The sequence below is a fragment of the Massilia sp. UYP34 genome (genome assembly GCF_056279385.1).
In genome coordinates this window covers 1-55,498 of sequence record NZ_JBWBRF010000013.1, presented here as the reverse complement: position 1 = coordinate 55,498, position 55,498 = coordinate 1, and the positions used below count along the sequence as shown (strand labels likewise).

Annotated in this window: 52 protein-coding genes (1 of these 52 cut by a window edge); 38 read left to right on the top strand and 14 right to left on the bottom strand. The window is 65.4% G+C overall.

Annotation, left to right across the window (positions count from 1 at the left end):
* Nucleotides 1–209: the final stretch of a PfkB family carbohydrate kinase gene (locus tag ACZ9AQ_RS17965; protein WP_429205760.1), read on the top strand. 718 nt of this gene lie to the left of the window's left edge; 209 of the gene's 927 nt are visible here — the last part of the coding sequence; its start codon lies off the left edge, out of view; it ends in the stop codon at nt 207–209.
* Nucleotides 210–274: 65 nt separating this feature from the next.
* On the opposite strand, the gene bfr is transcribed toward ACZ9AQ_RS17965, so the two are convergent.
* Nucleotides 275–745 carry a bacterioferritin gene (gene bfr / locus ACZ9AQ_RS17960; protein WP_429205759.1) on the bottom strand — a complete coding sequence of 157 codons (471 nt, stop codon included), beginning with the start codon at nt 743–745 and terminating at the stop codon, nt 275–277.
* 474 nt (nt 746–1,219) lie between these two features.
* Nucleotides 1,220–1,429 carry a (2Fe-2S)-binding protein gene (locus tag ACZ9AQ_RS17955; protein ID WP_429205757.1) on the bottom strand — a complete coding sequence of 70 codons (210 nt, stop codon included), beginning with the start codon at nt 1,427–1,429 and terminating at the stop codon, nt 1,220–1,222.
* Nucleotides 1,430–1,664: 235 nt separating this feature from the next.
* Between ACZ9AQ_RS17955 and ACZ9AQ_RS17950 the strand changes: the two genes are divergently transcribed.
* The 3 genes from ACZ9AQ_RS17950 to ACZ9AQ_RS17940 are packed head-to-tail and all read left to right on the top strand — an operon-like array spanning nt 1,665 to nt 4,080.
* Nucleotides 1,665–1,937 (top strand): FeoA family protein, encoded by a 273-nt coding sequence (locus ACZ9AQ_RS17950; protein ID WP_429205755.1) that lies wholly within the window; start codon nt 1,665–1,667, stop codon nt 1,935–1,937.
* Between the two features lie 4 nt (nt 1,938–1,941).
* Nucleotides 1,942–3,822 (top strand): ferrous iron transporter B, encoded by a 1,881-nt coding sequence (feoB, locus tag ACZ9AQ_RS17945; RefSeq protein ID WP_429205753.1) that lies wholly within the window; start codon nt 1,942–1,944, stop codon nt 3,820–3,822.
* A gap of 3 nt (nt 3,823–3,825) precedes the next feature.
* On the top strand, nt 3,826–4,080 hold the full coding sequence (locus tag ACZ9AQ_RS17940; protein WP_429205751.1) for a DUF6587 family protein: 255 nt from the start codon (nt 3,826–3,828) through the stop codon (nt 4,078–4,080).
* 10 nt (nt 4,081–4,090) lie between these two features.
* Here the strand turns inward: ACZ9AQ_RS17940 and ACZ9AQ_RS17935 are convergent, their stop codons facing one another.
* Nucleotides 4,091–4,963, bottom strand: coding sequence for a DUF72 domain-containing protein (locus ACZ9AQ_RS17935; protein WP_429205750.1), 873 nt, complete (start codon nt 4,961–4,963; stop codon nt 4,091–4,093).
* Nucleotides 4,964–5,127: 164 nt separating this feature from the next.
* Between ACZ9AQ_RS17935 and ACZ9AQ_RS17930 the strand changes: the two genes are divergently transcribed.
* Genes ACZ9AQ_RS17930 through ACZ9AQ_RS17920 form a run of 3 tightly spaced genes read left to right on the top strand, consistent with a single transcriptional unit; the run spans nt 5,128 to nt 7,003 of the window.
* Nucleotides 5,128–5,802, top strand: a complete 675-nt coding sequence (locus ACZ9AQ_RS17930) for a glutathione S-transferase (RefSeq protein WP_429205748.1) — start codon at nt 5,128–5,130, stop codon at nt 5,800–5,802.
* Nucleotides 5,803–5,815: 13 nt separating this feature from the next.
* Entirely contained in the window at nt 5,816–6,592 is a 777-nt protein-coding gene (locus ACZ9AQ_RS17925; protein ID WP_429205746.1) for a 5'-3' exonuclease, read from the top strand.
* A 15-nt stretch (nt 6,593–6,607) separates the two neighbouring features.
* Nucleotides 6,608–7,003 carry a response regulator gene (locus ACZ9AQ_RS17920; protein ID WP_429205744.1) on the top strand — a complete coding sequence of 132 codons (396 nt, stop codon included), beginning with the start codon at nt 6,608–6,610 and terminating at the stop codon, nt 7,001–7,003.
* On the opposite strand, the gene ACZ9AQ_RS17915 is transcribed toward ACZ9AQ_RS17920, so the two are convergent.
* Nucleotides 7,000–7,728, bottom strand: a complete 729-nt coding sequence (locus tag ACZ9AQ_RS17915; protein ID WP_429205742.1) for a GAF domain-containing protein — start codon at nt 7,726–7,728, stop codon at nt 7,000–7,002. The two genes, ACZ9AQ_RS17920 and ACZ9AQ_RS17915, sit on opposite strands and share 4 nt — an antisense overlap.
* A 170-nt stretch (nt 7,729–7,898) precedes the next feature.
* Here ACZ9AQ_RS17915 and ACZ9AQ_RS17910 point away from each other — a divergent pair, with 170 nt between their 5' ends.
* Nucleotides 7,899–9,692, top strand: coding sequence for a sensor domain-containing phosphodiesterase (locus tag ACZ9AQ_RS17910; RefSeq protein ID WP_429205740.1), 1,794 nt, complete (start codon nt 7,899–7,901; stop codon nt 9,690–9,692).
* A gap of 206 nt (nt 9,693–9,898) precedes the next feature.
* Here ACZ9AQ_RS17910 and mnmA read toward each other — a convergent pair whose 3' ends face one another.
* On the bottom strand, nt 9,899–11,011 hold the full coding sequence (mnmA, locus tag ACZ9AQ_RS17905) for a tRNA 2-thiouridine(34) synthase MnmA (protein ID WP_429205738.1): 1,113 nt from the start codon (nt 11,009–11,011) through the stop codon (nt 9,899–9,901).
* A gap of 18 nt (nt 11,012–11,029) precedes the next feature.
* Nucleotides 11,030–11,512, bottom strand: a complete 483-nt coding sequence (locus tag ACZ9AQ_RS17900; protein WP_429205737.1) for an NUDIX hydrolase — start codon at nt 11,510–11,512, stop codon at nt 11,030–11,032.
* A gap of 243 nt (nt 11,513–11,755) precedes the next feature.
* Here ACZ9AQ_RS17900 and ACZ9AQ_RS17895 point away from each other — a divergent pair, with 243 nt between their 5' ends.
* From ACZ9AQ_RS17895 to ACZ9AQ_RS17870, 6 genes are all read left to right on the top strand, one after another.
* Complete coding sequence (locus ACZ9AQ_RS17895; RefSeq protein WP_429205736.1) at nt 11,756–12,868, top strand: Re/Si-specific NAD(P)(+) transhydrogenase subunit alpha; 1,113 nt, start codon at nt 11,756–11,758, stop codon at nt 12,866–12,868.
* A gap of 55 nt (nt 12,869–12,923) precedes the next feature.
* Nucleotides 12,924–13,262: an NAD(P) transhydrogenase subunit alpha part 2 gene (locus tag ACZ9AQ_RS17890; protein WP_429205734.1), complete on the top strand. Its 339-nt coding sequence runs from the start codon at nt 12,924–12,926 to the stop codon at nt 13,260–13,262.
* A complete protein-coding gene (locus tag ACZ9AQ_RS17885) occupies nt 13,259–14,716 on the top strand; it encodes an NAD(P)(+) transhydrogenase (Re/Si-specific) subunit beta (RefSeq protein WP_429205732.1) in 1,458 nt (485 codons plus the stop codon). The genes ACZ9AQ_RS17890 and ACZ9AQ_RS17885 overlap by 4 nt, the downstream gene beginning before the upstream one ends.
* Before the next feature lie 142 nt (nt 14,717–14,858).
* Entirely contained in the window at nt 14,859–15,464 is a 606-nt protein-coding gene (locus ACZ9AQ_RS17880; protein WP_429205730.1) for a TetR/AcrR family transcriptional regulator, read from the top strand.
* A gap of 160 nt (nt 15,465–15,624) precedes the next feature.
* Nucleotides 15,625–16,776, top strand: a complete 1,152-nt coding sequence (locus ACZ9AQ_RS17875) for an alkene reductase (RefSeq protein WP_429205849.1) — start codon at nt 15,625–15,627, stop codon at nt 16,774–16,776.
* Nucleotides 16,773–17,525, top strand: coding sequence for an SDR family oxidoreductase (locus ACZ9AQ_RS17870; RefSeq protein ID WP_429205728.1), 753 nt, complete (start codon nt 16,773–16,775; stop codon nt 17,523–17,525). The genes ACZ9AQ_RS17875 and ACZ9AQ_RS17870 overlap by 4 nt, the downstream gene beginning before the upstream one ends.
* A gap of 88 nt (nt 17,526–17,613) precedes the next feature.
* Here the strand turns inward: ACZ9AQ_RS17870 and ACZ9AQ_RS17865 are convergent, their stop codons facing one another.
* The 4 genes from ACZ9AQ_RS17865 to ACZ9AQ_RS17850 are packed head-to-tail and all read right to left on the bottom strand — an operon-like array spanning nt 17,614 to nt 21,903.
* Nucleotides 17,614–18,762, bottom strand: coding sequence for an FAD-dependent monooxygenase (locus tag ACZ9AQ_RS17865; RefSeq protein ID WP_429205727.1), 1,149 nt, complete (start codon nt 18,760–18,762; stop codon nt 17,614–17,616).
* Nucleotides 18,759–20,105, bottom strand: a complete 1,347-nt coding sequence (pepP, locus tag ACZ9AQ_RS17860) for a Xaa-Pro aminopeptidase (protein ID WP_429205726.1) — start codon at nt 20,103–20,105, stop codon at nt 18,759–18,761. The genes ACZ9AQ_RS17865 and pepP overlap by 4 nt, the downstream gene beginning before the upstream one ends.
* Entirely contained in the window at nt 20,102–20,824 is a 723-nt protein-coding gene (gene murU / locus ACZ9AQ_RS17855; RefSeq protein WP_429205724.1) for an N-acetylmuramate alpha-1-phosphate uridylyltransferase MurU, read from the bottom strand. The genes pepP and murU overlap by 4 nt, the downstream gene beginning before the upstream one ends.
* Nucleotides 20,825–20,832: 8 nt before the next feature.
* Entirely contained in the window at nt 20,833–21,903 is a 1,071-nt protein-coding gene (locus tag ACZ9AQ_RS17850; RefSeq protein WP_429205723.1) for an aminoglycoside phosphotransferase family protein, read from the bottom strand.
* 114 nt (nt 21,904–22,017) lie between these two features.
* Between ACZ9AQ_RS17850 and ACZ9AQ_RS17845 the strand changes: the two genes are divergently transcribed.
* From ACZ9AQ_RS17845 to rsmA, 4 genes are all read left to right on the top strand, one after another.
* Nucleotides 22,018–24,270 (top strand): LPS-assembly protein LptD, encoded by a 2,253-nt coding sequence (locus ACZ9AQ_RS17845; RefSeq protein WP_429205722.1) that lies wholly within the window; start codon nt 22,018–22,020, stop codon nt 24,268–24,270.
* A gap of 82 nt (nt 24,271–24,352) precedes the next feature.
* Nucleotides 24,353–25,753 (top strand): peptidylprolyl isomerase, encoded by a 1,401-nt coding sequence (locus ACZ9AQ_RS17840; protein ID WP_429205721.1) that lies wholly within the window; start codon nt 24,353–24,355, stop codon nt 25,751–25,753.
* Nucleotides 25,754–25,757: 4 nt separating this feature from the next.
* On the top strand, nt 25,758–26,870 hold the full coding sequence (gene pdxA / locus ACZ9AQ_RS17835) for a 4-hydroxythreonine-4-phosphate dehydrogenase PdxA (RefSeq protein ID WP_429205720.1): 1,113 nt from the start codon (nt 25,758–25,760) through the stop codon (nt 26,868–26,870).
* A 14-nt stretch (nt 26,871–26,884) separates the two neighbouring features.
* Nucleotides 26,885–27,658, top strand: a complete 774-nt coding sequence (gene rsmA / locus ACZ9AQ_RS17830; protein ID WP_429205719.1) for a 16S rRNA (adenine(1518)-N(6)/adenine(1519)-N(6))-dimethyltransferase RsmA — start codon at nt 26,885–26,887, stop codon at nt 27,656–27,658.
* A 369-nt stretch (nt 27,659–28,027) separates the two neighbouring features.
* On the opposite strand, the gene ACZ9AQ_RS17825 is transcribed toward rsmA, so the two are convergent.
* Together ACZ9AQ_RS17825 and ACZ9AQ_RS17820 are read right to left on the bottom strand one after the other, a co-directional pair.
* Nucleotides 28,028–28,669 (bottom strand): hypothetical protein, encoded by a 642-nt coding sequence (locus ACZ9AQ_RS17825; RefSeq protein ID WP_429205718.1) that lies wholly within the window; start codon nt 28,667–28,669, stop codon nt 28,028–28,030.
* 19 nt (nt 28,670–28,688) lie between these two features.
* Nucleotides 28,689–29,273 carry a hypothetical protein gene (locus tag ACZ9AQ_RS17820; protein ID WP_429205716.1) on the bottom strand — a complete coding sequence of 195 codons (585 nt, stop codon included), beginning with the start codon at nt 29,271–29,273 and terminating at the stop codon, nt 28,689–28,691.
* A gap of 237 nt (nt 29,274–29,510) precedes the next feature.
* On the opposite strand from ACZ9AQ_RS17820, the gene ACZ9AQ_RS17815 reads away from it, so the two are divergent.
* Both ACZ9AQ_RS17815 and hrcA read left to right on the top strand, forming a co-directional pair.
* Nucleotides 29,511–30,233: an HAD family hydrolase gene (locus ACZ9AQ_RS17815; RefSeq protein WP_429205715.1), complete on the top strand. Its 723-nt coding sequence runs from the start codon at nt 29,511–29,513 to the stop codon at nt 30,231–30,233.
* A gap of 254 nt (nt 30,234–30,487) precedes the next feature.
* The gene (gene hrcA / locus ACZ9AQ_RS17810) at nt 30,488–31,504 is read left to right on the top strand and encodes a heat-inducible transcriptional repressor HrcA (protein ID WP_429205713.1); all 1,017 of its coding nucleotides are present in this window, start codon (nt 30,488–30,490) and stop codon (nt 31,502–31,504) included.
* An 88-nt stretch (nt 31,505–31,592) separates the two neighbouring features.
* Here hrcA and fur read toward each other — a convergent pair whose 3' ends face one another.
* Nucleotides 31,593–32,024 carry a ferric iron uptake transcriptional regulator gene (gene fur, locus ACZ9AQ_RS17805; RefSeq protein WP_429205711.1) on the bottom strand — a complete coding sequence of 144 codons (432 nt, stop codon included), beginning with the start codon at nt 32,022–32,024 and terminating at the stop codon, nt 31,593–31,595.
* A 79-nt stretch (nt 32,025–32,103) separates the two neighbouring features.
* On the opposite strand from fur, the gene ACZ9AQ_RS17800 reads away from it, so the two are divergent.
* The 18 genes from ACZ9AQ_RS17800 (at nt 32,104) to ACZ9AQ_RS17715 (ending at nt 54,783) form a co-directional block, all read left to right on the top strand.
* Complete coding sequence (locus ACZ9AQ_RS17800) at nt 32,104–32,709, top strand: outer membrane protein assembly factor BamE (protein ID WP_429205710.1); 606 nt, start codon at nt 32,104–32,106, stop codon at nt 32,707–32,709.
* An 11-nt stretch (nt 32,710–32,720) separates the two neighbouring features.
* On the top strand, nt 32,721–33,530 hold the full coding sequence (gene dapB / locus ACZ9AQ_RS17795) for a 4-hydroxy-tetrahydrodipicolinate reductase (protein WP_429205708.1): 810 nt from the start codon (nt 32,721–32,723) through the stop codon (nt 33,528–33,530).
* Nucleotides 33,531–33,532: 2 nt separating this feature from the next.
* Entirely contained in the window at nt 33,533–33,859 is a 327-nt protein-coding gene (locus ACZ9AQ_RS17790) for a barstar family protein (protein WP_429205707.1), read from the top strand.
* Between the two features lie 129 nt (nt 33,860–33,988).
* Nucleotides 33,989–36,631, top strand: a complete 2,643-nt coding sequence (leuS, locus tag ACZ9AQ_RS17785; protein ID WP_429205705.1) for a leucine--tRNA ligase — start codon at nt 33,989–33,991, stop codon at nt 36,629–36,631.
* Between the two features lie 8 nt (nt 36,632–36,639).
* Nucleotides 36,640–37,161, top strand: a complete 522-nt coding sequence (locus ACZ9AQ_RS17780; protein WP_429205703.1) for an LPS-assembly lipoprotein LptE — start codon at nt 36,640–36,642, stop codon at nt 37,159–37,161.
* Between the two features lie 14 nt (nt 37,162–37,175).
* Nucleotides 37,176–38,189, top strand: coding sequence for a DNA polymerase III subunit delta (gene holA, locus ACZ9AQ_RS17775; RefSeq protein WP_429205701.1), 1,014 nt, complete (start codon nt 37,176–37,178; stop codon nt 38,187–38,189).
* Nucleotides 38,190–38,278: 89 nt separating this feature from the next.
* On the top strand, nt 38,279–39,544 hold the full coding sequence (locus ACZ9AQ_RS17770; RefSeq protein WP_429205699.1) for a glutamate-5-semialdehyde dehydrogenase: 1,266 nt from the start codon (nt 38,279–38,281) through the stop codon (nt 39,542–39,544).
* 18 nt (nt 39,545–39,562) lie between these two features.
* Nucleotides 39,563–39,976: a CopD family protein gene (locus tag ACZ9AQ_RS17765; protein ID WP_429205698.1), complete on the top strand. Its 414-nt coding sequence runs from the start codon at nt 39,563–39,565 to the stop codon at nt 39,974–39,976.
* 247 nt (nt 39,977–40,223) lie between these two features.
* A complete protein-coding gene (locus ACZ9AQ_RS17760; RefSeq protein ID WP_429205697.1) occupies nt 40,224–41,426 on the top strand; it encodes a THUMP domain-containing class I SAM-dependent RNA methyltransferase in 1,203 nt (400 codons plus the stop codon).
* Between the two features lie 16 nt (nt 41,427–41,442).
* Complete coding sequence (locus tag ACZ9AQ_RS17755; RefSeq protein ID WP_429205695.1) at nt 41,443–42,732, top strand: multidrug effflux MFS transporter; 1,290 nt, start codon at nt 41,443–41,445, stop codon at nt 42,730–42,732.
* A 314-nt stretch (nt 42,733–43,046) separates the two neighbouring features.
* Nucleotides 43,047–45,218 carry an HDOD domain-containing protein gene (locus tag ACZ9AQ_RS17750; protein ID WP_429205693.1) on the top strand — a complete coding sequence of 724 codons (2,172 nt, stop codon included), beginning with the start codon at nt 43,047–43,049 and terminating at the stop codon, nt 45,216–45,218.
* Nucleotides 45,219–45,252: 34 nt separating this feature from the next.
* On the top strand, nt 45,253–47,445 hold the full coding sequence (locus ACZ9AQ_RS17745; RefSeq protein ID WP_429205847.1) for a putative bifunctional diguanylate cyclase/phosphodiesterase: 2,193 nt from the start codon (nt 45,253–45,255) through the stop codon (nt 47,443–47,445).
* A gap of 6 nt (nt 47,446–47,451) precedes the next feature.
* Nucleotides 47,452–49,083, top strand: a complete 1,632-nt coding sequence (locus tag ACZ9AQ_RS17740) for a tetratricopeptide repeat protein (protein WP_429205691.1) — start codon at nt 47,452–47,454, stop codon at nt 49,081–49,083.
* Between the two features lie 104 nt (nt 49,084–49,187).
* The gene (locus ACZ9AQ_RS17735) at nt 49,188–50,417 is read left to right on the top strand and encodes a putative DNA modification/repair radical SAM protein (protein ID WP_429205689.1); all 1,230 of its coding nucleotides are present in this window, start codon (nt 49,188–49,190) and stop codon (nt 50,415–50,417) included.
* Nucleotides 50,414–51,979, top strand: a complete 1,566-nt coding sequence (locus ACZ9AQ_RS17730; protein WP_429205687.1) for a UdgX family uracil-DNA binding protein — start codon at nt 50,414–50,416, stop codon at nt 51,977–51,979. Before ACZ9AQ_RS17735 ends, ACZ9AQ_RS17730 begins: the two co-directional genes overlap by 4 nt.
* 252 nt (nt 51,980–52,231) lie before the next feature.
* The gene (locus ACZ9AQ_RS17725; RefSeq protein ID WP_429205686.1) at nt 52,232–53,119 is read left to right on the top strand and encodes a TraB/GumN family protein; all 888 of its coding nucleotides are present in this window, start codon (nt 52,232–52,234) and stop codon (nt 53,117–53,119) included.
* A gap of 334 nt (nt 53,120–53,453) precedes the next feature.
* A complete protein-coding gene (locus ACZ9AQ_RS17720) occupies nt 53,454–53,855 on the top strand; it encodes a DUF1249 domain-containing protein (protein ID WP_429205684.1) in 402 nt (133 codons plus the stop codon).
* 376 nt (nt 53,856–54,231) lie between these two features.
* Nucleotides 54,232–54,783, top strand: a complete 552-nt coding sequence (locus ACZ9AQ_RS17715; protein ID WP_429205683.1) for a hypothetical protein — start codon at nt 54,232–54,234, stop codon at nt 54,781–54,783.
* Between the two features lie 72 nt (nt 54,784–54,855).
* Here the strand turns inward: ACZ9AQ_RS17715 and ACZ9AQ_RS17710 are convergent, their stop codons facing one another.
* Nucleotides 54,856–55,104 carry an HNH endonuclease gene (locus tag ACZ9AQ_RS17710; protein WP_429205846.1) on the bottom strand — a complete coding sequence of 83 codons (249 nt, stop codon included), beginning with the start codon at nt 55,102–55,104 and terminating at the stop codon, nt 54,856–54,858.
* Between the last annotated feature and the right edge of the window lie 394 nt (nt 55,105–55,498).

Sequence of the window (55,498 nt, the reverse complement as noted above, 5' to 3'; positions counted from 1 at the left end):
GCGATCATCCGGCCCCGCCGTTCGTGATCGATACGGTGGGGGCGGGCGACGCCTTCGCGGCGATCTTCCTGCTGGGACGCATGCGCGGCTGGCCGCTCGAGCTGAGCCTGGCGCGTGCGAACGAATTCGCCGGCGCCATCTGCGCGATTCCCGGCGCGGTGCCGAGGGATATGGGGTTCTACGACAAGTGGATGACGCGCTGGCGCTGAACGCCAGGCCGGGCATGCAATGAAAAAGGGCCGGCGCAAGCCGGCCCTTTACGTTCAAGTCGCGATCACGGCGCGATCTGGCTCTGCAGGTAGTTCTGGATGCCGACCTTGACGATCAGGTCGAGCTGGGTTTCCAGCCACTCGATGTGTTCTTCGGTGTCTTCCAGGATTTCCAGGAACAGGTCGCGCGACACGTAGTCGGCAGCCGCTTCGCAGGCGGCGATGCCTTCCTTGACGGTCACTTGCGCGGCGCGTTCCAGCTTCAGGTCGCATTCCAGCATTTCCTGGGTCGATTCGCCGATCAGGAGCTTGTGCAGCGCCTGCAGGTTCGGCAGGCCGTCCAGCATCAGGATGCGGTCGATCAGTTTGTCGGCATGTTTCATTTCGCCGATCGATTCTTCGTATTCTTTCTTGCCCAGTTTTTCCAGGCCCCAATGGCGGTACATGCGCGCATGCAGGAAATACTGGTTGACTGCGGTGAGTTCGTTGGTCAGCTGTGCGTTCAGCAGACGGATGACGTTTTGATCGCCTTTCATTGGAGTGCCCCTAATTGATTTTGAATGGACACCATGATAGCAAACAAGCCGCTGCAATATGGCCTCAAAAGAGAGAATTTTCGCCAAAAAAGCGCATTAAATCGCAGAAAATGCCAAAAAATACGGCGTAATAGAAACCGTTCTCACTCCATACTGGGAACGCTTCTCGCTACCGCCAGAATGAAAATGAAAGCACTTCTCATTTCACCCGCACGTGCATCTTTCGGAGCATGTTTTATCGATTAAAAACCATGGCCGCTCGGTATGACGCGCCCGCGCAGCAGGGTCGCGAGTTCGTCGGAATTGCGGCGTCAGGTCGACGCCGGCGCGCCGCAGCAGCGCGCATTCAATGACGGACAGGAAAATGGTTGACCGGCCAGGCTGGCCGGGCGCGATGAACGGCTGTTCAAGCGACGGTCGCGGACCGGACAAGCCCCGCCGCGTGGCGGGACAGAAGCGGCGCTATTCGGCAGTTCAGGCCGCTTGGGGGATGCGGCGAACTTCGGTGATCGTGGTCTTGCTGTCGATGTGCTCATGCAGGACTTCGCGCGCATAGCTGACGCATTTGCCGCACATGGTGCCGACGCCCAGTTCCTTGCGCAGCTCTGCCATCGAGGAGATGCCCAGGTCGGCGGCCTGGCGGATTTCACGGTCGGAGATGTTGTTGCAGACACAGACGATCATCGAGACTACCCTTGCTGTTTACACTACAAAAATGCGAATCATTCTCATTTGCGTTGCTATTTTCTGTAAACCGGACCGCGAAATCAAGTGATTTTTACGTGTCATGGACACTTTTTTTGCGCTTTCCGCTCATGCAATGACAAGCTGCAAATAGAAATAATTCGCATTTAGAGCTATGATGTCGGCATCATTCTTGTCGCTGTCTCATAAGCGCAACAACCATCTGGAAGCTGCCATGACCCTAGCCCCCACCCTGTCCACACTCGACTCGCTGAAAGCGGGCCAGAGTGCCACCGTCGTCCAGCTGGCGCCGCATGCGCAGGGCGGCGTCGACGTCCAGCGCCGCCTGATGGAGCTGGGCTTCGTGCCGGGCGAGCGCATCCGCGTGCTCAAGCGGGTGCTGGGTGGTCCGCTGGCGGTCAAGGTCGGCGAGTCGACCTTCGCGCTGCGTCGCTTCGAAGCTGCCCTGATCTCGATCGATTCGGTCAATTCGATCAAGGCGGACTGAACGCATGGGAGTCATGGAACAACAAGTGGCCGCCCGCACTCCGCTGGTCGCACTGCTCGGCAACCCCAACTGCGGCAAGACCGCGCTCTTCAACCGTCTCACCGGCTCGCGCCAGAAGGTCGCGAACTATGCCGGCGTCACCATCGAGCGCAAGGAAGGCAGCTTCAAGTTGCCATCCGGCCGGGCGTTCCGCGTGCTCGACCTGCCGGGCGCCTACAGCCTGAATGCGCAGACGCCGGACGAGGGCATCACACGCGACGTGGTGGTCGGCCTGCGCGCGGGAGAACAGGCGCCGGACGCGGTGCTGTGCGTGGTCAACGCCACCAATCTGCGCCTGAACCTGCGCCTGGTGCTGGAACTCAAGCGCCTCGGCCTGCCGATGGTGCTGACCCTGAACATGGTCGACGTCGCCCGGAAGCGCGGCATCGAGATCGACACCGCGAAGCTGGCGCAGGAACTGGGCATGCCGGTGGTGGAAACCGTCGCCATCCAGTCGGGCGGCGAACAGGCGCTGCTGGCCGAGCTCGAGCGCATGACCTTCGACGCGCCGGTCAAGGTCAATCCGCTGTCGGCGATCGATGCGGTGCCGGTCGAAGAGACCCAGCGCGAGGTGCGCCGCATCCTGTCGATCGCCGTCTCCACCGCGAAGGACAGCGGCAACCTGACCGAAAAAATCGACAATGTCGTGATGCATCCGATTGCGGGACTGGTCATCCTGGCCGCGCTGATGTTCCTGATCTTCCAGGCCGTGTTCAGCTGGGCCGGCACGCCGATGGACCTGATCGAGGCCGGCGTCGGCGCCCTGGGCGGATTCGTCGGCGACCTGCTCGGCGAAGGCATCCTGCACAGCCTGATCGTGGACGGCATCATCGCCGGCGTGGGCAGCGTGCTGGTGTTCCTGCCGCAGATCCTGATCCTGTTCTTCTTCATCCTGCTGCTCGAAGACGTGGGCTACCTGCCGCGCGCGGCCTTCCTGCTCGACCGCATCATGGGCAGCGTCGGCCTGTCGGGCCGCTCCTTCCTGCCGCTCCTGTCCTCCTTCGCCTGCGCGATCCCCGGCGTGATGGCCGCGCGCACGATCCAGAATCCGCGCGACCGCCTGGTGACGATCATGATCGCGCCCCTGATGACGTGTTCGGCGCGCCTGCCGGTGTATGCGCTGCTGATCGCGGCCTTCATCCCCGACCAGACCGTGGCCGGCATCCTCAACCTGCAGGGCCTGGTGCTGTTCATTCTGTACATGGCCGGCATCCTGTCGGCGATGGGCGTGGCCTGGTTCATGAAGCGCCGCAGCACCTACAAGCAGCACGCGCTGATGCTCGAACTGCCGGCCTACCACTGGCCGCAGCTGAGCGCCCTGGCCTCGGGCCTGCTGGAACGCACCAGGATCTTCCTGATGCGGGTCGGCACGCTGATCCTGACCATGATGGTCCTGCTCTGGCTGCTGTCGAGTTTCCCGGGCGCGCCGGAAGGCGCGGCCGAGCCGCCGATCTACTACAGCGTGGCCGGCATGATCGGCCGCGCGCTGGAAGTGATCCTGGCGCCGATCGGCTTCAACTGGCAGATCGCGATCGCCCTGGTGCCCGGCATGGCCGCGCGCGAAGTGGCGGTCGGCGCGCTGGGCACCGTGTACGCGCTGTCCGGCGGCGACGAGGTCGGCGACACGCTGGCGCCGCTGATCGCGCAATCGTGGTCGCTGGCCACGGGCCTGGCGCTGCTGGCCTGGTACGTCTACGCGCCGCACTGCCTGCCGACGCTGGCCACCGTGGCCCGCGAAACCGGCAGCCGCAAGTACGCCTGGATCATGGCCGGCTACATGTTCGGCCTGGCCTACGTGGCCGCCTTCATCGTCTATCGCGTCACCCTCGCCGTCACTGGAGCCTGAATCATGCAGGAACTGCTGGTTGCCGTCATCGTGCTTGCCTCGGCGCTGTACCTGGGCGCGAAAACCATGCCGGCTGGCCTGCGCGTGCGTCTGGTCAGGCACCTGACCCGGGGCGGGCGCACGTCGGTCTTGGCGCGCTGGCTCGACAAGGCGGGAGGCGGCGGTTGCGGCGGCGGCGGCTGCGGCAGCGGCTGCGCGCCCAAGCAACCGGATTCGCCCGGCAAGCACCGCGTGATCAAGCTGCACCAGAAACACTGAGTTTTCTTCTTCAATCCCGCAGCGCCGCGATCAGGCGCTGCGCGTCGAACGGCGCATGCACCTTGATGTCGTTGTCGAAGTAGCAGTAGACGTCGCGCTTGCTGCGCTTGCGCGGCGCCTTGTCCGACGCCAGGCAGGCGTCGTGCGGCTGTCCGCCATCGCGCCAGGCGCGAATCTTCCTTGCCCAGTGTTCGATGGCCCGGTCGTCGTAGCCGCTCGCATACAGTTCCTTGTCGCCATGCAGGCGCACGTACATGAAGTCGGCCGTCACATCCTCGATCCGCGGCCATTTTCCGGCCGTGTCGGCCACCACCAGCGCCACCTTGTACTTGCGCAGCAGGGCGATGAAGACGGGGTCGATGAAGCTGTCGTGGCGGATCTCGACCGCATGGCGCATCGGTCTCCTGGGTCCCGGATCGAGCGCGACCCGGCCTTCCATGCGTTTTTCGTGCCCCTTGGCCAGTTCGGCCGCGGCATGGGTGTCGTGCGGCAGCAGCGCGAGAAAGGCTTCGAAGCGCTCCGGCTCAAAAGAAAAATTGGGCGGGAACTGCCACAGCATGGGACCGAGCTTTTCGCGCAGCATGAACACGCCCGAGGCCAGCACATTGGCCAGCGGTTTGCCGGCGACCTTCAGGCGCAGCATGTGGGTGATGAAGCGGTTGCCCTTGACCGCGAACACGAAGCCGGGCGGCGTGGCCGTGTACCAGGCAGCATAGCTCTCCGGCCGCTGCAGCGCGTAGAAGGAGCCGTTGATCTCGATGCTGGGGAGCTGGCCGGACGCGTATTCGAGCTCGCGGCGCTGGACCAGGCCGGGCGGATAGAACTTGCCGCGCCACGGCGCGTAGCGCCACCCCGAGATGCCGATATGGGTCGATCCGCTCATGCCTGCCACGATACACGGCGCGCCGGCGCGTGGTCGTACGCTGGCGCACCCAGCCGGCGCCCGTGCCGTCGAAGCGCGCGCCGCCGGTCCACCGGGCGGCTGCGCCCTTTTGGCAAAGGCGCAACAGTGCTAAGCTAGCGCCCATCGTCACTCCCAGAGCCGCCATGATCGTCGTCCACCACCTGAACAATTCGCGCTCGCAGCGCATCCTGTGGCTGCTGGAAGAGCTGGGCCTGGAGTACGAGATCAAGCGCTACCAGCGCGATCCCCGCACCATGCTGGCCCCGCCCGAGCTGAAGGCGGTGCACCCACTGGGCAAGTCGCCCGTCATCAGCGACGGCGGCCTGGTCGTGGCCGAGTCGGGCGCCATCGTCGAGTACCTGGTCGAACGTCATGGCGACGGCCGCCTGCGGCCCGCTGCCGGCACCCCGGCGCGCCTGCGCTATACCCACTTCCTGCATTATGCGGAAGGGTCGGCGATGCCGCCGCTGCTGCTCAAGCTGGTGTTCGACAAGGTCGAGAGCAGCCCGATGCCGTTCTTCGTCAAGCCGATCGCGCGCGGCATCGCGCAAAAGATCAAGGGCAGCTTCGTGCTGCCGCAGATCGCGCTGCACCTGGGCTATCTGGAAGCGGAACTGGGCAAGCATCCCTGGTTCACCGGCGAGGAATTCACGGCGGCCGACATCCAGCTCAGCTTCCCGCTGGAGGCGGCGGCCTCGCGCGGCGGACTGGATGGCAAGTATCCGAACCTGAGCGACTTCCTGAAGCGCATCCATGCGCGGCCGGCCTACCAGCGCGCGCTCGCGCGCGGCGGCAAGTACGAGATCGGCAAGGCCTGACGGAGTCCAGCGCATGGCCAAGCTGCTCGCCATCGACGGCCTGAACATCGTGCGCCGGGTGTACGAGGCCAGTCCCGAACCGGATTCGGATCTGAAGGCCAGCATCGCCTTGCGCCACGCCTTCTCGTCGTTTCGCAACCTGCTCGAGACGCATGCGCCGACCCACGTGCTGGCGGCGTTCGACCACGGCGGCGAGAACTGGCGCCACGCCCTCTATCCGCGCTACCGCGAGGGCAGGGCGGCGATGCCGCGCGAACTGCGCGCGGCGCTGCCCGAGTTCCACGAGCGCCTGCGCGGCGCCGGCCTGCACGTGGTGTCGATTCCCGAGGTCGAGGCCGACGACGTGATCGCCACCGGCGTGATGCGCTGGCTGTCGGAAGGACGCGGCGAAGCCATCGTCGCCACCACCGACAAGGACCTGCACCCCTTGATCGCGCATGGCGCGCTGGTGTGGGACCATTTCAAGAACGAATGGCACGACGACGCCTGGGTGCGCCAGCGCTTCGGCGTCGCGCCCGAGCGGCTGCACGACCTGCTGGCGCTGATGGGCGATCCGACCGACGGCGTGCCGGGCGTGTCCAAGATCGGCATGAAGACGGCCGCGCGCCTGCTCAATGCCTATGGCAGCCTCGACGCCGTCATTGCCGGCGCCGGCATCCTCAAGACGCCGCTGGGCGAAAGGCTGCGCGCCGAGCGTGAGATACTCGAGATCTCGCGCTGCCTGGTGTCGCTCAAGCTCGACGTGCGCCTGGGCGTGACCTGGAACATGCTGGCCTATGAATCGAATTAAGAGGGAAACGACGCGATGCTCAAGGCGGTAATCGTGGATGGAAACGCGCTGTCGCGTTCGATGCTGGGCACCGTGCTGGCCGACGGCAGCTATGAGGTGGTGGGCGCGACCCATACCAGCGCGCTCGGCTACGCCCTGGCGATCAAGCACCGCCCGCACGTGATCTGCATCGCGCGCGAGCAGGTCGAGGACGGCAACAACGTGGTCGAACAGCTGCGCGCCGAGCTGCCCAAGACCCTGATCTTCCTGGTCTCGGGCACGCTCGATGCGCAGGCCGTGCAGTCGGCAGCGTCGCGCGGCGTGCACGGCTTCATCGTCAAGCCGTTCAAGGCCGACACCGTGCTCAAGACCATTCGCAATACCGTGATCTCCTTCGTCAAGAAGCAGCAGGCGGCGCCCAAGGCGGACTAGCCGCGGCGCCCGACTTCGTCGGACGCGATGGCCGCCAGTTCGCGCAGCGCACGCAATTCGCGTTCGCGCAGGCGCCGCGGTTCGCGGTCAAGCACGCACAGCGAACCGAGCGCCAGCCCGTCGGCGCCCCGCACCGGATAGCCGGCATAGAAGCGGATGTACGGCGCGCCCGTTACCAGGGGATTGGCGGCGAAGCGCGGGTCGGCGCCCGCATCTTCCACCACGAAAACCCCGTCCTGCATGATCGTGTGGCTGCAGAAGGCCACTTCGCGCGGGGATTCGCGCAGCGCGATGCCGATGCGCGACTTGAACCATTGGCGTTGCCCGGACAGTAGCGTGAGCAGGGCCATCGGGCATTCGGTCACGTGGCTGGCCAGCCAGGTCACGCGGTCGAACACGGCTTCCTCGGGCGAGCCCATCAGCCTGGACGCGGCCAGCGCCGCCAGGCGCTGCGCTTCGTTGGGCGCCACCGGATAAGCGGGGGCCGGCGAGGGGAGTAATTCGGCGGCGAGCCGCGCGGACTGCGCCGCGGGCAGGCCGGCTTCGCGCTGCCGCATCAGCTGCGTCACCGCGCTCAGGCGCACCCTGCGATGGCCGCCTGGGGTCTTCCAGGTGGGCAGCGCACCGCCTTCCATCCAGACCTGGGCGGTGCTCACCGCCACGCCCAGCAGCCGCGCCGCATCGCGCGTGGTCAGGATCGGATCGTCGTCGTGTCTCGTTGTCATGATGTGGTGTATTGCTGCAATACAGGGATTTTATACCAAGCAACAAAAAATGACGGATTTGACGAAAAATTGACAATACTTGTTGACTGTAAGAATTTTTATTGCAACAATGAATCAAAATTCGTCAATTCCGTCATTTCTGGTGCATGTGCGCCAGCCAGGGCCCGCGCATGAACTTACCGATCAAACCAGCACTATTGGCCCCGTCCATCCATGAAGCGGCGCGTCTCGAAGCCCTGCATCGGCTCGAATTGCTGGACACGCCGCCCAGCGAGGCCTTCGACCGCATCACGCGGATGGCGGCCCAGCTGTTCAATCTGCCGATCGCGGCGGTGTCGCTGACCGACAGCGATCGCCAGTGGTTCAAGTCGAAGGTCGGCGTTCCGCATGATTCGATCCCGCGACTGCGCGCGCCGTGCGCGACGGTTACCGACACGGCCCACGTGCTGGTGGTGCCTGACCTGCTTGAAAACGCCTTCTTTCGCGACAGCAGGCTGGCCGCGGACGGCATCCGCTTCTATGCCGGCGCCCCGCTCGTGACCAGCGACGGCTTTGCGCTGGGCGCGATGTGCGTGCTGGGCACCGAACCGCGCCAGGTGACGGCGGCCGAGAGGCAGACGCTGCAGGACCTGGCGACGATGGTGATGGCGCAGGTCGAGTTGCAGCATGCGCTGGGCCGGATCGATCCGACCAGCGGCCTGCCCAACCGTAACCAGTTCATCGGCGACTTCACCGATCTCGAGCTGGCCGGACCGGCGGGCGACATGCGCCTGGCGGCCCTGGTCAGCCTGGCCAGCCCGCAGGAGCTCAGCGACGCCCAGCGCGTGATGGGTTCCGGCTATCTCGACGAGATGATGCGCGACGCGGTGCCGCAGCTGCGCCTGGGCGGCGCCAGCAAGATCTACCACGTGGCCAGCACCCAGTTCGCCTTCTTCGCGCCGCCCGGCGTCTCGCTCGATACCTTCCGCGTCCAGCTGCAGTCCTGGCTCGACGCCCGCGCCAGTTGCGGCCAGGGGCGCTTCATCACCACCACCACGGTCGGCATCGCGCCGTTCACGGTTGGCCAGACCGAAGGCCTGGACCTGCTGCGCAATATGCACAGCGCTGCCTACGACGCCCTGGCGACCGAGGGCTGCGTGCGCGTGTTCTCCTCCGAGCACGACGCAATCCTGCAGCGCAGCTTCTGGCTGGTGAACGCCTTCGGCGCCGCGCTCGAGAGCCGCGACCAGCTGCACCTGGTGTACCAGCCCAAGGTCGGCCTGCGCGACGGCGCCTGCTCCGGCGTCGAGGCGCTGCTGCGCTGGAACCATCCCGAGCAGGGCGCGATCTCGCCGGGCGAATTCATTCCCGTGATCGAGGGCACCTCGCTCGCGCGCGCCACCACCGAATGGGTGCTGGGCGCCGCCATGCGCCAGATGGCCGCGTGGCGTCACGACGGCGTGACGTTGCAGGTGGCGGTGAACGTGTCGGCGGTGAACCTGGAAGAACCGGATTTCTGCGACCGCGTATTGAAGCGCCTGGTGCGCCACGGCCTGGCGCCGTCAAACCTGGCGATCGAGCTGACCGAGAGTGCGCTGATGCGCAACCCGAAGGTGGCGCAGGCCACGCTGGAGCGCCTGGCGCACGCCGGCGTGCAGCTGGCGATCGACGATTTCGGCACCGGCTACAGCAGCCTGTCCTACCTGCAAAGCCTGCCGGCGAACGTGGTCAAGATCGACCAGAGCTTCATGCGCAACCTGGCGCACGACGAGCGCCGGCGCGCGCTGGTGGGGACGATGATCAAGCTGTCGCACGACCTGGGCCACAAGGTGGTGGCCGAAGGCGTGGAGACGGTGGAAGTGGAAGACTTCTTGCGCGCGGCGGGCTGCGACGAGGTGCAGGGCTACCTGCATGCGCGCCCGCTGGCGCCTGGCGCGCTGGCCACATGGCTGGCCGGGCGCGCTAATGCCGTTAAGTTAAGCTAGCTGAGCTAGCCGTCAAATACGTCGTCCCCGCGCAGGCGGGGACCCAAGTTCTGCAAACGTCGTCGAAACGCTTGCAAGATTGGGTCCCCACCTTCGTGGGGAGTCGTTACTGCCAGTGGCAGTAACGACGTTTTTACGCTAACTCAAGAAGACTTTCGCCTTAACTTAACGTCATTAGGCCGGGCGCGCCCCTTGATGCGCCAGCGTCAGGCCACGCCCGAGCGCGCGTCGATGATGCCGCCGCCCAGGCAGACGTCGCCGTCGTACAGCACGGCCGACTGGCCAGGGGTGACCGCCCATTGCGGATCCGCGAAATCGAGCGCGAAGCGGCCGTCGCTTGCAGCCTGCATCCTGCAGGCCACGTCGGCCTGGCGATAGCGGGTCTTGGCCGACAACTCGCGCGGATCCGGGGCCTGGCCCGCGATCCAGCTGGCCTGGCCGGCTTCCAGCCGGTTCGACAGCAGCCATGGGTGGTCATGGCCCTGCACGATGTACAGGGTGTTGGCCTCGATGTCCTTGCGCGCCACGAACCATGGCTCGCTGGTGCCGTCCGCATTCCTGCGCGATTTCAGGCCGCCGATGCCGATGCCCTTGCGCTGGCCCAGCGTGTAGAACGACAGCCCGACGTGTTCGCCGACCGTGGTGCCGTCGTCGAGCCTGATCGGGCCCGGCTTGTAGGACAGGTAGCGGTTCAGGAAATCGCGGAACGGGCGCTCGCCGATGAAGCAGATGCCGGTCGAATCCTTCTTGGCGGCGTTCGGGAGCTTGAGCTTTTCGGCGATCTTGCGCACTTCGGTTTTCGGGATCTCGCCCAGCGGGAACAGCGACTTCGAGAGCTGCGCCTGGTTCAGGCGATGCAGGAAGTAACTCTGGTCCTTGGTGGCGTCAAACGCCTTGAGCAGTTCGAACCTGCCGCTGCCCGTGTTCTGGCGCACGCGCGCGTAGTGCCCGGTCGCGATCAGGTCGGCGCCCAGCTTCAGCGCATGGTCGAGGAAGGCCTTGAACTTGATTTCGGCATTGCACAGCACGTCCGGGTTGGGCGTGCGGCCGGCCTGGTATTCGCGCAGGAACTCCGCGAACACGCGGTCCTTGTATTCCGAGGCGAAGTTGACCGCCTCGATGTCGACCCCGACCACGTCGGCCACGCTGGCCGCGTCGATCCAGTCCTGGCGCGTCGAGCAGTATTCGGAGTCGTCGTCGTCTTCCCAGTTCTTCATGAACAGGCCGACCACGTCGTAGCCTTGTTCTTTCAGCATCCACGCCGCGACCGAGGAGTCGACTCCGCCCGACATCCCGATCACGACTTTTTTCTTGCTCATGTTGCGTCCGTATCGAATTCAGATCCCGCCCTCGAATACCGAGGAATGGGTGTATAGCAGGGACAGCGGCGTACTGCTGCCGGCCAGGTAGTCGTCCACGCACTTGAGCACGATCGGGCTGCGGTGGCGGTCGGCGGTGGCGGCGATCTCGTCGCGGGTCATCCACAGGGTGCGCAGGATGCCTTCGTCGAGCGGCTGGTCGAACTTGCGGCCGACGGTCCCGGCGAAGGTGAAGCGCAGGTAGGTGACATCGGCATTGCGCGACTTCGAGTGGTAGCGCGACATGTACATCCCCACCAGGCTGCGCGGGATGAACTCGTGGGCGGTTTCCTCGAGCGCCTCGCGCACGACCGCCTGTTCCAGCGATTCGTGCGGGTCGAGATGGCCGGCGGGCTGGTTCAGCTTGACGCCCTCGCTCGTCTCTTCTTCGATCAGCAGGAAACGGCCCTCGTGCTCGATGATCGCAGCCACGGTAACCGATGGTTTGAAGATGTCGCTCATGCCTGTCCTTGAAAATGAGCCGGTATTCTACCTCGGGCGGCGGCTGCTCTGCTCAGCCTCCCCCTCCCTGTGGCGCTTGCCTGACGTTAATTGCGCTTGATCTGTCGCAAAAATGTTGGCAAATCTCCCGAGCGGCATGAGTTTTGTCATAAGCATTGCAAGATCAATAAAAGGAGGCGTATATTGTTGTATTTGCTGTAAAGACAAGCTGTGCACTCGAGTATTCCAACGTACGGAGGTGTCATGAGGATAGGCATACCGGCCGAGACCAGGCCGGGCGAGACCCGTGTTGCAGCAACTCCTGAAACTGTCAAAAAACTGGCCGCCAAGCACCAGGTCCTGGTGCAATCCGGGGCCGGCCTTCATGCCGCGGCGCCCGATGCTGCCTATGAGGCGGCCGGCGCCAGCATCGTCGATGCCGCCGCCGCATTCGGCGCCGACATCGTCCTCAAGGTGCGCAGCCCGGACAGCGCCGAACGCGGCCTGATGCGCAGCGAATCGGTGCTGGTCGGGATGCTCGATCCCTTCGATGCCGAGAACCTCGCCGCGCTGGCCGCGAGCGGCCTCATCGCCTTCGCGCTGGAAGCGGCGCCGCGCATCACGCGCGCGCAGTCGCTCGACGTGCTCTCTTCGCAGGCCAATATCGCCGGCTACAAGGCCATCCTCCTGGCCGCCAATACCTACGGGCGTTTCATGCCGATGCTGATGACGGCGGCCGGCACGGTCAAGGCGGCGCGCGTGCTGATCATGGGCGTGGGCGTGGCCGGGCTGCAGGCGATCGCCACCGCCAAGCGCCTGGGCGCCGTGATCGAAGCGTCCGACGTGCGTCCGCCGGTGAAGGAACAGGTAGAGTCGCTCGGGGCCAAATTCATCGACGTGCCGTATCTGACCGATGAAGAACGCGAGATCGCCCAGGGCAGCGGCGGCTATGCGCGGCCGATGCCTGCCGACTGGATGCGGCGCCAGGCCGAACTGGTGCACGAGCGCGCGAAACTGGCCGACATCGTCGTCACCACCGCCCTGATCCCGGGCCGCAAGGCGCCGGTCCTGATCGGCGAGGAGACGGTGCGCGCCATGAAGCCGGGTTCCGTGATCGTCGACATGGCCATCTCCCAGGGCGGCAACTGCCCGCTGACGGAGCTGGGCAAGACCGTGATCAGGCACGGGGTGCACATCATCGGCGAGCCGAACCTCGCGGCGCTGGTGCCGGCCGATGCGTCGGCCCTGTATGCGCGCAACGTGCTGGACTTCCTCAAGCTCGTGATCGACAAGGACGACCGGTTCTTCATCGACCGCGAGGACGAGATCGTGGCCGCGACGCTGATGTGCGCCGGCGGGGAAGTGCTGCGTAAATAGATTGCTTCAGACAAGTCCGGAACAGGACTGGACAGGACAGGACAGGAGACTAGGCATGGAAATCAGCCACACCATCATCAACCTGATCATCTTCGTGCTGGCGATCTACGTCGGCTACCACGTGGTCTGGACCGTCACCCCCGCGCTGCACACGCCCCTGATGGCGGTCACCAACGCCATCTCGGCGATCGTGATCGTCGGCGCCATGCTGGCCGCCGGCTTGACCGAGGGCCTGGCCGGGCGCGTGTCCGGCACGGTCGCGGTGGCGCTGGCGGCGGTCAACGTGTTCGGCGGCTTCCTGGTCACCCAGCGCATGCTGGAGATGTTCAAGAAGAAGGCGCCGAAAGCCGCGAAGGAAACGCCCGAGGCGAAGACCGGGGAGAAGCAGTCATGAACGGCATCAGCATGAACGTCGTCACCCTGTTCTACCTGGTCGCCTCGGTATGCTTCATCCAGGCGCTCAAGGGCCTGTCCTCGCCCTCGACCGCGCGCATCGGCAACGCCTTCGGCATGGCCGGCATGGCGATCGCCGTGGTGACCACCGTGGCGCTGATGCTCAAGCTGCAGGACAGCCTGGGGCAGGGCGGCGGCTCGGGCTTCGTCCTGGTGCTGCTGGGCGTCGTGGTCGGCGGCGCGATCGGCGCCTATGCCGCGAAGAAGGTCGAGATGACCAAGATGCCCGAGCTGGTGGCGGCCATGCACTCGCTGATCGGCCTGGCGGCGGTGTGCATCGCGATCGCCGCCGTGTCCGAGCCCTGGGCCTTCAATATCGCCACCCGCGAGACGCCGCTGCCGTTCGGCAACCGGCTGGAGCTGTTCATCGGCACCTTCGTCGGCGCGGTGACCTTCTCGGGTTCGGTGATCGCCTTCGGCAAGTTGTCGGGCAAATACAAATTTCGCCTGTTCCAGGGGGCGCCGGTGCGCTTCGTCGGGCAGCACATCCTGAACCTGGCGATCGCGATCGCGATCGTGGCGCTGGGATTGATGTTCTGCTTCGCCGACGGCGTGGCGCCGGCCTGGACGCCCTTCATCGCGATGGCGGCGCTGGCCTTCGTGCTGGGCGTCCTGATCATCATCCCGATCGGCGGCGCCGACATGCCGGTGGTGGTGTCGATGCTGAACTCCTATTCCGGCTGGGCGGCGGCCGGCATCGGCTTCTCGCTGAACAACTCGATGCTGATCATCGCCGGCTCGCTGGTCGGCTCGAGCGGCGCGATCCTGTCGTACATCATGTGCAAGGCGATGAACCGCTCCTTCTTCAACGTGATCCTGGGCGGCTTCGGCGGCGAGGCGGTGAGCGACGCCGGCGGCGAAAAAGAGCAGCGTCCCGTGAAATCCGGTTCCGCCGAAGACGCCGCCTTCATCCTGCAGAACGCCGAGTCGGTGATCATCGTCCCCGGCTACGGCCTGGCGGTGGCGCGCGCCCAGCACACGGTCAAGGAACTGGTCGACAAGCTCACGGAGCGCGGCGTGACGGTGCGCTATGCGATCCACCCGGTTGCCGGCCGCATGCCGGGCCACATGAACGTGCTGCTGGCCGAGGCCGAGGTGCCCTATGACCAGGTGGTCGAGATGGAAGACATCAACGGCGAATTCGGCCAGACCGACGTGGTGCTGGTGCTGGGCGCCAACGACGTGGTGAACCCGGCCGCGAAGGACCCGAAATCGCCGATCGCCGGCATGCCGATCCTGGAGGCCTACCGCGCCAAGAGCATCATCGTCAACAAGCGCTCGATGGCTTCCGGCTATGCCGGCCTGGACAACGACCTGTTCTACCAGCCCAACACGATGATGGTGTTCGGCGACGCCAAGAAGGTCATCGAATCGATGGTCAAGGCCATCGACTAAGAGGGCGGCGTGGGAATGGAATGACAACTTCCGGCCAGGAAGTGATCCGATCATCCATTCCCGCCCTCGGTGCGGGCGCCGGCCAGAAAAATAATGTGAGAAAGTTCTAGACGACTGGTCTAATTCGATCTATAGTGCCGTCATGGCCAAGACAACGACACATGACTCTTCCGACGTCCGTGACAATATTGTCGCGGTCGGGCAGCGCATCATGGCCGGCAAGGGTTTCTCGGCGGTCGGCTTGAACGAGATCCTGGCCACGGCGGGTGTGCCGAAAGGATCCTTCTATCATTACTTCGGGTCGAAGGACGCCTTCGGCGAAGCGCTGCTGGCAAAGTATTTCGAGGATTACCTGGCCGACATGGACCGCATGTTCCAGCAGGCCGACAAGACCATGGCGGAGCGCGTGGTCGCGTACTTCGAGTCCTGGCGCGCCAACCAATCGTTTTACGATTGCCAGGGCAAATGCCTTGCAGTCAAGCTGGGCGCGGAAGTCGCGGACCTGTCGGAACCGATGCGCCTGACCCTCAAGCAAGGTACCGACGGCATCGTGACTCGCCTGGCACAGGCGATCGAAGGCGGTGCAGCCGATGGTTCGCTCGCGGCGCAGGCAGATCCCGCGCAATTGGCGGCAACCCTGTACCAGCTCTGGCTCGGCGCCAGCGTCATGGTCAAGATCGTGCGCGATGCATCGCCATTCGATGCCGCGATGGAAACAACACAACGCCTGCTGCGCCTGGCCCGCTGAACGCGGGTCGCACCGGACGCTTCCCAGCGAAGCGTCTTTTTTCGGCGCCAGGATTAGACGACTGGTCTACTTCATAAATTGCAGGAGCAAGCCCATGAATAAACTGACCGTAACCCAGGCCGAGCCCATTGAGCCCGCCACCGAACCGAAAGACTCCTACATGTCCCATCATCCATCCTTGTTCGCGCCGGCGCCCCTCGGGCGCCATACGCTGAAGAACCGCATCGTGCTGCCGCCCCTGACCCGCCAGCGCTCCACCCAGCCCGGCGACGTCGCCAACGACCTGATGGCGAGCTATTATCGCCAGCGCGCCAGCGCCGGACTGATCATCACCGAAGGCACGCAGATCGAGCCGCGCGGCAAGGGCTACGCCTGGACGCCGGGTATCCATGACGCCGCGCACATCGCCGGCTGGCGCAAGGTGACCGAGGCCGTGCATGCCGAGGGCGGCATCATCTTCGCCCAGCTGTGGCACGTCGGCCGGGTCTCGCACGCCGCGCTGCAACCCGACGGCGGCGCGCCGGTGGCGCCGTCCGCCATCCGGGCCGCCGGGGTCAAGGTCTTCATCGAGACCGGCCCCGGCGCCGGCGAGCTGGTGGAGCCATCGGTGCCGCGCGAGCTGAGCGTGACCGAGATCGGCGAGCTGGTCGCCCTGTACGCCCAGGCGGCGCGCAACGCGCTGGCCGCCGGCTTCGACGGCGTCGAGATCCATGCCGCCAACGGCTACCTGGTCAACCAATTCATCTCGGCCCACTCTAACCACCGCAGCGACGAATACGGCGGCTCGCTGCAGAACCGCCTGCGCTTCCTGCGCGAGATCGTGCAGGCGGTGGGCGAGGTGGTCGGACCCGACCGGCTCGGGGTGCGCTTCGCGCCGCTGTTTTCCGGCACCGACGAAGAACGCGTCTACATCGGCCTGGTCGAGGACGATCCGCACCAGACCTATCTGGAAGCGATCGCGGTACTCGAACGCGCCGGCGTCGGCTACCTGTCGATCGCCGAGGCCGACTGGGACGGGGCGCCCGACCTGCCGCTCGCGTTCCGGCAAGCAGTGCGCGCCGCCTTCAGCGGCAAGATCCTGTACGCCGGCCGCTATACCGCCGAGAAGGGCGCGCGCCTGGTCGAGGCCGGCCTGGCCGACCTGATCGCTTTCGGTCGCCCCTTCATCGCCAACCCGGACCTGCCCGAGCGCATCGCCCAGGGCTGGCCGCTCAATCCGCTCAACGCCGCCACCATGTACGGCGGCGGCGAGGCCGGCTTTACCGATTACCCGCGCCATGCGCAAACCATCAACCAAGGAGAACCAGCATGAATCAGCACATGAACCAGCAAATCGAAGGCAAAGTAGTCCTGATCACCGGCGGCGGCACCGGCATCGGCGCGGAGGCTGCGCGCCTGCTCGCCGAACGCGGCGCCCGGGTCGCGGTCGCGGCCCGCCGCAAGGACAAGATCGACGGCGTCGTCGCCGAGATCGCCGCCGCCGGCGGCGAGGCCAGGGGCTATGTCCTCGACGTCACCGACAAGAAGCAGGTGGAGGCGGTCGTGGCCGCCGTGGTCGCCGACTTCGGCCGGATCGACGTCCTGATCAACAACGCCGGCCTGATGCCGATTCGTCCGATGGCCGAGGTCAATACCGACGAATGGGACGCCATGATCGACGTGAACATCAAGGGCGTCCTGTACGGGATCGCCGCGGCCCTGCCGCGCTTCCTGGCCCAGCAAAGCGGACACATCATCAATCTGAGCTCGGTCGCCGGGGTCAAGGTGTTCTCGCCGGGCGGCACGGTGTACTCGGGCACCAAGTTCGCGGTCCGGGCCATCTCGGAAGGTCTGCGCCACGAAGTCGGAAGCAAGGTCCGCGTCACCTCGATCGAGCCCGGCGCCGTGGAAAGCGATCTCAAGCACAGCACCACGGGCGGCGCGACCCAGACCGTGCTCGACTTCTACCGGCAAGCGATTCCGGCCGCTTCGGTGGCGCGGGCGATCGCCTTCGCGATCGAGCAGCCGGCCGACGTCGACATCAATGAAATCGTACTGCGACCGACCGCACAGGAATTCTGACCAGGAATTTTTGAACCGGGAGCGAATCCGCTCCCGGCGCCCTGCCGCCAGCCGGCGGCAGGGCCGCGCATCCACCCGGCAGGAACGGTTAGCGGCGACCGAACATCATCAGGTCGGCCAGGAGCGTGCGCGCGGGTCTGGCCAGGTCGAGCGCCGCCAGGCCCAGGCCCAGCAGTGGTTGCAGCGGCTTGCTGCCGGTGAAGGCGCGGGCCATGGTGTCGGTCAGGCCGATCGTCAGCTTGCGGTCTTGCGCGCGCTCTTCCTGGAAGCGTTCGATCGCGGCCGGACTGGCGTCGCGCGCCAGCTGGCGCGCCAGGACGGCGGCGTCGCGCAGGCCCAGGTTCAGGCCCTGCCCGGCGACTGGATGCAGGGTTTGCGCGGCATTGCCGATGGCGACCGTGCGCGCCGTGGCGCGCGCTTCGGCGTTCAGGCCGAGGGGGAAGGCGACGCGGGGGGACGCCTTGGTGAACGCGCCGAGGCGCGTGCCGAAGGCTTCGCCCAGCTGCTTCAGGAACGCCGTTTCGTCCAGCGCGAGGATCGTGCCGGCGCGCGCGCGGCGCACGCACCACACCAGCGCATACTGGTGGCCGTCGGGACCGTCTTCCGGCAGCAGGGCCAGCGGGCCTTCGCCGGTGAAGCGCTCGAAGGCGCGGTGGGCGATCGGCGCGTCGCTCGTCACGCGCGCGATCACGGCGCTCTGTTCGTAGTCGCGGCTCCTGGCGCGCTGGTCTTGCCGGCCGAAGATGCCGCCCTCGGCCTGGACCGCCACCTGCGCGCGCACCAGGCGGCCGTCGTCCAGCGCCAACTGCACGCCAATGGGGGTGTCGTCCAGCGCCTGCACGCGCGCCGGGCGCAGCATGGCGACGCCGGCCGCCTCGCAGCGCCGCGCCAGGGCGTCGACCACGGCGCCGTAGCGCGTGACGTAGCCCAGTGCCGCGACGTCGTGGTCGCGGCGGTCCATCAGGCTGCGACCCAGATGGCCGCGGCGCGAGACGTGGATCTGGTGGATCGCGGTGGCCGGCAACGGCCAGGCCTTGAGCTCGTCCAGCAGCTGCACGCTGCCCCAGGACAGCGCGATCGAGCGCGGGTCCGAGATCGCCTGGCCCAGCGACTTGCCGTCGATCAGGGCGATACGCGCACCCGGCACGCCGCGCCGCACCAGGAAGGCCGCCAGCGCCAGGCCCACCGGGCCGGCGCCGCAGATCGCCACGTCGAAGTCCAGGTCTGCTGGCGTCATCGTGTCTCCCGCATCAGTGCTTCGATCTCCGCCATGTCCTTCGGCGCGCCGGCGGTCAGGATGCGGCAGCCGGCGTCGGTCACGACCACGTCGTCCTCGATCCGGATGCCGATGTTCCAGTATTGTTCCGGCACGCCTTCGCCGGGCCGCACATAGATGCCCGGCTCCACCGTCAGCGCCATCCCCGGCTGCAGGGGCCGCGACGGCTTGTCGGGCAGGCTCGGGTCGCGGTAGGCGCCGACGTCGTGCACGTCCATGCCCAGCCAGTGGCCGGTGCCGTGCATGTAGAACTGCGCATAGGCGCGCGATCCGATCGCGTCGTCGAGCGAGCCCACCTTGTTCCGGTCCAGCAGGCCCAGGTCGAGCATGCCTTCGGTGAGCACCCGCACCGCCGCATCGTGGATCGCGCTGTACAGGCGGCCGGGATGGATGGCCGCAAGCGCCGCGGCCTGCGCGCGCAGCACCAGCGCGTACAGGGTGCGCTGGGCGTCGCCGAAGCGGCCATTGGCCGGATAAGTGCGCGTGATGTCGCTGGCGTAGCCGTCCAGCTCGCAGCCGGCGTCGATCAGCACCAGGTCGCCGTCCTCGACGCGCCGGTCGTTGGCGCTGTAATGCAGCACGCAGGCGCGCGCTCCCGCGGCGACGATCGGGGGATAGGCCGGGAATTGCGCCCCGTTGCGGCGGAATTCGTGCAGCAGCTCGGCCTCGATCTCGTACTCGAACATGCCGGGCCGGGTGGCGCGCATCGCGCGCGCATGGGCCTCCCCCGAGATCGCGCCGGCGCGCGCCATCAGGGCGATTTCGTGCTCGTCCTTCACGAGCCGCATCTCGTCCAGCATGCCCAGCAGGTGGTGCATCGTCTGCGGCGCGGCGACGCCGCTGCGGCCGCGTGCGCGCACCGCCCTGAGCCAGCCGGCCACTCGGGCGTCGAGTTCGGCGCCGTGGCCCAGCGCGTAGTACAGCGCCGGCGCATCGGCCAGCACGTCGGCCATGCGCGCGTCGAGTTCGTCGATCGGCCAGGCCTCGTCGAAGCCGAAGGCATCGCGCGCCGCTTCGGGGCCGAAGCGGAAACCGTCCCAGATCTCGCGCTCGACATTCTTCTCGCGGCAGAACAGAATCGTGCGCGCCGGCAGTTCTCCTCGGGCCGCGACCAGCACGACGAAGCTTTCCGGTTCGGCGAACCCGGTCAGGTAATAGAAATGGCTGTCGTGGCGGTAGGGATAGTCGCTGTCGCCGTTGCGCGGCGCCGTCAACGCGGTGCCCAGCACGGCGACCGCGCCCGGTTGCATGCGGCCCAGCAGCTGCGCGCGCCGGGCCGCATGCGCAGCGCAATGCGGCATCATGAAGCCGTCTTGGCCGCCCGCAGCGGCGCGTTCAGTTCTTCCAGCTGGCCCACGGTGCCGACGTTGACCCACTGGCCCTGGTAGATCTCGCCGCCGACGCGGCCCTGCTCGATGAACTTGCGCATCAGGGGGCCGAACTTGAGGAATTCGCCGGCGCGGAGCCCGTCGAACATCTCGGCGCGGTACACGCCGATGCCCGCGAAGTTCCATTTGGTGGCGCCGTCGTTCTTGAGCGTGTACATGTCGAGCGCGAAGTCGCCCTCGGGGTTGTGCCACGGGTTCGGCGTCAGCCACAGCCAGGCGATGTCGCGCCGGTCGACCGGGTAGGGAACGCCTACCGCATCGATATCCTTGAGCGCGTCGAGCGCCAGCGAGAAATCGAAGTAGGGTGCATAGATGTCGCCCGACACGGCCAGGAACGGCTCGTCGCCCAGCAGGTGCAGCGCATTGACGATGCCGCCCGCCGTCTCGAGCGGCGTCGGCTCGTGCGAGTACACGATGCGCGCGCCGTAGCGGCTGCCGTCGCCCAGTTCTTCCTCGATCATGTGGCCGAGGTGGGAGTGGTTGATCACGATGTCGGTGATCCCGGCGCGCACCAGGTTCAGCACGTGCCAGGTGATCAGGGGCCGCCCGCGCACTTTCAGCAAGGGCTTGGGGCAGCTGTCGGTCAGGGGCCGCATGCGCTCGCCGCGGCCGGCGGCGAAAATCATTGCTTTCATGCTGGACCTCAGAAGGTGTAGCCGACTTGGGGCGCCTTGTTTTCCACGGCGTCGAGCAGACGCAGCAGCGGCTTGAGTTCGGCGTAGCGGTTGGCGGTCTTGCGCACGTAGTCAAGCACCGTCGGCAGGTCGCCCATGTAGTGCGACTTGTTGTCGCGGTAGTTCAGGCGGCAGAAGATACCGAGGATCTTCAGGTGGCGCTGCATGGCCATGAACTCGAAGTCGCGGTAGAAGGCGTCGATGTCCGGGTTGACCGGCAGGCCGGCCCCCTTGGCGCTCTGCCAGTAGCGCACCACCCAGTCCAGCACGATCTCTTCGTCCCACTGGATATAGGCGTCGCGCAGCAGCGAAGCCAGGTCGTAGGTCACCGGGCCGTACACGGCGTCCTGGAAATCGAGCACGCCGGGGTTGCCCTGGTCGAGGAACATCAGGTTGCGCGAATGGAAATCGCGGTGCATGAACACCTGCTGCTGCGCCAGCACGTTCGAGGCGATCGCCTCGAATACCTTGTCCAGCTGCGCCTGCTGCTTGTCGTCCAGGGTCACGCCCAGGTGGCGGTTCAGGTACCACTCCGGGAAGATGTTCAGCTCGCGCAGGATGAAGGCGCGGTCGAACTCGGGCAGCACGCCGGGCTGGCTGGCCATCTGGAACTTGAGCAGGGCGTCGACCGCGTCCGAATACATGAACGCGGCGTTGTCGCTGGAAAGGCGCGCCAGGTAGGTGGTGCCGCCCAGGTCGCCCAGCAGCAGGAAGCCCTGTTCGACGTTGCGCGCGGCAATCGCCGGCACGGTCACGCCGGCGTCGAACAGCAGGCCCTGCACGTGGACGAAGGCCGGCACGTTCTCGCGTTCCGGCGGCGCATCCATGGCGACCAGGGTCGCGCCCAGCTTGTCCTGCATGGCGGGCACGACGTCGTAGCGGAAATAGCGGCGAAAGCTCGCATCGACGGAGGCAGGGCGGCCGCTTCCGACTTCCACCAGGCCGGTCGAGGCCAGCCAGTCGTTCAGCTGTGCCAGGCGCGGATCGGTCTCGTGCGCGGCGCCGACCGAAGTGGAAGAATTTTGATACAAAGATGACATGGAGCGGCCTGACGAATCCGGTTGGTTGAACTAATTCCCATATAATAAGGGATTCATTCTAAAAAAACCGCCCTTTATGGTGCATGTCCGATTTTCCGTGAGCTGCGATTTTCCATGAGCTGGTCGTCAAGCCAACCTTTCCCACCGCGGCAGGTGCTCGCGCTCTATGCACTGGTTTCCGCAACCGCGATCCCGGCATTCGCCCAGAGTGTCCCCCCTGCGCCCCAAGCCGAAGACGAACTTCCCGTCATCATCCAGGCCGAGGAGATCGGCGGCCGTCCCGACCGGCGGGTGGATCTCAACCGCAACGTCGAGATCACGCGCGGCCAGAGCGGCATCACCGCCGATACCGCCTGCTACCTGCGGGTCGAGGACGAAGTCACGGCCACCGGCAACGTGAACATGTGGCGCTTCGGCGACCGCTACAAGGGCGACGAGCTGCAGCTGAACCTCGAGACCGGCAAGGGCTACCTGCTCAATCCGACTTATTTCCTGGCCGACAGCAATGGCCAGGGACGGGCCGACCGCATCGACTTCCTGGGCGAGCAGCAGGCCGTGGTGCGCAACGGCACGTACAGCACCTGCGAAGGCCCCGATCCCGACTGGTACCTCAAGTCGAGCACGCTGCGCCTGGACCGCGGCCGTGACGTCGGCACCGCCGGCAAGACCATCATCTATTTCAAGGATGTCCCGATCATCGGCACCCCGGCGATGTCGTTCTCGCTGTCGGGCCAGCGCCGCTCCGGCTGGCTGCCGCCCACGGTGGGCTTCGGCTCCCAGGGCAAGGCCGAGGTGATGGTGCCGTACTACGTCAACATCGCCCCGAACCGTGACCTGACGCTGTATCCGCGCATGATGTTCGACCGCGGCTTCCAGATGGGCGCCACCGGCCGCTACCTGGGCAGCACCTACCAGGGCGAGACCCACGTCGAGGTCTTGCCGGACGACCGCGAGACCAATACCACGCGCTGGCGCGTCGACTCGCTGCACAGCCAGTCGATCAGGCCGAACTGGTCGTATGGCTGGAACCTGCACGGCGCCTCGGACGACGAATACCCGTCCGACTTCTCGCGCACCGTTGCCGCCAGCGCCGAGCGCCAGCTGCTGCGCGAAGTGCGCACCGATTACTATGGCCAGTTCTGGAGCCTGACCGCGCGCGCCCAGAACTACCAGGTGTTGCAGGACCCGGCCGCCGTGACCAATCCGAGCCTGACGGTGCCGCGTCCCTACGACCGCCTGCCGCAGATTAATTTCCGCGCGGCGCGCTACGACGTGGCCGGTTTCGACTGGGCGATCGACGCCGAGGCGACCCGCTTCGACCACCCTACCTGGGTCACCGGCAACCGCGCCGTGATGCAGGGCCAGGTGAGTTATCCGATCGTGCGTCCGGGCTGGTTCGTCACGCCCAAGCTGATGTACAACGCGGCCAAGTACGAGATCCAGGACCATCCCGACCGGGTCGGCAGGGACACCAGGCTGACGCGCACGATCCCGACCTTCTCGGTCGACAGCGGCATGGTGTTCGAGCGCCGGACCACGCTGTTCGGCGGCGCCGCCACCCAGACCCTCGAGCCGCGCCTGTTCTACGTCTATACGCCGTACGAGAACCAGGACGACGTGCCGCTGTTCGACACCGGCCGCGCCGGCTTCAACTACGCCCAGCTGTTCTCCGAAAACCGCTACGTGGGCCTGGACCGCGTGTCCGACGCCAACCAGGTCACGGCCGCGCTGGTGTCGCGCTTCATCCAGGAAGACGGCGCCGAGCGCCTGCGCCTGGCCTTCGGCCAGCGCCTGTATCTCGAACAGCCGCGCGTGCGCATCCCTGGCGAAGAACTGCACAAGAGCCGCTCCGACCTGCTGCTGGCCGCCGCCGGCACCATTTCCGAGGCCTGGACCTTCGATAGCGGCGTACAATACGATGCGAACGGAAGCAGTTTGTACAGCTCGAATGTGGGTGTACAGTGGCGTCCGGGGCAGATGAAGGTGTTGAACGCCGAATACCGTTATCAGCGTGACAGCTTCCGCAATATCGACTTCTCGGCGCAGTGGCCGATCGGCCGCCGCTGGTATGGCGTGGGGCGGGTCAGCTATGCGCTGCGTTCGTATGGCGTGGGGCAGGAAGTCAATCCGGCCACTGGCGGCAAGCTGATCGAGAGCCTGATCGGCCTCGAATACAAGGCCGATTGCTGGGTGTTCCGGATGGGCGCGCAGCGCTTCGTGACCGCCGCGCAAGAGACGTCGACGCCGATCTTCTTCCAGCTCGAGCTCAATGGCTTGTCGCGCCTGGGCCTGGGTAATCCGCTCGAGTCGTTCAACAAGAGCATCCCGGGCTATACGCGACTGAATACCGGAATTGGACGTCCATAAGCTAGCGTTCAGACTAGCAGCCCATACTGGCCGTCCATGATTCGTCCATCAAGTGAACTATCCTGAAATGAGTGCTTTCCAGATGATGCGTACTACCCGTTTGCAGTCCCTCCAGATGGCGGCAGCACTGCTGTGCGCGCTCACCGCCGGCCAGGCGCTGGCCCAGGCCGCCACCGGCGCGGCGCCCGCCGCCCAGACCGGGCCATCGGCCGCCACCAGCGGCGGCTTCCTGCCGCCGGCATCGGCCAGCGCCAAGGTGATCGATTCGATCCAGGTCGTCGTCAATGACGAAGTGATCACCCGCAACGAAGTGGCCGGCCGCGTGGCCCAGGTCAGCCAGAACATGAAGGCGCGCAACGCCCAGATACCCGATCCGGCAACGATGGAGCGCCAGGTGCTCGAGGCGATGATCGTCGAACGCGCCCAGCTGCAGCTGGCGAAAGAGATGGGCGTCAAGGTCGACGACCGCACCCTGGACGCCACCATCGGCCGTATCGCCGAGAATCAAAAGATGTCGGTGCAGGACATGCGCAACCAGATGGAAAAAGAGGGCATGCCGTTCGCCCAGTTCCGCGAAGACATTCGTAACGAGATCATGATGCAGCGCCTGCGCGAGCACGAGGTCGACAGCAAGATCCAGGTCTCCGAGGCCGAGATCGACACCTATATGGCCGCCGCCAAGGCTGCCGAGGCCGACCGCGTCGAGGTCGACATCGCCCAGATCCTGGTGCGTGTGCCAGAGAACGCCTCGCCCGAGCAGATCGCCGCGCGCGCCGCGCGCGCCGAGGAAGTGATGCGTCAGTTGCGCACCGGCGCCGACTTCGCGCGCATGGCCTCGACCTATTCCGACGCGCCCGATGCGCTCAAGGGCGGCGAGATCGGCTGGCGCGACGCCGACCGCCTGCCGCCGATGTTCGCGACCGAGCTGCGCAAGCTCCAGGCGGGCCAGGTCACGCCGGTCCTCAAGACCAACGTCGGTTTCCACATCCTCAAGCTGTCGGGCAAGCGCCCGCTGGGCGGCGAGGCCGAGAAGTCGGTGGTCGAGCAGACCCACGCGCGCCACATCCTGATCAAGGTCACCCCGACCATGACCGAGGGCGAGGTCAAGCGCAAGCTGCTCGAGCTGAAGGAAAAGATGGACAACAACGCCGGCACCTTCGAGGACCTGGCGCGCCTGCACTCGCAGGACGGTTCGGCGTCCAAGGGCGGTGACCTGGGCTGGCTGTACCCGGGCGACACGGTCCCGGAATTCGAGACCGCGATGAACGCGCTGAAGCCGGGCGAGGTGTCGGACGTGATCCAGTCGCCGTTCGGCTTCCACCTGATCCAGGTCATCGGACGCAAGAGCGAAGACGTGACCCAGCAGAAGGAACGCAACATGGCGCGCCAGGTGCTGCGCGACCGCAAGATGCAGGAAGCGATGGAAGACTGGATGCGCCAGGTGCGCGACCGCGCCTACGTCGAGTTCCGCGAGGAGCAGTAACACCATGGTTGCGCCACAGGCGCCCGGGCGCCCGTTGGCGCCGCAGTCGGCAGCAGCACGGCCCGCATCTCGCCCAACCTTGGCGATCACGGTCGGCGAGCCGGCCGGGATCGGCCCCGAGATCGCGATCCGCGCCGCCTGGGCCCTGCGCGAGCAGGCCAATTGCGTGCTGATCGGCGACGCCGCCTTCCTGGCGCTCACCGCCAGCCTGATCGATCCAGCCATCCGCCTGGCGGCGCTATCGACCCAGGCCCTCCGTAACGGCGGCCTGCCGCACTTCGGCGCCCAGCGCCTGGCGGTGGTCGACGTGCCGCTGGCCGCGCACGTGGTGCCGGGCCAGCTCAATCCCGACAATGGCCTGGCGGTGCTGGCCACGCTCGACCTGGCGATCGAAGGGTGCCGGGGCGTCAACGATCGCGGGTGGTTCGACGCCATGGTCACCGCGCCGCTGCAAAAAAGCACGATCAACGATGCCGGCATCGCTTTCTCCGGCCACACCGAATACCTGGCCGAGAAGACCGGCACGCCCAAGGTGGTCATGATGCTGGCCGGCGCGCCGGGACAAGACCTGCCCTACCTGCGCGTCGCCCTGGCCACCACCCACCTGCCTTTGAAGGACGTGCCGGGCGCGCTCACGCGCGACAACCTGACCCGGGTGCTGGACATCCTGCACGCCGATCTGCGCGACAAATTCGGCATCGCGGCGCCCGTGATCCTGGTCACCGGCCTCAATCCCCACGCCGGCGAGAACGGCTATCTGGGCCGCGAGGAGATCGACGTCATCACGCCGGTGCTGATGGAGGCGCGCAGCCGCGGCATCGACGCGCGCGGCCCGTATCCGGCCGACACCCTGTTCCAGCCGGCATACCTGAAGGATGCCGACTGCGTGCTGGCGATGTACCACGACCAGGGCCTGCCGGTGCTGAAGTACGCGACCTTCGGGCGCGGCATCAACGTCACGCTGGGCCTGCCCCTGATCCGCACCTCGGTCGACCACGGCACCGCCCTCGACCTGGCGGCCCGGGGCCTGGGCCTGGCCGATTGCGGCAGCATGGAAGAGGCGATCCGCGCCGCCATGCACATGGTGGCGGCGCGCCGCCAGGCCACCACCGAATAATCAAGAAAGCAAGCATGAAACACGTCGCACGCAAGCGCTTCGGCCAGAACTTCCTGACCGACGACAATGTCCTGAACAATATCATCGACGCCATCGCACCGCGGCGCGCTGAAACGATGGTCGAGATCGGCCCGGGCCTGGCGGCGATGACGGCGCTGCTGCTCAAGTCGCTCGACCATATGCACGTCGTCGAGCTCGACCGCGACCTGGTGGCGCGCCTGGAAAAAGCCTATCCGCGCGAACGCCTCACCGTGCATTCGGGCGACGCGCTCAAATTCGATTTCGGATCGATCCCGGTCCCGGACGGGCAAAAACTGCGCGTGGTCGGCAACCTGCCGTACAACATCTCCAGCCCGCTGCTGTTCCACCTGGCCGAATTCGCCCATCTGGTCGAGGACCAGCACTTCATGCTGCAGAAGGAAGTGGTCGAGCGCATGGTGGCCGAGCCGGGCACCAAGGCCTATAGCCGCCTGTCGGTGATGTTGCAATGGCGCTACGACATGGCCATGCTGTTCATCGTGCCGCCGACCGCCTTCGATCCGCCGCCGCGGGTCGAGTCGGCCATCGTGCGCATGGTGCCCACCCGCCGCCAGTTGCCGTGCGACGGCAAGCGCCTGGAGGCGGTGGTGGCCAAGGCCTTCTCGCAACGGCGCAAGGTGATCCGCAACTGCGTGGCCGGCATGTTCACCGAGGCGCAGCTGGTCGAGGCGGGCATCGATCCGGGCGTACGTCCGGAAGCGGTCAGCCTGGAGCAATACGTGGCGCTGGCTAACCTGCCCGTGTCCTGACCCGGCGTGGTCGCTGCGGCGACCCCTTCCGCCCCTAAGCGCCGCCTCGCCGGCGCTTTTTTGCGTCCGACCACGCCTTGTTGCGCCGCAGCATACGGGTTATCACGTACTTCCGCGTGCCCGGTCGCCCATGTCGCAGGTGGCGATCGGCATGGGCAAGATCGCCAGGGTGAAGGTGCGCGCCGCACGCTGATCGTCGTCGGCAGGGGCCCATGACGCGGGCAAAAAAAAGCCCGCTCTAGAAGAGCGGGCTGAAATCCAATTCTTTTCTGAGGAGAGTTGGAGGAGACAGGAGTTATTATGCTGCGCGACAGCATATAAATCCAATTTTCCTTTCAAATACTCGACATAAGAATTGTGTATATCTGATCAGTTCGACGCAGCCACGCAAGTGACGTTGATATTGCTGACGTTCGCGGCTCTCATGACGCCGGCGGCATTTGCCACCGTGCAAATCTGGCCGGTCGGCTGGGTGATGACGGTCACGCCATAGGTCTGATCGTATTCAACCAGTCCGGCGAAAACGTAGCTGACCGGCGTCGTGACACCTGCTGCCGGCTTGGCGACTGGAACCGTTCCCCCGGTACTGCCATTGGCCAGCACCAGGCCATCCGCGGTGAGGCCGCTCACAGTGCCGCCGATCGAGTAGGCATTGACCTGGCATGCGAAGGTGATGTTGATCTCCGCCAGGCGGCCGGCGGTATCGTTAAAGTTCGGAATAGTCTGGAATGGCGTATCGCATCGCTGATTATCCGGGAAACTTTCGAACTGGACGTTATATACGTCGCCATATTCCAGCTTGTCAGGGAATGCGAAACTGACCGTGTCGCGTGGCGTGGCTGGCGGCGGGACGGCGATTTTCATGCCATTGGTGGTCAGGACGGCGCCTGGATAGACGATGCCGGTGATCGTGCCTTTGACGACGAACTCGGCTTTGTCGCTGCCGCCACAGCCGGCCAGGCCAGCGGCCAGCGCCAGCGCGAGCGCCGGACGGATCAGGGAAGACTTCATGCGTAACGCTCCAGGAAAATTAAGGGGTGCAGCTAACGGCCACGTTGGTGACAGGGGCCGGACCAACGGTACCGCTGCCATTGCTGACAGTGCAAGTCTGGCCGGCCGGTTGTTCCAGGACCGTGATGCCATATGGCGAATCTTCGGCAATGTCGGCCATCCTGAACGAGGTGGCGCCGGCCTGCAGGGTGACGCGGTCTGAACCGTTGACCAGGACCAGGTTGCCCTTCAGGTTGCTGACGGTGCCGGACAGCGCATGGCGGTTGAGCTCACACGCGATGTAGACGGAATAGACGTGGTAGCCCGCACGACCGCTCCCATTGGTGACTGTGCAATCCTTGACGTTCGACGGCTTGGACTTGATGACGACGTCGTAGCGGTCGTCGGTCGAGATCAGGTTGTCGAACGTCCATCGGCCGGCGCCGGTACCATCGGCCGGCGGGGTGATCGCCTTTTCCTGGCCGTCACTGGTCACGACCAGGCCGGCCTTGGTCACGCCGACGAAATCGCCGCCCAAGACCAGCTGGCCATCGCTGCCGCCACAGGCAGACAAGGCGACCGCGCATGCCAGCGCCGCGCCGGCACGCAGGTAGGAACTCTTCATAACATCTCCAAAAAATCGAGCGGGAACGCGCAGCTGCGCGGTAAGAATTGAAAAATCGCTCAACATTTTAGTTCATTTGGCAAGCAGCTGGACCATTTCGGGCGCATTTGGTTTTGTATCTTGGTGTAACCAGAATTTAACAAGCGCAATATTCCATGGGATAGACGGCGTGCGCATTGCATTCAGCGTAGCGCATCGCTATGCTTGGGGCGCACCTTGCTCCTAGTCTGGAAACCGATGACCCGCCAACCCTGGCCGAAAGCCGTCCTGTTCGACCTCGACGATACCCTGTGGCCAATCGCGCCCGTGATCCTGGAAGCCGAAAAACTGTTGTATGCCTGGCTCGGCGAGCACGCGCCGCGGGTCGCCGAACGCTTCACGATCGACAGCTTACGAGCGGCGCGCCTGGAATTGCTGGCCGCGCGCCCCGAATTCGGGATCGACCTGGGCGCGCTGCGCCATGCCGGGTTGGTCGCCGCATTCGAGCAGGTGGGCGAGGACGCTGGCAAGGTCGAACTGGCGATGACCGAATTCTTCGCCGCCCGCAATGCCGTGACGCCTTACGACGATGTCGTGCCGGGCCTCGAGCGCCTGAAAAAACGCGTGCTGGTCGGCTCGGTCACCAATGGCGTGGCCGACCTGCAGACCATCGGCCTGGCCCACCATTTCCAGGCCTCGGTGGCGGCGCGGCAGTTTGGCCGCGCCAAGCCCGACCCGGGCATTTTCCTGGCCGGCTGCGCCGCGCTCGGCGTCCAGCCCGGCGAGACCCTGTACGTGGGCGACGACCTGTTGCTGGACGTGCAGGGCGCCCAGCGCGCCGGCCTGCGCGCGGCCTGGATGAACCGGACCGGCAAGGTCAACGACCTCGCCCATGAAGTCCGGCCCGACGTCGAAGTGGCCAGCCTCGACGCGCTGCTCGACTGGCTCGACGCTGCCCACGCGCACAAATACAACGGTTGACCATGCGTCACAGCAAGCCTTGTGCTGTCGCGCCACGCCCCAACCTGCCTATAATGCACACACTGAGAGCCTGTCCCGTAGGTGGGAGTCGGGCCGAGAGCGCCTGGCAAGCGTGCGCTGCGTTGCTCGTCGTTGCATGGCGCCACCATGCGACCTCCTCGCGCCTTGCTCGCGCTCGCCATGCATCGACATGAGCTTCCCCCACCGACCGGGATAGGCTCTAATACGAGCGTCACCGAACTTTTCCCGGAATCATGCAACTCGACCAACGTGCCCAAACCCTGCTCAGAGCCCTCGTCGAGCGCTATATCGCCGACGGCCAACCGGTAGGCTCGCGCGCGCTGTCCAAGCTGTCAGGCCTGGAATTGTCGCCAGCGACCATCCGCAACGTCATGGCCGATCTCGAGGAAATGGGCTTCGTCGCCAGTCCGCATACCTCGGCCGGCCGCATCCCGACTCCGCGCGGCTATCGCGTGTTCGTCGACACCCTGCTGACGGTGGGGCCGATCGACGACATGGCGGTCGACGCCGAGCGCATGCGCCTGCCGGTGCAACATCCGCAGAAGCTGATCGCCAACGCGGCGCAGATGCTGTCTTCGCTGTCGCAATTCGCCGGCGTGGTGCAGAGTCCGCGCCGCGAGTCGGTATTCCAGCAGATCGAATTCCTGCGCCTGGGCGAAAAGCGCATCCTGCTCGTGATCGTCGATCCGCGCGGCGATGTCCAGAACCGGCTGCTGCAGCTCGACAAGGATTATTCTCCGGCCCAACTGACCCAGTCGGCCAATTACCTGAACCAGAATTTCGCCGGCCTGTCCTTCGACGCGGTGCGCAAGCGCCTGAGCGGCGAGCTGAAGCAATTGCGCGATGATATGGGCCGCCTGATGCAGGCGGCGGTCGAGGCCGGCAGCGAGGCGATGGCCGAGGGCGACGACATGGTCATCTCCGGCGAGCGCAACCTGCTGTCGGTGTCCGACCTGTCGTCCAACATGAGTTCGCTACGACAGATGTTCGAGATGTTCGAGCAAAAGACTGGCTTGATGCAATTGCTCGACGTTTCGAGCAAGGCCGGCGGCGTGCAGATCTTCATCGGCGGCGAATCGAAGCTGGTGCCGATGGACCAGATGAGCGTGGTGACGGCGCCGTATGCGGTCGACGGCCGCATCGTCGGCACCCTGGGCGTGATCGGCCCGACGCGGATGGCCTATGAAAGGGTGATCCCGATCGTCGACATCACGGCCAAGCTGCTGTCGAACGCCCTCAGCCACTCCTGACATCGACCGCCATCGGACGAAAAAAAGGCGCATCGAGAAGTTCTCATGCGCCTTTTCTTTTATATGCCAGGGAGGCACGCTGCCGATGTTATTCCGGCTTGCTGATGCCCCGGCACTGCGGGCAGCTGCCATAGATCGCCAGCGCATGCTCGACGATCGTGAAGCCGTGCTGCTCCGCAATCATCTGTTGGCGCTTCTCGATCTCGTCGTCATAGAATTCTTCGACGCGGCCGCAGGTGACGCACACCAGGTGGTCATGGTGGGAACCGGCGTTGAGCTCATAGATGGCCTTGCCGGTCTCGAAATGGTTGCGGTTGAGCAGGCCAGCCTGCTCGAACTGGGTCAATACCCGGTAGACGGTGGCAAGGCCCACGTCCATATTGTCAGCAAGAAGGATCTTGTAGACATCTTCCGCCGTCAAATGCCGCACGGAGCTGTTCTGGAAGATTTCCAGGATTTTCAGTCGCGGCAGCGTGGCCTTGAGGCCGCTCGCCTTCAGGTCGGTCGGGTTGTTACTCATGTTTGTCACTCGAATATTGGCGGAGTGCTTTATGATATAGCGTTTTGAACGCTCCCGCTCGAACGTATTGAGGTTAACTATGCCTGTCAAACAAGCCGTATTCCATCGATTCACCGCCAAAGCGGCGCTGGCGGCGGGTCTCGCCTGCACGTTGGCGCTGTCCGGCTGCGCCTCCTGGCGCAACCAGACGCGTCCGGCGCCGCCGGTGGCGACGGATGCGGCCGCCAGTGCGTCCGACGCGGAAAAATCGGCCGCCATCGCCAATGCCGGCGCGCAGACCGTCCAGGCGACGCGCCTGCAGAAGTTCCTGTGGATCTTCTCGCCCTACCGCCCGGACATCCAGCAGGGCAACTTCGTCTCGCAAGAGATGCTGAACCAGCTCAAGGCCGGCCAGACCCGCGACCAGGTGCGCTTCCTGCTCGGTTCGCCGCTGCTGATGGATGCCTTCCATGCCGACCGCTGGGATTACCCGTTCTACCTGGCGCGCGGTAATGGCGAGCTGACCACCAGCCGCGTGACCGTGTTCTTCAAGAACGACGTGGTCGAGCGCTTCGAGGGCGGCAACCTGCCGAGCGAGCGCGAGTACATCGACCGCATCGCCGGTCCAGTCAAGGTCGCCAAGGCGAAGCCCGACAGCCGCCCGGTCCAGCCGGTCACGGTCACCGCGCCGGCAACCCAGCAGTAAGGACACACACCATGACCATGTTGAATATCGCCGTTGCCGGCGCCAGCGGCCGCATGGGCCGCATGCTGATCGAAGCCATCCAGTACGCACCCGACATGCGCCTGGCCGGCGCCCTCGACGTGCCGGGCTCGCTCTTCATCGGCCAGGACGCGGGCGCCTTCGCCGGCATCCTGACCGGTGTGATGATCGAGGACAGCATCAAGCACGGCCTGCACAATGCCGACGTGCTGATCGACTTCACCCGCCCCGAGGGCACCCTGCAGCACCTGGAATACTGCGCCGCCAACGGCAAGCGGATGGTGATCGGCACCACCGGCTTCGACGAGGCCGGCAAGGCCGCGATCCGCGCCGCCGGCGAAAAAATCGGCATCGTGTTCGCCCCGAACATGAGCGTGGGCGTGAACGTGACGCTCAAGCTGCTCGAAATGGCGGCCCGGAGTTTTTCGGAAGGCTATGACATCGAGATCGTCGAGGCGCACCACCGCCACAAGGTCGATGCGCCGTCCGGCACCGCGCTCAAGATGGGCGAAGTGATTGCCGACGCCATCGGCCGCGACCTGAAGGAGTGCGCCGTCTATGGCCGCGAAGGCGTGACCGGCGAGCGCGATCCGTCGACCATCGGGTTCGCCACCGTGCGCGGCGGCGACGTGGTGGGTGACCATACCGTGATGTTCCTCGGCACCGGCGAGCGCATCGAGATCAGCCACAAGTCGAGCAGCCGCGTGACCTATGCCCACGGCTCGCTGCGCGCGGCGCGCTTCCTGGCGGACAAGGCCAGCGGCCTGTTCGACATGCAGGACGTGCTGGGCCTGAAGGGGTGATCATGGCGGTGGCAGAACTGAACGGCGCCGTCATCACCGACGAAGCGTCGTTCCACCGGCAGAGCCGCGAGGCCTTCGGTTTCCCGGCCTCGTATGCGGACAGTATCGACGCCTGGGTCGACTGCATGAGCTATCTGCGCGACGACGAGAACATGACCAAGTTCCGGCTGAAAGCGAACGAAGTGCTGGAAATCGTCATTACGGACGCCGACAAGATGAAGGCGGCGGCGCCGGACCTGCTCGACGAACTGGCCTATTGCGTCGGCGGCATCAACGAGCGTTATGAGGACTACGGCGAGAAGCCGGCGCTGGAACTGATCCTGCGTTGATCCTCGAAGGCAGCGGTCAATCGATGCTGCCTTTTTTGCACTTTCCCTCACGCACCGCGCCGGCGCCGCGGTGCAAAATGAACGGGTTATAATGACCGGTTCCACCTCCCACATTACGTCTGCAGAATCATGCAAGAAAAATATAGTCCAGCTGAAGTAGAACAGGCCGCCCAGGCCTACTGGAAGTCGATCGACGCCTATAAAGCCGTCGAAAACGACCCGCGTTTCCCGAAAGGCAAATATTACGCCTGCTCGATGCTGCCATACCCGTCGGGCAAGCTGCACATGGGTCACGTGCGCAACTATACGATCAACGACGTGATGTACCGCTACCTGCGGATGAACGGCTACAACGTGCTGATGCCGATGGGCTGGGACGCGTTCGGCATGCCGGCCGAAAACGCGGCGATGGCCAACAACGTGCCGCCGGCCGAATGGACCTATTCGAACATCGCCCACATGCGCGGCCAGATGGAATCGATGGGCCTGGCGATCGACTGGTCGCGCGAGATGACCGCCTGCAAGCCGGATTACTACAAGTGGAACCAGTGGATGTTCCTCAAGATGCTCGAGAAGGGCATCATCTACCAGAAGACCGGCACCGTGAACTGGGACCCGGTCGACCAGACCGTGCTGGCCAACGAACAGGTCGTGGATGGCCGCGGCTGGCGCTCGGGCGCGCTGATCGAGAAGCGCGAGATCCCGATGTACTACGTGCGCATCACCGACTACGCCGACGAGCTGCTCGACCACGTCGACAACAAGCTGCCGGGCTGGCCGGAGCGCGTGCGCACCATGCAGGCCAACTGGATCGGCAAGTCGACCGGCGTGCGCTTCGCCTTCCCGCACAACGTCAAGGACGACAACGGCGAACCGATCAACGACGGCCGCCTGTACGTGTTCACCACCCGCGCCGACACCATCATGGGCGTGACCTTCTGCGCCGTGGCGCCGGAACACCCGCTGGCCCAGCACGCGGCCCGCAACAACCCGGCCCTGCAGGAGTTCATCGCCGAGTGCAAGATGGGTTCGGTGATCGAAGCCGACATGGCGACCATGGAGAAGAAGGGCATGCCGACCGGCCTGTTCGTCACCCATCCGGTCACGCAAGAGCAGATCCCGGTCTGGGTCGGCAACTACGTCCTGATCACCTATGGCGACGGCGCCGTGATGGGCGTGCCGGCGCACGACGAGCGCGACTTCGGCTTCGCGAAAAAATACAACCTGCCGATCAAGCAGGTGGTGGCGGTCGAGGGCCAGGAATTCTCGCTGGAAGCCTGGCAGGAGTGGTACGGCGACAAGGAAAACGGCCGCACCATCAACTCGGGCAAGTACGATGGCCTCGATTACACCTCGGCCGTCAATGCGGTCGCGGGCGAACTGGCGGAGCAGGGCCTGGGCGAGAAGAAGACCACCTTCCGCCTGCGCGACTGGGGCATCTCGCGCCAGCGCTACTGGGGCACCCCGATCCCGATGATCCACTGCGACGAGTGCGGCGCGGTGCCGGTCCCCGAGAGCGACCTGCCGGTCGTGCTGCCCGAGCACCTGGTCCCGGACGGCACCGGCAACCCCTTGAACAAGGACGAAGCCTTCCTCAAGTGCGACTGCCCGACCTGCGGCAAGCCGGCGCGCCGCGAGACCGACACGATGGACACCTTCATCGATTCGTCGTGGTACTACATGCGCTATACCTCGCCGGGCTCGAACGATGCGATGGTCGACGCCCGCAACGATTACTGGATGCCGATGGACCAGTACATTGGCGGCATCGAGCACGCCGTCATGCACCTGCTGTACGCGCGCTTCTGGACCAAGGTGATGCGCGACTTCGGCCTGGTGAAGTTCGACGAGCCCTTCGTCAACCTGCTCACCCAGGGCATGGTGCTCAACGAGACCTATTACCGCGAAGACGCATCGGGCAAGAAGACCTGGTTCAACCCGGCCGACGTCGAGCTCACCTTCGACGACAAGGGCCGTCCGCACAGCGCCATCCTGAAGGCCGATGGCCAGCCGGTGGAGATCGGCGGCACCGAGAAGATGTCGAAGTCCAAGAACAACGGCATCGACCCGCAGGCCCAGATCGAGCAGTACGGCGCCGACACCGCGCGCCTGTTCACGATGTTCGCCTCGCCGCCCGAGCAGACCCTGGAATGGTCGAACAGCGGCGTCGAAGGCGCCAGCCGCTTCCTGCGCCGCGTGTGGGCCTTCGGCTACGCGCAGCGCGAGCGCATCGCGGCGAGCTTCAACGGCGAAGCGCAAGGCACCCTGAACGACGGGCAGAAAACCCTGCGCCGCGAAGTGCACAAGGTGCTGCAGCAGGCCGACTACGACCTCAAGCGCATCCAGTACAACACCGTGGTCTCGGCCTGCATGAAGATGCTCAACACGCTCGAGTCGGCGAAGCTGGACGACTCGGCGGCCTCGAACGCGATCGTCGCCGAAGGCTTCTCGATCTTCCTGCGCCTGTTGAACCCGGTCGCACCGCACATCACCCACGCGCTGTGGCAGGAGCTGGGCTTTGCCGGCGCCCATGGCGACATCCTGAACGCCGCCTGGCCGCAGGTCGACCCGGCCGCGCTGGAGCAGTCCGAGATCGAGATGATGATCCAGGTGAACGGCAAGCTGCGCGGCTCGGTCAAGGTGCCGAAGGAAGCCGACAAGGCCGCCATCGAAGCCGCCGCGCTGGCATCGGAAGCGGTGCAGAAGTTCATCGAAGGCACGCCGAAGAAGGTCATCGTGGTGCCGGGTAAACTCGTCAATATCGTGGTGTAAGGAGTCGTATGATCAAATCCGCGTCGAACAAGACCCTGGTGCGCGCCCTGGCCGCGATGTTGACGGCGGCCGTGCTGGCCGGCTGCGGCTTCCAGCTGCGCGGCAGCGACGGCCAGTACAACATGCCGTTCCAGAGCATCTGGCTGTCGTTCAACGAGTCCTCGCCGCTGGGCACTGAGCTCAAGCGCAACCTGCGCGCGGGCGACACCGTGCGCATCGAGACCGATGCCTCGAAGGCCCAGGCCCTGTTCGACGTAATCAGCGAAACGCGCGGCAAATCGATCCTGTCGCTCAACAGCCTGGGCCGGGTACGCGAGTACTCGCTGAGCTACACCCTGGTGTTCCAGGTGCGCGACGCCAACAACCGCCAGCTCCTGGCCCCGACCGAGATCACCCTGCGCCGCAACATCGCCTTCGACGAATCGCAGGTGCTGGCCAAGGAATCGGAAGAAGCGCTGCTGTACCGCGACATGCAGTCCGACCTGGTGCAGCAGATCCTGCGCCGCCTGACGGCGATCAAGCCGGCATAAGGAAACAAGTCACGATGCAGTTGCGGCTCGAGGCGCTCGACGGCCACCTGGGCAAAGGCCTGGCGCCCTTGTACGTGATCACCAGCGACGAGCACCTGCTCGCGCTGGAAGCGGCCGACCGGATCCGCAGGACGGCGCGCGCGCAAGGCTACACCGAGCGCGACGTGCTCACGGTCGAGCGCAGCTTCAAATGGGGAGAGCTGCTGGCCGCCAACCAGGCGCTGTCGCTGTTCGGCGACAAGAAGCTGATCGAGCTGCGCATCCCGACCGGCAAGCCGGGCAAGGACGGCAGCGCCGCGCTGCAGAGCTACGCGAAGGATCTCAGCCCCGACAACCTCACCCTGATCACGCTGCCGAAGCTGGATTGGCAGACCGCCAAGTCGTCGTGGGTGACGGCGCTGCAGGGGGCGGCGGTGTATATCGAGATCCCGAACGTCGAGCGCGCCCAGCTGCCGGGCTGGATCGGCCAGCGGCTGTCGATCCAGGGCCAGAGCGCCGAGCGCCAGAGCCTGGACTTCATCGCCGACCGGGTCGAGGGCAACCTGCTGGCGGCGCACCAGGAAATCCAGAAGCTGGGGCTGCTGTACGAACCGGGCAAGCTCAGTTTCGAGCAGGTGCACGACGCGGTGCTGAACGTGGCGCGCTACGACGTGTTCAAGCTGTCCGAGGCGATGCTCGGCGGCGATCCGGCGCGCCTGGCGCGCATGCTCGAAGGCTTGAAGGGCGAGGGCGAGGCGCTGCCGCTGGTGCTCTGGGCGGTATCCGAAGAGATCCGCACGCTGCTAAAATTAAAGTCCGGCATGGCGCAGGGCCGCCCGCTGGGCGCACTGCTGAAGGAATACCGGATCTGGGGACCGCGCGAGCGGATGATGGAACCGGCGCTGCGCCGCGTGTCGCTCGGCACGCTCGAGGCGGCGCTGCAGGACGCGGCGCAGGTCGACCGCATGGTCAAGGGCTTGCGCGCGAAGGGATTCGCGGGCGATGCGTGGGATGCGATGTTGCAGCTGGCGTTGAAGGTGGCGCGCTAAGAACCTGCCGGAACAGGTTCCAAGGCAGCCGCTCTCGATACGGATGTGCATCGCTCGGCGCGCCTGATCGATAACGCAACGGGAATACGATGGACATCACCGCACACATGCACCAACTGGGCCGCCAGGCCAGAACCGCCTCGCGTGCCATGGCGCGCGCCGACACGGCGACCCGCAACCGCGCACTCGAGCTGATCGCGACCGCCATCGAGCGCGACGCCGGGTTACTGCGCGTGGCCAACCAACAAGACCTGGACGCCGCGCAGGCCGCCGGCCTGGCCCCGGCCCTGATGGACCGCCTGGCATTGTCGGATGGCGCGATCGCCACCATGGTCGCCGGCCTGCGCCAGATCGCCACCTTGCCCGATCCGGTCGGGGAGATCTCGAACATGAAGGTGCGTCCGAGCGGCATCCAGGTCGGCCAGATGCGCGTGCCGCTGGGCGTGATCGGCATCATCTACGAAGCGCGCCCGAACGTGACGGTCGACGCGGCCGGCCTGTGCATCAAGAGCGGCAACGCCGCCATCCTGCGCGGCGGTTCGGAAGCGATCCACTGCAACCGCGCGCTGGCCAAGCTCGTGGCCGAGGGCCTGGCAGGCGCCGGCCTGCCCGCGGCCGCGGTGCAGGTGGTCGACACGACCGACCGCGCCGCCGTCGGCGCCCTGATCACGATGCCGGAATACGTCGACGTGATCGTCCCGCGCGGCGGCAAGGGCCTGATCGCGCGCCTGATGAAGGAAAGCACGGTGCCGATGATCAAGCACCTGGACGGCATCTGCCACGTCTATATCGACGACAAGGCCGATATCGAGAAGGCGGTGGCGGTCGCGTTCAACGCCAAGTGCCATCGCTACGGCACCTGCAACACGATGGAAACCCTGCTGGTCGCGCGCGGGATCGCCCCCATCGTGCTGCCGCGCCTGGCCGCGCTGTATGCGACGAAAGAGGTCGAGCTGCGCGCCGACCCGGAGTCGCGCGCGATCCTGGCCGGCTACCCGCATCTGGCCAACGCGAGCGAAGAGGACTGGAGCACCGAATACCTGGCCCCGATCCTGGCGGTCAAGGTGGTGGCCGACATGGATGGGGCGATCGACCACATCACCGCCTATTCGTCCAAGCACACCGAGGCCATCATCACCGAGGACTACACGAGCGCCATGCGTTTCCTGCGCGAAGTAGACTCGGCCTCGGTGATGGTCAACGCCTCGACCCGCTTTGCCGATGGCTTCGAATACGGCCTGGGCGCCGAGATCGGGATCTCGAACGACAAGCTGCATGCGCGCGGCCCGGTCGGGCTGGAAGGCCTTACGTCGCTCAAGTACGTCGTGTTCGGACACGGCGAAGTTCGTCAATAATCAACAACAAGGAACCGCATGTACCTCTGGATCAAAGCCCTGCACATCGTCTTCATCGCCTCATGGTTCGCCGGCCTGTTCTACCTGCCGCGCATCTTCGTGAACATGGCCCAGGAAACCAACCCGGCGGCGCTCGAGCGCCTGCAAGGCATGGCGCGCCGCCTGTACCGCTTCACCACGATCCTGATGGTGCCGGCGCTGCTGCTCGGCCTGTGGCTGGCGATGATGATCGGCATGAAGCACGGCTGGCTGCACGCGAAGCTGCTGCTGGTGATCCTGGCGATCGGCTACCATCACGCCTGCGGCTCGATCCTGAAGAAATTCGAGCGCGGCGTCAATACGCGCAGCCACACGTGGTTCCGCTGGTTCAATGAAGTGCCGGTAGTGCTGCTGCTGGTGATCGTGATCCTGGCGACGGTCAAGCCGTTCTAAGCACCACCACCAAAGCTCGCACCGTCGTTACTGCCACTGGCAGTAACGACTCCCCGCGCAGGCGGGGATCCAAGTCCTTTGCTCAGCCGCTGTTGCATGCGCTAGTGGCCGAGCGGGCAAACTTGGATCCCCGCCTGTGCGGGGATGACGTTTTGGAGCAGGTGGCTTTAAATAATCAAACGGTCATCCACTGATGTGGCTGACGCGTTATCAACACAGTTTCATCAACGGACAAAGGGTTCCCCTCATGGCTTCTTATTTTTGCCCATGCCCGCGCGGCATGGAAGCGGCGCTGGCCGAAGAACTGGGCGAGATCGCCCAGCTTTCCACCACCTTCAAGGTGCACAACCAGGTGCCGGGCGGCGTGCACTGCTCGGGCACGATGCAGGACGCCTGGCTGGTCAACCTGCATTCGCGCATCGCCTCGCGCGTGCTGATGCGCATGGGCCAACGCAGCTACAGCAACGAGAACGACATCTACGACCTGGTGCTCGAGCAGCCCTGGGAAGACTGGTTCGGCCCCGACCACACGATCCGCGTGGACGTCACCGCCGTCAAGTCGCCGCTCAAGAGCCTCGAATTCACCACGCTCAAGATCAAGGACGCGATCTGCGACCGCTTCCGCGACCAGTTCGACAAGCGTCCTTCGGTCAACACGCGCGAACCGGACATGCGCATCGTCGGCTTCCTCGACCAGCGCAACTTCATCATCTACCTCGACACCTCGGGCGAAGCGCTGTTCAAGCGCGGCTGGCGCGAAGAGACGGGCGACGCGCCGCTGCGCGAAAACCTGGCCGCCGGCCTGCTGCGCGTCTCGGGCTGGAAGCCGGGCGTGCCGCTGTTCGACCCGATGTGCGGCTCGGGCACGATCCTGGTCGAGGCGGCCCAGATGGTGCAGGGCATCCCGCCCGGCGCGCGCCGCCGGTTCGCCTTCGAGCAGTTCGCCGATCACGACCGTCAGGCCTGGGCCGCGATGAAGGCCGCCATCAAGCCGAACCCGCTGCCGGGCGAGCCGACCATCTTCGGCTCCGACATCTCGGGCGACATGGTCGCCATGACGCGCCATAACCTGAAGGTGGCCGGCATCCTGTTCGAGGTGCCGCTCAAGCAGATCGAAGCCCAGCACGTGTCGGCGCCGACCGAACAACCCGGCATCCTGCTCACCAACCCGCCGTACGGCGAACGGATCGGCGTGCGCGGCGACAGCACCGTGCCGCAGGACGAGATGGCGCTGGGCTTCTACTCGGCCTTCAGTACCACGCTCAAGCAGCGCTTCGCCGGCTGGACCGCCTACCTGTTCACCGCCGACCTGGGATTGCCCAAGATGCTGCGCCTGAAGGAATCGCGCAAGACGCCGTTCTTCAACGGCGCGCTCGAATGCCGCCTGTTCCGCTTCGACATGGTGGCCGGTTTCAATCGCCGTGAAGAAGCGAAGCCGAAACAGGACTGAACCCGACTGGACCGCGATGCTGACGCCAACCGACCCGCCCGATCTTCCCAAGGACCCCGTCACCCCGGTTCCACCGCCCACTCCCCACAAGATCGTGATGCTGTCGGCGGGCGGCCTGGCGACCCTGCTGGCGGCCCTGGCGATGCTGGGGCCGTTCTCGATCGACGCCTATCTGCCGGCCTTCCCGCAGATCCAGGCCGAGCTGCGCGCCACCCCGCTCGAAGTGCAGCAGACCCTGACCGCCTACATGCTGGCCTTCGCCGGCATGGTGCTGTGGCATGGCGCGCTGTCGGACGCCTTCGGGCGCCGCAACGTGATCCTGGTGGCGCTGGTGGTGTTCGCGATCGGCACCTTCGGCTGCGCCTCGGCGTCCTCGGTGCATTACCTGTGGGTGTTCCGCATCATGCAGGGCGTGTCGGCAGGGGCGGGCGTGGTGGTGGGGCGCGCCATCATCCGCGACCTGTATTCCGGCACCGCGGCAGCGCGCCTGCTGTCGATGGTGACCATGATCTTCTCGATCGCGCCGGCCATCGCGCCGGTGGTGGGCGGCTGGATCGTGCTGTGGTTCGACTGGCGCGCGATCTTCCTGGCGCTCTGCCTGTACACCGTGCTGCTCGGCTGGTTCTGCTGGAAGCACCTGCCCGAGACCATCCCCGCACCGAAGCGCCAGCCGTTCAACCCGCGCTTCCTGGCCAGGAACTACGGCGCCATCTTCGGCTCCTTCCTGTTCCACATGAAGGCCGGCGTGACCGCCCTGAACTTCGGCGGCCTGTTCCTGTACATCGCGGCGGCGCCCGTCATGCTGCCCGAAAGCCTGGGCCTGGGGCCGTCGCAATTCGCCTGGCTGTTCGTGCCGACCGTGAGCGGGATCTTCCTCGGTTCGCTGATGGCCAACCGCCTTGCCGGCAGGATGGACTTCCCGCGCCAGATCCGCATCGGCTACTTCTTCATGCTGGGGGCCGTGACGTTCAACGTGGCCTACCACGCCTTCCTGCCGCCGGCGCTGCCGTGGACGGTGGCGCCGATGTTCTTCTTCACCTTCGGCAGCTCGCTGATCGCGCCCGGCGCGACCCTGCTGGCGCTCGACCTGTTCCCGCACATCCGCGGCACCGTGGCCTCGTGCCAGTCCTTCGTCTCGACCCTGCTCGGCGCGGTGGTGGCCGGCGTGGTCGCCCCGGCGCTGTCGCACTCGGTGCTGGCGCTGGCCGTCGGCCAGATGTCCTTCGTGCTGGTCTCGCTGGCGTTCTGGGACACGGCGCGGCGCCACCGGCGAAAATTGCGGGCGCAGGGAGAACACATCCCCTGAGCACGAACCCGCCAGGGGCGGGGCTTTATGTCTGAAACTTAAGATTTTTTATGCAACAGTCGTATTGATGCAACAAGCATATGTTTGCTTTCCCTCTGCCGTACGGTTAGAGCGCACCCTCGGCAATAGTTACTACTGTAACTATTGTTCCTAGTCGGAAATGTATATATGCTACGATACGTTTTTTACGTCTGGAGCAGAGGGCAAATCACTCGCCTGTTCCATGGACTGAAGTGTCAGATGTCGTGGCCGCCCGGAACGGTGGGCAACGCCACCAACCAAACCTTCGACAAGTGGCGGCCGTGCTAGAAAACATGCACCAATCCGACCAGGACATCCGCAATCGCTTGCTGATTGCCCGTCTGCCGGCCATGCCGCAGATCCTGGTCAAGCTGATCGAGCACCTGCAGGCCGATGACCTCGGCATGCCGGAACTGGCCGCCCTGATCGCGAAGGATGCCGGCATGACCGGCAAGCTGCTGGCGGTGGCCAACAGCTCCGCCTACCACCGCCACACGCGCAACGCCGACCTCGAGCAATCGCTGGTGGCGCTCGGCACCGACATGATCAAGACCCTGGTCATCAGCGATTCGGTGTTCCAGACCTTCAACAGCTTCCCCCATTCGAACAGCATCGACCTGCGCGCGTTCTGGAAGCATTCGCTCAGTGCGGCGGTGCTGGCGCGCGACGCGGCGCGCGCGCTGGGCTACGCGCATCCCGAAGAAGCCTATCTGGGCGGCCTGCTGCACAACGTCGGCCGGCTGGCGCTGCTGGCCGCGGCGCCCAAGGAATACGCCTTCAATTTCACCGCGCGCGACGACGACGACCTGTGCGCGGTCGAGCAGCGCACCCTGCAGATCACCCACACCGAGGCCGGCGCCTGGCTGATCGAGCGCTGGCAGCTCGATTCGTTCCTGGCCGACGCGGTGCTGTACCACCACGAACCGAGCGAGCGGCTCGAGTCCAGCCATCCCCTGATCCGCATCGTGCGCCTGGCGCATGTGCTGTCCCATCATGCGGACGATGCGACGATGGTGGTCGACGCCAGCGCGCTGTGCGGCCTGCACGCCGGACAAGCGGCCCGGATGGTCGAGAGCGCCGCGCGCCAGGTCGAGCAGGCCGCCGCCCACCTGGGCATCGACCTGACGGGCGCCGACGACATCCCGAGTCCGCCGGCCTATGCGCCGCCAGCGCCTGCCGATCCGGTGCAACAGCGCCTGAACGAGGAAGTGCGCAATATGGTGCTGGTGTCCGAAGTCGGCCAGAGCCTGGCGCGCCAGCAGGGCGAGTCGGGCCTGCTGGACGCGATGACGCGCACCGCGCGCATCCTGTTCGACTTCGACAGCGCCGTGGTGCTGCTCGAGAACCCGACCGGCCAGCTGCTGTCCGGCGCGCCGACCTTCGGCGTGCAGCGCATCGCCGAGTTTACGCTGCCGCTGTCGAAGGGCGGCCCGGTCGCGCGCAGCGCGCTGGAGCGCCGTCCGGCCTTCGTGCAGCGCGCGCGCCACCAGGACCAGCTGGGCCTGGCCGAGGAACAGCTGCTGCGCATGCTGGGTACCGACAGCCTGGTGGTGGTGCCGCTGGTCGTCGGCCCGCGCTGCCTGGGCGTGCTGGTCGGCGGCGTGCCCGGCTGGCAGCTGCCGCATTGCCAGCGCCGCGAGCGCTTCATGCAGGCCTTCGGCGGACAAGCCGCCGCCGCGCTCGAAAACCTGCTGCTCGAGCGCGGCCACGCGCGGCGCCAGCTGGCCAGCGTGGCCGAGGAATTCCGCGACGCCTCGCGCCGCGTGATCCACGAGGTGAACAATCCGCTGGCGATCATCAAGAACTACCTCAGTGTCCTGGACGGCAAGCTGGCGCGCCAGGAGCCGGTGGGCGGCGAGCTGGCGATCCTGAGCGAAGAGATCGACCGCGTCGGCCAGCTGATCGGCAGCCTTGCCGACCAGCGCACGCCGGACGCCGCTCCCCGCCCGCTCGATGCGGCCAAGGTGGTGGACGACGTGCTGCGGCTGTTCCGCGGCAGCGGCTACATGCCGGCCACGATCCAGGTCGTGGCGCGCATGGAAGGCGATGGCGCGATCGAGGGCGATCCCGACCTGCTCAAGCAGATCCTGGTCAACCTGGTCAAGAACGCGGTCGAGGCCCTGGGCTCGCGCCCGGACGGGCGGATCGAGATCGTCAACCGCGGCCACGTGAACCGCGAGCGCCGGGTCTACCTGGAACTCGTCGTCAGCGACAACGGCCCGGGCCTGTCGCGCGAGGTGCTGGCCAACCTGTTTTCTCCGGTCAGGAGCGCCAAGGACGGCCTCGAGGCCGGCGCCAACCGCGGCCTGGGCCTGTCGATCGTCCATGGCCTGGTCAAGCAGCTCGACGGCCACATCGCCTGCCGCAGCGGCAGCGCCGGCACTTCCTTTGAAATCCTCCTGCCGGCGTGGTCCGGCGCCGGCGCGACCCCCGCGTTCCCGGCGCGCGCCCTCGGTTCCGCTTAACCCGCACATGCACGCCCATCCCGCCACCGCCACCATGCCTCCCGGCGACCCCGCTCCCCTTTCCCAGACCCTCGACACCGACAGCCAGCCACGCCTGCTGCTGGTCGACGACGAGCCACGCCTGCTGTCCTCGCTGTACGAACTGCTGCAGGGACGCGGCTACCGTCTTGTGACGGCGCCGTCAGGAACTGATGCTCTCGCTCACCTTTCGCGTCAGCACTTCGACCTCGTCCTGCTCGACCTGCGCCTGCCCGACATCGGCGGCCACGAGATCATGGACTTCATCAACGAGAAGGGCATCGACGCCGACGTCATCGTGATGAGCGGGGAGGTCGGCATCGACGCCGCGATCGGCGCGCTCAAGCGCGGCGCCTACAGCTACCTGCGCAAGCCCTACAGCCGCGAGGAGCTGCTCTCCACCGTGAGCAATGCGCTGCAGCGGCGCCGCCTGACGCTGGACAACGCGCGCATCGCGAACCAGCTCGAGAACTCCGAGAAGATGTACCGCTACCTGGTGGACTCGTCGCCGGACATCATCTATACCCTGAACCACGAGGGCCGCTTCACTTTCGTGAACGACCGCGCCTACCAGCTGCTCGGCTACACCCGCGAAGAGCTGATCGGCCAGCATTACTCGATCCTGGTGCACGAGGAAGACCTGGAGCGGGCGCGCTACGTGTTCAACGAGCGCCGCGTCGACGAGCGCGCCTCGCGCAACGTCGAGCTGCGCCTGAAATGCCGCGGCGGCATTGGCCATGACCGCACCTTCAACACCACCCTGATGACGATCTCGCTCAACGCGATCGGCATGCACGTGCCGGACCAGGAAGTGAAGAAGCTCGAATTCTTCGGCACCTATGGCGTGGCGCGCGACATCACCGACCGCAAGCGCGCCGAAGAAGTCATCTCCTACCAGGCCTATCACGACATCCTGACCGACCTGCCGAACCGTATCCTGTTCAAGGACCGCCTCGGCCTGGCCGTGATCCAGGCCAAGCGCAAGCAGACCGAGCTGGCGGTGATGTTCATCGACCTGGATCGCTTCAAGCTGGTGAACGACACCCTGGGCCACGTGAAGGGCGACGAATTGCTGCAGCAGGCGGCCGGCCGCCTGAAGGAGTGCCTGCGCAAGGGCGACACCCTGGCGCGCCAGGGCGGCGACGAATTCACCATCGTGCTGCCCGAGCTGCGCGACCGCGACGATGCGCGCATGGTGGCCGATGCATTCCTGGAGGTGCTGCAGGAACCGTTCGACCTGGACGGCCATCAGGTGCACATCTCGGCCTCGATCGGCATCGCGATCTATCCGAAGGACGGCGAATCGATCGACGAGCTGCTGCGCCACGCCGACATCGCGATGTACCAGGTCAAGGCGCTGGGCAAGAACGGCCACAGCTTCTACCACGACTCGATGCTCGAAGTGTCGCATCAGAAGATCGCGCTGGAGCAGGCGCTGCGCCGCGCGCTCGAGCACGACGAGCTGGAGATGTTCTACCAGCCGCAGATCGACGCCATGACCGGCCGCATCACCGGCGCCGAAGCCCTGATGCGCTGGAACCATCCGACCCGCGGCCGCCTGTCGGCCGGCGAGTTCCTGCCGTTCGCCGAAGAGAACGGCCTGATGCTGCCGATCTCGGACTGGATGATCGGCGCGCTGTGCCGCGACATGCTGAAGTGGAATGCGATCGGCGGCAGCGAGATCCGCCTGTCGCTGAATCTGTCGCCGCAATACCTCGACCGCGGCGACTTTTTCGAGAAGATGCGCGGCGCGCTGGTGCGCTACGGTATTTCTCCGCAGCAGATCGAGGTCGAGATCACCGAGAACATCTGCATCCGCAATCCGCAGTACGCGATCGAGCAGCTCAACAAGCTGTGCCAACTCGGGGTGTCGATCGCGATCGACGACTTCGGCACCGGCTACTCGTCCTTGTCGTACCTGCACCGCTTCCCGATTCACACCGTCAAGATCGACCAGTCCTTCGTCAAGGAGATCCACCAGGAAGACGGCCACTATCCGGTGATCCTGGCGATCATCTCGATCGCGCGCGGCCTGGGCCTGAACCTGATCGCCGAAGGCGTCGAGACCGAGGAGCAGGCGCGCTACCTGCGCGCCAACGGCTGCCTGACGATGCAGGGCTACCTGTTCTACCGTCCGATCCCGCTGCAGGACTTCATGGCCGCGCTGCGCACCCAGTCGGGCGGCAGCCTGCGCGCGGTGCAGGCCTGACCGCCCATGCCCGACGCCCCGCTGCGAGCGAGCGCCGCGCCGGCTGATAGCGCCGCGCATTTCGCTGCGCGTTCCGCCGCGCATTCCGCCGCGCATTCCGCCGAATTCCTGCGCGTAAAAGCGCAGGCCGAGCGCGGCGTGGCCCAGGCCCAGCACAGCCTGGGCTTCATGTACGCGAGCGGCCAGGGCGTGCCGAAGAGCGACGAGCTGGCGGTGGCCTGGTACCGGATGGCGGCGGCGGCGGGCCTGGCGCAGGCCCAGTACAACCTCGGCGTGATGTTCCAGAAGGGCCAGGGCGTCGAGCAGGACTTCGGCCAGGCGGCCCACTGGTACGGGCGCGCGGCCGACCAGGGTTATGCCCCGGCCCAGTACAACCTGGGCTGGCTGTACGCGAAGGGCCATGGCGTGACCAGCGACGTGGGCCGCGCGCTGCACTGGTTCAGCCAGGCGGCCGACCAGGGCGAGCCCGGTGCGCAGCACAATCTGGGCATGATGTTCGAGACCGGCAAGGGCGTGGCCCAGGACCAGGAAGCGGCGCTGCGCTGGTACCGGCGCGCCGCCGAGCAGGGTTATGCGCGCTCGCAGTACAACCTGGGTCTGCGCTACGAGGCCGGCCAGGGCGTGGCGCGCGACGCACGCGAAGCGCTGGCCTGGATGCGCAAGGCGGCGGAGCAGGGCCACGCGCCGGCCCAGTTCAACCTCGGCCTGCGCTACGACAAGGGTCAGGACGTCGAGCAGGACAGCCGTCAGGCGATCCTGTGGTACGGCCGCGCCGGCGAACAGGGGCACGCCAGCTCGCAGTTCAATCTCGCGCTCATCTACGACTCGGGCGACAGCGGCGGCCACGGCGTGGCGCGCGACGAGGCGCTGGCCCTGGCCTGGTACCGGCGCGCGGCGGAGCAGGGGCATGCCGGCGCCCAGAACAGCCTCGGCATGCGCCATGAACATGGGCAGGGCGTGGCGGTTGACGCGGCGCAGGCGGCCGCCTGGTACCGGCGCGCGGCCGAGCAGGGACTGCCGGCGGCCCAGTATCACCTGGGACAGTTGCTCGATGCCGGCAACGGGGTCGGGCAGGATCCGGCCGAGGCGACCGGGTGGTATCGCAAGGCGGCCGAGCAAGGCCACTTGCGGGCCCAGTTCGACCTGGGCCTGCGTTTCGAGGCCGGCAACGGCGTCGAACAGGACAGCGCGCAAGCCCTGGCCTGGTACCGGCGCGCGGCCGGCCAGGATTACGCGCCGGCCCAGTACATGGTCGGCGCGCTGCTCGACCGGCTGGAAAACGGCGACCCGTTCGAAGCGACCGACTGGTTCCACAAGGCGGCCGACCAGAAGCACGCGCTGGCGCAGTTCGAGCTGGGGTTGCGCTACGACTGCGGCAAGGGCGTGGAGCGCGACTACGAGGCGGCCCATTTCTGGTACCTGTGCGCCGCGCGCCAGGGCCATGCGCGGGCCCAGTTCAACCTCGGCGTGATGTACGCGGCGGGGCAGGGCGCCCAGCGCGACCTGGTCGAGGCCTACGCCTGGCTGCACCGGGCCGGCGCCGCCGGCGTGGCGCCGGCCAGCGCCTACCTGACGAAGGTCGCGCGCAGGATGGAAGCGCATCAGTTGTCCCAGGCGGAGCGCTTGATTTCGGCCTGACGTCCCGCATTTGAACCGTCGGCAGGCGCACATCCCTGCGCCAGCGCACCGTACACGTATGCACGCCGCGTTATACTGTATGCCCATACAGTCAGGTGCGCGCGATGGAACTCAACGACAAGCTCGAAATCCTGGCCGACGCGGCCAAGTACGACGCATCCTGCGCCAGCAGCGGCGCACCCAAGCGCGGCTCCGAGGGCAAGGACGGCCTGGGCGCCACCACCGGCATGGGCATCTGCCACAGCTATACGCCGGACGGCCGCTGCGTTTCGCTGCTCAAGATCCTGCTCACCAACTTCTGCATCTACGACTGCCAGTACTGCATCAACCGGCGCACTTCGAACGTGCCGCGGGCGCGCTTCGCGGTCGATGAAGTGGTCAAGCTGACCCAGGATTTTTACCTGCGCAACTACATCGACGGCCTGTTCCTCAGCTCGGGCATCATCCAGTCGGCCGACTACACGATGGAGCAGCTGGTCGCGGTGGCGCGCCAGTTGCGCGAGGTGCACCAGTTCCGTGGCTACATCCACCTCAAGACCATCCCCGACGCCGATCCATTGCTGATCCAGGAAGCCGGCCGCTGGGCCGACCGCCTGTCGGTGAACATCGAGCTGCCGACCCACGACAGCGTGACCCGCCTCGCGCCCGAAAAAAGCGTCCACACGATCAAGCTGGCGATGGGCTCGATCCGGCGCAAGCTGGACGAAAAAGCCGAAGAGCCGAAGGCGCCGGCCTTCGCGCCGGCCGGCCAGAGCACGCAGATGATCGTCGGCGCCGACGCCAGCGACGACCACACCATCCTGAACACGGCCGAGACGCTGTACGGCAGCTACAAGCTCAAGCGCGTGTACTACTCGGCCTTCAGCCCGATCCCGCAAAGCCCCGGCAGCGTGCCGCTGGCGCCGCCGCCGCTGCTGCGCGAGCACCGCCTGTACCAGGCCGACTTCCTGTTGCGCGGCTACGGCTTCACGGCCGGCGAACTGATGCCGACGTCGGGCAACCTGGCGCTGGACGTCGATCCCAAGCTGGCCTGGGCCCTGGCCAACCGCGAGCACTTCCCGATGGACCTGAACCGGGTCGACGCCTCCCTGATCCCGCGCATTCCCGGCATTGGCCTGCGCAATGCCAAGCGCCTGGTGGACCTGCGCCGCCTGCGCCGCATCCGCTGGGAAGACCTGTCGCGCCTGCGCTGCAGCCTCAAGAAGCTCGCGCCCTTCGTCGTCACCGCCGACTACAAGCCGGCGCAGGGCGCGACCAGTTCCGACCTGCTGCGCAAGCACATGGCCGATGCGCCGCAGCAGATGAACCTGTGGCCCGAATTGCAGGCCGCATGAATTCCCAGTCCAACGCCGCGGCCCTCGCCGCCACGGCGGTGGCGAGCGTGCATGCGGGCCGGCCGCTGCTGGTGGACGGCTTCACCACATGGCGCGCGGTGGCGCGCGAACTGCTGCACGCCGGCGTGCCGCCCGAGGCGGTGACCTGGGGCGCGCCGGGCGCCGACCTGTTCTCGGGTGCGCCGGCTTCCAACGCGGCTGCGCATAATGGGGGCGACCTCCTGTCGTCCCCGACTGAACCGCAAGCGGCCGGGCAGGAGCCTTCCAATGCAACGGCGCCAAGGCCGCCGAGGCCACACATTCCGCGCTCCCTGATGGAGATGCTGCAGACCGCCGCCTGCTACCGCGACCATGACCGCTGGGCCTTCCTGTACCGGGTGATCTGGCGCTGGCAGCAGGGCGAGCACGACGTGCAGTCGCCGGCCGACCCGGACGGGCAGCGGCTGCATGCGATGGTCAAGGCGGTGCGCCGCGAGGTACACGATATGCATGCCTACATCCGTTTCCGCGAACGGCCGTTCGAGGCCGGCGCGCCCCATTTCGTGGCCTGGTTCGAACCCGCCCACGACGTCCTGCCGCAGGTGGCCGAGCATTTCGTGGCGCGCATGGGCAAGGTGAGCTGGATGATCGCCACGCCCGACGCCAGCGTGCTGTGGGACGGCGCCACCCTGCACCATACCGGCCCGCTGCTGTCGAGCGCGGCCGACCTGACTGATGCCGGCGAGGCGCTGTGGCTGACCTATTACCGCAGCATCTTCAACCCGGCGCGCCTGAATACCCAGGTCATGAACAGCCACATCCCGTCGCGCTTCTGGAAGAACCTGCCGGAAGGCGCGCTGGTGCCGTCCCTGGTGAGCCAGGCCGGCCTCGGCGCGCGCCGCATCGGCCAGGTCGAGGCGGTAGGCCGGCGCAGCGGCCGCACGATCCCGATCGACGCCGAGCAGGCGCAGCCCGAGCGGCAGCAGCCGTCGAAGCTGGACGAGTGCCGGCGCTGCGCGCTGTGGGAACACGCGACCCAGGCGGTCGGCGGCGAAGGGCCGCGACACGCGCAGATCATGCTCGTCGGCGAGCAGCCGGGCGACCAGGAAGACCTGGCCGGCCAGCCCTTCGTCGGCCCGGCCGGCAAGCTGCTCGACCGCGTGTTCGAAGAGGCCGGCGTGGAGCGCAAGAGTGTCTACATCACCAACGCCGTCAAGCATTTCAAGTGGGAGCCGCGCGGCAAGCGGCGCCTGCACAAGACGCCGGCGCAGAAGGAGATCGAGGCCTGCCACTACTGGCTCGAGAAAGAGGTCGCCTCGCGCAAACCCAAGGTCATCGTCGCCATGGGCGCGACCGCGCTCAAGTCGGTGCTGCAGACCGGCAGCGTGACCCTGAAGGACAAGCTGGGGCGGCCCGTGCGCCATGGCGACAGCTGGGTGGTGACGATCTACCATCCGTCGTACGTGCTGCGCGTGCCGGACGAAGCGTCCAAGCAGGAGGCGTTCTCGGTGATGGTCAAGGGCTTGCGGCTGGCGCAGGAATTATTGGCCCGGCCAGATGCGCCGGAACCGCCGGAAAGCTGACATATGCACACTATGCGCCGCTCATGTAATTGAAACAGCCGCGTTACAGCCGGGTGGCCGACGCGGTCCTTGACGTAAGATCTGGTGGTGTTCCACAACCGGATTTTTTCATGAGCAAACTTGCCGTATCCGCTTTCTGTCTATCCCTGCTGGCTGCACCCGCATGGGCGCAATCGGAAGACGTGCCAACCCCGGCGCAGGCCGCCGTCGATGCCGGCGCGGCCGAACCGGCGCCGGAACGGATCCCACGTCGTGGCCCAGCGCCCAGGTCCGGGCATGTGGAAAGTGTCGAAGGGCGAGCACGTGCTGTGGGTGTTCGGCATGTACGGTCCGCTGCCGAAAGACATGCAGTGGCGCTCGCATGAGGTCGAAAACGTCATCCGGAATTCGCAGGAATACCTGTCGGCGCCAAGCGCCTCGGCCAAGCCGGGTTTCTTCAAGTCGATCACGCTGCTGCCAAGCATGATCGGGGTGCGCAAGAATCCGGACGGCGCCACCTTGCGCGACCTGATGCCGGCTGACGAATATGCGCGCTGGAGCGCGCTCAAGGCCAGGTACTTGCCGGACAACGACGACGACGTCGAGCGCGAGCGCCCGATCTTCGCGGCCGAGGTGCTGGCGAACGCCGCGCGCAAGCAGGCCGGCCTGGTCGACGGTTACGTGGTGCGCAAGCAGGTGCTGGACCTGGTGCAGAAGGCGAAGTTGAAGGAGACCTCGTCGACGTACCAGCTGCCGATGGACAATGCGCGCACGGTGCTGAAGAACTTCAAGAAGTCGACCCTGGGCGACGCCGCCTGCCTGGCGCGCACGATGGCCACGCTGGAGCAGGACATCGAGGCCGCCAGCCGGCGCGCCGATGCCTGGGCCAAGGGCGACATCGAAGCGATGCGCAAGCTGGACTTCGCCAGCCGCGAAGAGGCTTGCTTCGGCGCGCTGATGAACAGTACGGCGTTCGATGCCGAACCCGAATTCAGGCATATGAAGACGCGTGCGAACGAGAAATGGATCGCCTCGGCCGAGAAGGCGCTCGCGGCCAATGCTTCGACCTTCGCCGTGCTGAAGATTGGCGATATCCTCGACCCGGGCGGCGTGATCGCGGCGCTGGCGGCGAAGGGATATGCGGTCGAGCAGCCGGATTGATCCCCGGCAGACGCGGGTTGGGCGGAAAATTGTCAAACCGCCCCGAACGCGCGTAGAATGTTGCCAACGCGGGTGTAGTTCAATGGTAGAACGGCAGCTTCCCAAGCCCCTCCACATCAAGAACAACCACTGTTCATGCACGTTTCCCCCACGCGAGACATCCGTTCGACCAAAAAACCACTTAAATCAAGGGGTTAGGTACCATCACATTTTCGACCCCTCATTGTTTTCGAAAAGCTGTTGATGTGATCAATAAAGAACGTGGAGTCGTTCGCGTTGTCCGGTTCACCGTTTTCCTAGATGGTTCCCGTATTGCAATAATCGGAAGCCGTCAATGGATCAGCATCATCTGAACTACAAAAATCTAATTCAACTCATTCCTGCTCTGCATGAGATAACCGGGCCAGTGAGGCTCGTTGCGCTAGGGTACGGAGATGTACATGTGGATGTGATAAAGCGGAATCGTCACCGCCTAGTGCTTCGTATGAGCCACTACCTCGAGCGGCGGGATGGTACAGCGATACCTGATCCTGACATGACCCTCGAGGTGTACTCGGTGGCCGAAACCGTCAGTGCGCTGACCTACTGCGATTGCTTTGGCTCGCGGAGAGTGTTCTGTCCGGAACTGATGGCTATCAGCCCCTTGGCTAAGGCAGAGCTAAATAATTTCCTCAGACAATGGCTGACGAAACTAATTGCCGAGGGCCGGCAGCTGCCGGTGGGCGAAATTTCTTAGCTGTGCTGGGCCAGGCTTGACCTGGCACATCGCCCTCGCTGCTAGGAGATACCCAGTTCAGACATCGCAGCAAATTCTTCCCCGCTCGATGAGCTTTGCATAGCTACTCATTGGACTGCCTCGTCCCCAATGCATCAGCGTTGTGCCATCTATCGCATCTTATATGGCATAGATGGCGAAGGATTTGGGTTCAGGCCTTCGAAGGGCTTGATATAGCCTTTCACAAGACTATCTACTTCCCCATGCGTCAGCGTTGCGCCATCGTCCGCATCATTTATGGAAGTGATGGTTCAGAATCTGCTTGCATTGTTGCGAGTGATGCGATATCGTTAGGTCATCGATGGCGCATCGATGCGTACTCGCTAACAATCACCTCATGGAGCAAGAAATGGGAAATATAACCGCAGTAGTCGTGATGACGGCCCGTGGGCCGGACCGTATCCTCCAGGAGGGTGGAAGCCAAGCATGGGTACTCAACCCTAAGAATGCAGTCAAACATGACTACCTCATTACGGTCCAGAACCGTCACAACGGCCAGTGGGGCGGTGCTACAGAACCTCACGGCACTGCGTTCCTGATCGGAAAAATCTCTGCGGTCGTTCCGAGTCCTGAGCCTAAGTCTAAGGGACGGTACTTAGTCAGGATTAGTGAATACGCGCGCATCAGCGTACCGTCCAAGTGGCGCGGAAGCAATCCAGTGCGCTACTTAGACATCCAAAAGGAGTTCGGTATCGATCCCGATACGCTCGACTTTGTGCCAGTGCCTGCTCCTGATGTTGAGCATTCAGAAGCTGCTGAAGATACTCAACTTGACGGCGATTTTGAGCCAAGCGAAGGGCTCGTATTAACCATCGCTCAGGCTAAGACTGGTCTCGCTGCAAAATTCGGTGTCAGCGAAAACCAGATTGAGATCATCATTAAGGCGTAGAACCCGGGCTGAGTGTCGCGCTAGGTAGGCGACCACTCGGCCGATTAGCGCATGATGTGTTGGCATTATTGATCATGGATGCCATCCGCCACTCTCAATTCTTGTGCGTACGTGAACTTTAAACTGCTCCGGAGTCAGCTCAGCTTTGCGGGAATGACGGTGCAGGTTGCAGAACCGGCAGGCGGCAGCGATGTTGGAAGCCAGGTTGCTACCGCCATCTTTTTTTGCGCAGAGATGCTCCGCCGTGCACTGAAAACGGCGAGCTTGTTTTACTGTGAGCTTGTGTTTGGCCGCGAAGCGTGAAGGTTCTGAAAGCCACATTGGACTGTGACAGTAGATGCAGCGACCATGCTGGCGCAGAAATGCACGTGCGCGAACGCGCTGTAGAGTTTTGGGCATCAAGGCTCCTTTGTTAGAGAAACCCGTCTGCTCTCAGAACATCGCGGGAACCACCAGACTCAGTCTAGGTGGCACATCGAACGACCTCATGGTACGTCCTGGCTGAGTTTGCCCGATTTACAAAGTTGATGCAAGTGCCCGCTCAACGCAACTACAGCCTGCACATGAATGCTACGCGCGAATCATTGCTTAACCCAGCTTCGCTTTGATCAGCTGGTAATTGGCCTTCCCCCATCGTCACGGACACTTCCGTTAGGCGCATTTTAGATTTTCAAACTGTACCGGGCTGATGTAGCCGATAGTGGAATGACGCCGG

Excerpts from the sequence above, each read along its gene's own strand:
- bfr (WP_429205759.1), bottom strand. The coding sequence starts at position 745 with ATGAAAGGCGATCAAAACGTCATCCGTCTGCTGAACGCACAGCTGACC.
- ACZ9AQ_RS17955 (WP_429205757.1), bottom strand. The coding sequence starts at position 1,429 with ATGATCGTCTGTGTCTGCAACAACATCTCCGACCGTGAAATCCGCCAG.
- ACZ9AQ_RS17950 (WP_429205755.1), top strand. The coding sequence starts at position 1,665 with ATGACCCTAGCCCCCACCCTGTCCACACTCGACTCGCTGAAAGCGGGC.
- feoB (WP_429205753.1), top strand. The coding sequence starts at position 1,942 with ATGGGAGTCATGGAACAACAAGTGGCCGCCCGCACTCCGCTGGTCGCA.
- ACZ9AQ_RS17940 (WP_429205751.1), top strand. The coding sequence starts at position 3,826 with ATGCAGGAACTGCTGGTTGCCGTCATCGTGCTTGCCTCGGCGCTGTAC.
- ACZ9AQ_RS17935 (WP_429205750.1), bottom strand. The coding sequence starts at position 4,963 with ATGAGCGGATCGACCCATATCGGCATCTCGGGGTGGCGCTACGCGCCG.
- ACZ9AQ_RS17930 (WP_429205748.1), top strand. The coding sequence starts at position 5,128 with ATGATCGTCGTCCACCACCTGAACAATTCGCGCTCGCAGCGCATCCTG.
- ACZ9AQ_RS17925 (WP_429205746.1), top strand. The coding sequence starts at position 5,816 with ATGGCCAAGCTGCTCGCCATCGACGGCCTGAACATCGTGCGCCGGGTG.
- ACZ9AQ_RS17920 (WP_429205744.1), top strand. The coding sequence starts at position 6,608 with ATGCTCAAGGCGGTAATCGTGGATGGAAACGCGCTGTCGCGTTCGATG.
- ACZ9AQ_RS17915 (WP_429205742.1), bottom strand. The coding sequence starts at position 7,728 with ATGACAACGAGACACGACGACGATCCGATCCTGACCACGCGCGATGCG.
- ACZ9AQ_RS17910 (WP_429205740.1), top strand. The coding sequence starts at position 7,899 with ATGAACTTACCGATCAAACCAGCACTATTGGCCCCGTCCATCCATGAA.
- mnmA (WP_429205738.1), bottom strand. The coding sequence starts at position 11,011 with ATGAGCAAGAAAAAAGTCGTGATCGGGATGTCGGGCGGAGTCGACTCC.
- ACZ9AQ_RS17900 (WP_429205737.1), bottom strand. The coding sequence starts at position 11,512 with ATGAGCGACATCTTCAAACCATCGGTTACCGTGGCTGCGATCATCGAG.
- ACZ9AQ_RS17895 (WP_429205736.1), top strand. The coding sequence starts at position 11,756 with ATGAGGATAGGCATACCGGCCGAGACCAGGCCGGGCGAGACCCGTGTT.
- ACZ9AQ_RS17890 (WP_429205734.1), top strand. The coding sequence starts at position 12,924 with ATGGAAATCAGCCACACCATCATCAACCTGATCATCTTCGTGCTGGCG.
- ACZ9AQ_RS17885 (WP_429205732.1), top strand. The coding sequence starts at position 13,259 with ATGAACGGCATCAGCATGAACGTCGTCACCCTGTTCTACCTGGTCGCC.
- ACZ9AQ_RS17880 (WP_429205730.1), top strand. The coding sequence starts at position 14,859 with ATGGCCAAGACAACGACACATGACTCTTCCGACGTCCGTGACAATATT.
- ACZ9AQ_RS17875 (WP_429205849.1), top strand. The coding sequence starts at position 15,625 with ATGTCCCATCATCCATCCTTGTTCGCGCCGGCGCCCCTCGGGCGCCAT.
- ACZ9AQ_RS17870 (WP_429205728.1), top strand. The coding sequence starts at position 16,773 with ATGAATCAGCACATGAACCAGCAAATCGAAGGCAAAGTAGTCCTGATC.
- ACZ9AQ_RS17865 (WP_429205727.1), bottom strand. The coding sequence starts at position 18,762 with ATGACGCCAGCAGACCTGGACTTCGACGTGGCGATCTGCGGCGCCGGC.
- pepP (WP_429205726.1), bottom strand. The coding sequence starts at position 20,105 with ATGATGCCGCATTGCGCTGCGCATGCGGCCCGGCGCGCGCAGCTGCTG.
- murU (WP_429205724.1), bottom strand. The coding sequence starts at position 20,824 with ATGAAAGCAATGATTTTCGCCGCCGGCCGCGGCGAGCGCATGCGGCCC.
- ACZ9AQ_RS17850 (WP_429205723.1), bottom strand. The coding sequence starts at position 21,903 with ATGTCATCTTTGTATCAAAATTCTTCCACTTCGGTCGGCGCCGCGCAC.
- ACZ9AQ_RS17845 (WP_429205722.1), top strand. The coding sequence starts at position 22,018 with ATGAGCTGGTCGTCAAGCCAACCTTTCCCACCGCGGCAGGTGCTCGCG.
- ACZ9AQ_RS17840 (WP_429205721.1), top strand. The coding sequence starts at position 24,353 with ATGATGCGTACTACCCGTTTGCAGTCCCTCCAGATGGCGGCAGCACTG.
- pdxA (WP_429205720.1), top strand. The coding sequence starts at position 25,758 with ATGGTTGCGCCACAGGCGCCCGGGCGCCCGTTGGCGCCGCAGTCGGCA.
- rsmA (WP_429205719.1), top strand. The coding sequence starts at position 26,885 with ATGAAACACGTCGCACGCAAGCGCTTCGGCCAGAACTTCCTGACCGAC.
- ACZ9AQ_RS17825 (WP_429205718.1), bottom strand. The coding sequence starts at position 28,669 with ATGAAGTCTTCCCTGATCCGTCCGGCGCTCGCGCTGGCGCTGGCCGCT.
- ACZ9AQ_RS17820 (WP_429205716.1), bottom strand. The coding sequence starts at position 29,273 with ATGAAGAGTTCCTACCTGCGTGCCGGCGCGGCGCTGGCATGCGCGGTC.
- ACZ9AQ_RS17815 (WP_429205715.1), top strand. The coding sequence starts at position 29,511 with ATGACCCGCCAACCCTGGCCGAAAGCCGTCCTGTTCGACCTCGACGAT.
- hrcA (WP_429205713.1), top strand. The coding sequence starts at position 30,488 with ATGCAACTCGACCAACGTGCCCAAACCCTGCTCAGAGCCCTCGTCGAG.
- fur (WP_429205711.1), bottom strand. The coding sequence starts at position 32,024 with ATGAGTAACAACCCGACCGACCTGAAGGCGAGCGGCCTCAAGGCCACG.
- ACZ9AQ_RS17800 (WP_429205710.1), top strand. The coding sequence starts at position 32,104 with ATGCCTGTCAAACAAGCCGTATTCCATCGATTCACCGCCAAAGCGGCG.
- dapB (WP_429205708.1), top strand. The coding sequence starts at position 32,721 with ATGACCATGTTGAATATCGCCGTTGCCGGCGCCAGCGGCCGCATGGGC.
- ACZ9AQ_RS17790 (WP_429205707.1), top strand. The coding sequence starts at position 33,533 with ATGGCGGTGGCAGAACTGAACGGCGCCGTCATCACCGACGAAGCGTCG.
- leuS (WP_429205705.1), top strand. The coding sequence starts at position 33,989 with ATGCAAGAAAAATATAGTCCAGCTGAAGTAGAACAGGCCGCCCAGGCC.
- ACZ9AQ_RS17780 (WP_429205703.1), top strand. The coding sequence starts at position 36,640 with ATGATCAAATCCGCGTCGAACAAGACCCTGGTGCGCGCCCTGGCCGCG.
- holA (WP_429205701.1), top strand. The coding sequence starts at position 37,176 with ATGCAGTTGCGGCTCGAGGCGCTCGACGGCCACCTGGGCAAAGGCCTG.
- ACZ9AQ_RS17770 (WP_429205699.1), top strand. The coding sequence starts at position 38,279 with ATGGACATCACCGCACACATGCACCAACTGGGCCGCCAGGCCAGAACC.
- ACZ9AQ_RS17765 (WP_429205698.1), top strand. The coding sequence starts at position 39,563 with ATGTACCTCTGGATCAAAGCCCTGCACATCGTCTTCATCGCCTCATGG.
- ACZ9AQ_RS17760 (WP_429205697.1), top strand. The coding sequence starts at position 40,224 with ATGGCTTCTTATTTTTGCCCATGCCCGCGCGGCATGGAAGCGGCGCTG.
- ACZ9AQ_RS17755 (WP_429205695.1), top strand. The coding sequence starts at position 41,443 with ATGCTGACGCCAACCGACCCGCCCGATCTTCCCAAGGACCCCGTCACC.
- ACZ9AQ_RS17750 (WP_429205693.1), top strand. The coding sequence starts at position 43,047 with ATGCACCAATCCGACCAGGACATCCGCAATCGCTTGCTGATTGCCCGT.
- ACZ9AQ_RS17745 (WP_429205847.1), top strand. The coding sequence starts at position 45,253 with ATGCCTCCCGGCGACCCCGCTCCCCTTTCCCAGACCCTCGACACCGAC.
- ACZ9AQ_RS17740 (WP_429205691.1), top strand. The coding sequence starts at position 47,452 with ATGCCCGACGCCCCGCTGCGAGCGAGCGCCGCGCCGGCTGATAGCGCC.
- ACZ9AQ_RS17735 (WP_429205689.1), top strand. The coding sequence starts at position 49,188 with ATGGAACTCAACGACAAGCTCGAAATCCTGGCCGACGCGGCCAAGTAC.
- ACZ9AQ_RS17730 (WP_429205687.1), top strand. The coding sequence starts at position 50,414 with ATGAATTCCCAGTCCAACGCCGCGGCCCTCGCCGCCACGGCGGTGGCG.
- ACZ9AQ_RS17720 (WP_429205684.1), top strand. The coding sequence starts at position 53,454 with ATGGATCAGCATCATCTGAACTACAAAAATCTAATTCAACTCATTCCT.
- ACZ9AQ_RS17715 (WP_429205683.1), top strand. The coding sequence starts at position 54,232 with ATGGAGCAAGAAATGGGAAATATAACCGCAGTAGTCGTGATGACGGCC.
- ACZ9AQ_RS17710 (WP_429205846.1), bottom strand. The coding sequence starts at position 55,104 with ATGTGGCTTTCAGAACCTTCACGCTTCGCGGCCAAACACAAGCTCACA.